This window comes from Microbacterium sp. zg-Y818 (genome assembly GCF_030246905.1).
Taxonomy (GTDB): Bacteria; Actinomycetota; Actinomycetes; order Actinomycetales; family Microbacteriaceae; genus Microbacterium.
The window spans coordinates 2,781,610-2,838,611 of sequence record NZ_CP126741.1 but is presented as its reverse complement, the minus strand read 5'-3'; the positions used below and the strand labels follow the sequence as shown (position 1 = coordinate 2,838,611).

Here is a 57,002-nt window from a genome sequence, read left to right as displayed (position 1 = left end):
ACGCCCAGGTCCTCGGCGTGGCGGCGCAGCACGCCGTAGTCCTCGACCTTGTCCCACGGGATGTGGAGGGCGACCGAGGGGGCGAGCCCGGTGAGGCGGTTGACCTCGGCGGCGTCGGCGATCTTCTCGAAGGGATCGCGCGGGGTGCCTTCGGTGGTCCAGACGCGGAAGCGCGTGCCGGAGTTTCCGAACGCCCAGCTGGGCAGCTCGATACCCTGGCCCTCGAGCTCGGTGAGGATGGCGGGGGACAACGTCGTCATGATGCGTCGCTTTCGTGAAGGGCGGCGGATGCCAGCTGGTCGTGCAGATTGAAGATCTCGGTTAGGGGGGTCGCGGCCTGGTCGGGACGGCCCTCGAGCCCCACGAAGAAGGGGGCCATCTCGGCCTCCCAGCGGGAGGCGACCTCCGAGGCGGCGAGGTAGGCCTGCGCAGCCTGGTCGTCGTCGGTCTCGTAGTAGCCGGTGAGGCGGCCGCCCTCGCCGAGGAACAGCGAGTAGTTGCGCCGGCCGGATGCCGCGATCTCGGCGAGCATCTCTGGCCAGACGGGAGAGTGTCGCCGCAGGTACTCGTCGAGCATCTCGGGCTTCACCTGCAGCTGGAAGCAGACGCGCTGCGGCTGTGACGGGCTCGTCATCGAGGGTCTCCTGGATCGCCGGGGATGTGAATCGTTTCAAAATTAGTGGACGAAGCCGGGTGACGCAACCGTCCGGTCTAGGATCGCCGGGAGAGCAGGAGGGGGCGCCGATGGTCGTCAGCATCCGCGACGTCGCGGCGGCAGCCGCCGTCTCGGTCGGCACGGTGTCCAACGTGCTCAATCGTCCCGCCAAGGTCGCGCCGGCCACGGTCGAGCGCGTGCAGCGCGCGATCGACGAGCTGGGGTTCGTCCGCAACGACGCCGCCCGCCAGCTGCGCGTCGGCCGCAGCCGCAGCATCGGGCTCGTCGTGCTGGATGCTGCGAACCCCTTCTTCGCCGACGTGGCGCGGGGCGCCGAGGCGCGCGCCGACGAAGCGGGCATGGCGGTGCTGCTGGGCAACGCCGACGAGGACCCGCCGCGCGAAGCGCGCTACCTCGACCTCTTCCTCGAGCAGCGGGTCAACGGCGTGCTCATCACGCCGACGAGCGATGACGTGGGGCGGCTGAGGCGCCTGCGCGATGCCGGCACGCCGGTGATCCTGGTCGACAGGGAGATGACGGGAGAGGGGTTCTCCTCCGTCTCCGTCGATGACGTCGAGGGCGGGCGCCTCGCGGCATCCCACCTGCTGGCGGGGGGACGCCGCCGACTGCTGTTCCTGGGAGGGCCGCGGGCGATCCGACAGGTCGCGGACCGGCTGGAGGGCACGCGGCAGGCCGTGGATGCCGTGGCGGGGGCGACCCTCGAGGTCGTCGAGGCGCCGGCGCTCACCGTGCTGCACGGACGGGCGGCAGGACTGGCCCTGCTCGACCGCCCCGTGAGCCAACGGCCCGATGCCATTTTCGCGGCCAACGACCTGCTCGCCGTCGGCGCGATCCAGGCGCTGTCGATCATGTCGGGGGTGCGCATTCCCGACGACATCGCGCTCATCGGCTACGACGACATCGACTTCGCCGCCTCGACCACCGTTCCGCTCAGCTCCATCCGGCAGCCCGCGTCGCTCATCGGGTACACCGCCGTGGACCTGCTGTTGCAGGAGTTGGCAGACCCGGCGCCGGCCGAGCCGCGCAACGTGCGCTTCCAACCGGAGCTGATCGTCCGCGAATCGACCACGCGCGCCTGAGCGGGCACGCAGGCGCATCCATACAGAAAGGCGACGCAGCCATGACGCACAAGACTCTCGGCTCCACCGGCATCCACGTCGGCGACATCACGCTCGGCACGTCCGCGCTGGGGGAGGGCACCGCTCCCGGCTCGGCGGAGGAGACGGCGGCCGTCGCGGCGGCGGTGGACCTGCTGACGGGCGAGTTCGCACTCGTCGACACCTCGAACAACTACGGCAACGGCCGCTCCGAGGCGGTGCTGGGCCTCGCCCTCGCCCAGGTGGGGCCGTCGCTGGCGACCGCCCGCATCGCGACGAAGGTCGACCGCGACGGGCGCACCGGCGCCTTCGACCGCGACCGGGTGATGCGCTCCTACGAGGAGAGCCTGACACGGCTGGGGGTCGACCGGGTGGAGATCCTGCACCTGCACGACCCGTACAGCATCACGTTCGAGCAGGCCGAGGCACCAGGCGGCGCGCTCGAGGGGATGCGGGAGCTGCGCGAGACGGGCGCGGTCGAGGTCATCGGCATCGCGGCAGGACCCATCCCGCTCATGACCCGGTACGTCGAGACCGGGCTGTTCGACGTGGTGCTCTCGCACAACCGGTTCACCCTCGTCGACCGCAGCGCGGAGGCGCTGTTCACTGAGGCGCGCCGCCGCGGCATGGGCGTGTTCAATGCGGCGCCGTTCGGCGCCGGCATCCTCGCCAAGGGGGCGGCCTCGCGGCCGTCGTACGGCTACAACGACGCGTCGCCGGAGCTCATGGCGTGGATCGCGCGCGCCGAGCAGGTGTGCGCCGATCACGGCGTGCCGCTGGCCGCCGCGGCGTTGCACTTCTCGCTGCGATCGGAGCTCGTGGATTCGACGATCGTCGGCATCGCCAGCTCGCGCCGTCTCGTGCAGCTGCGCGAGCTGCGGGACACCGTGATCCCCGACGCACTGTGGCCGGACCTCGACGCGCTCGGCCCGGCGCCGAGCCCCCTGCCGGAGCGGGACGCCGAGGAATCCCGGCCGCTGCTGTGACCGGCTGCGCGATCGGGGTCATGCTGCCCCGCGACATCGACGCGACGCGGGTGGGGGAGTTCGCCGTGCGCGCGGAGCAGCTCGGGTTCGACGAGCTGTGGGTCGTCGAGGACCTGGGCTTCCGCGGCGGTGTCGCGCAGGCCGCGGTCGTGCTGGCGCTGACGGAGCGGATCCGCGTGGGGATCGGCATCCTTCCCGCCGGTGCTCGCAACGCCGCCTTCGCGGCGATGGAGCTGGCCACGCTCGCGCAGCTCTTCCCCGGTCGGGTCGACGCCGGGATCGGGCACGGGATGCCGGACTGGATGCGGTCCGTCGGCGCCTGGCCGGACCGCCCGCTGCGGGCGCTCGAGGATCACGTGACGACGCTGCGCACATTGCTCGGCGGGGGAGCGCTCGACACCGGGGTGCGACTGGACGCGACGAGCGTGCCGGCCGAGCCGCCGCCGCTGATGCTGGGCGTGCGGGGACCGAAGTCACTCGCGCTCTCGGGGCGCATCGCCGACGGCACCGTGCTCGCCGAGCCCGTGACGCCCGAATACGCGCGGGCGGCGATCGAGCAGATCGCGGCATCCGATCACCGGCTCGTGGCGTACAACGTCGGGGTCGTCGGCGCGGATGCCGGCGCGGCGCTGGCGGCGGCGCGGCCCGCGCTCGCGGCGTTCGGTGAGCCGGATTGGGCGCCGCACATCGCGCCGATGCCGTTCGCCGCGGAGTTCGCGGCGCTGCGGGCGCGGTGCGCCGACGGTGCGGAGTTCGCCCGCGCGATGCCGGACGAGTGGGTGAGGCAGCTGGCGCTCGCGGGCACGGTGCCCGAGGTCCGCGCTCGCATCGATTCGCTGGCCGCCGCCGGCGTGCACAGCTCGGTGTTCATCCCGGTGGGTGACCCCGTCGCCGCCCTCGAGTCCCTAGCGACCGTCCTCGAGTGAGTATTCGCCGCGCCGAGTGAGTACTCGCCTCGAATACTCAGTCGCGACCCCGAATACTCACTCGGCGGGGGTTATGTTGTGGGGGACGCGAAAGAGGCGAGGGGGCGCGGATGGCGCAGAACTGGGCGGGGACCTATGAGTACCGGGCGCCCCGGATCGAGGTCGCGGAGACCATCGACGACGTGCGGCGCCTCGTGTCGGGTGGCGGCCGCGTGCACGCCCTCGGAACGCGGCACTCGTTCACGGACCTCCCCGACACCGACGGCACCCTCATCGACGTCACCCGCATCGACCCCGCGTTCGACCTCGACGTCGATGCGGCCACCGTCACCGTCGGCGCCGGCACGCGCTACGGCGAGCTGGCCCTCTGGCTCGAGGAGCGCGGCTGGGCTCTTCGCAACATGGGATCGCTGCCCCACATCAACGTCGGCGGCGCCATCGCGACCGGCACGCACGGCTCGGGCGACCGCAACGGCGTACTGTCGGGCGCGGTGACGGCCCTGCGGTACGTCGGCGCCGACGGCGACCTGCGCGAGGTGCGCCGCGGCGACCCCGACTTCGCCGCGCTCGTGGTCGGCCTCGGCGCCTACGGCATCACGGTCTCGGTCACCCTCGAGATCCAGCCCACCTTCCGGGTGCGCCAGGACATCTACACCGGCATCAGCTGGGATGCCGCGCTTGCCGACTACGACGAGCTCACCTCAGCCGGCTACAGCGTGTCGGTGTTCTCGCTCTGGGAGTCCGACACCATCGGACACGTCTGGGTCAAGACGCGACTGGATGCCGATGACGACCCGGTCAGCGACACCCTGCTCGACGGCGTGCGCCAGCTCGGCGGGGAATCGCCGCTGGCCGGCATGACCAACGTCACCGAGCTCGCCGGCGTCCCCGGCCCCTGGCTGCTGCGGCTGCCGCACTTCCGCCTCGACGTCGAGCCTTCGTTCGGCGACGAGATCCAGACCGAGTACTTCGTCGACCGGCGGGATGCCGCGGCAGCCCTCACCGCGGTGCGGCCGCTGGCCGATGGCATCCGTCCCCACCTCATCGTCACCGAGCTGCGCACGGCAGCCTCCGACGAGCTGTGGCTGAGCCCGGCCTACCAGCGGGACGTCGCGATCATCCACTTCACGTGGCGCAACCACCCCGACGAGGTGGCGGCGCTGCTCCCCGACATCGAGCAGGCGCTCGCGCCGTTCGACGCCCGCCCGCACTGGGGCAAGGCGCACCGCTTCGACCGTGCGGCCATCGAGCGGGTGCACCCGCGCCTGGCCGATGCCCGAGCGGTGTTCGAGCGCCTCGATCCCGACGGTCGATTCGTCAACGACCACCTCGTGCGCGTCGGCGTGCGCGAGGCCCGCTGACCCCGACGAACCGACGACCCCGAGCCCGCGGGGCTACTGCACGCGGGGCTACTGCACCACGCGCTTGCGGCCTCGCACGCCCGCCCGCACCGCGTCGGCGTCCGGCAGCCGGATCGGCGTCGTCGCGGCGATCTCATCCGAGAAGGCCTCGCGCGGCACGACCGACACCGGCCGGGTCTCGCCGAGCGTGACGCCGAACCGTCGCGACTCCGAGCGCTTCACCCGGCCCGAGACGAGCATCCAGATCGCCCCGATCGCGAAGGCGACGAACGCCGCCGCCGCACCGAGCAGGATCGCCGCTCGCGGCCCGAACTCGTTGGCGACCCATCCCACGATGGGGGCACCGAGCGGGGTGCCTCCCATGAGGATCGCCATGTACAGCGCCAGCACCCGACCGCGAAGCGCCGGGTCGGTGGTGGTCTGCACATAGCCGTTGGCGGTGGTCAGGGTCGTCACGACGGCGAAGCCGGTGAGCATGAGCGTCAGCGCGTACAGCCAGTAGTTCGGCATGAACGCCGAGACGGTGCCGGCGACGGCGAACATCAGCGTGCCGAGGATCACCATGCGGATGCGGGCACGGTCGCGGCGGGCGGCCATCAGCGCGCCGATGAGCGACCCGACGGCGAGAATCGAGCTGAGCAGGCCGTATCCGTCGGCCTCCTGCCCGAATTCCAGCGCCATCGTCGAGGCGAAGATGGGGAAGTTCATGCCGAAGGAGCCGAGCAGGAACACCATCGCGAACGCCACGATGAGGTCGGGGCGCTTGCCGACGTAACGGAAGCCGTCGGCCAGTCGCGATGCACCGGCGTGCTTGATCCGCGGGATCAGCTCGTCGGTGCGGATGAGCATGAGCGCCACGATCATCGCGATGAAGGTGACGGCGTTGACGAAGAACACCCAGCCCGTGCCGACGGCGACGATCACGACGCCCGCCACGGCGGGGCCGATCATGCGTGCGCCGTTGAACGATGCCGCATTCAGCGCCACGGCGTTGGAGGCGTTCTCGCGCGAGACGAGGTCGGAGACGAACGCCTGCCGCGAGGGGTTGTCGAACGCGGAGATCAATCCGAGGAGCACCGCGAAGGCGTACATGAGCGGCAGCGTCATGACCCCGGCCAGCAGCAGCGATCCGATGACGACGCCCACCACGAGCAGCATGCTCTGCGTGATCATGAGCAGCTTGCGCCGGTCGAAGCGGTCGGCCACCCAGCCGGTGACCCCGACGAGCAGCAGCGGCGGGGCGAACTGCAGCGCCATCGTGACGCCCATAGCGCCGGCGTCGTTGTCGGTCAGCTGCGTGAGGACGACCCAGCTGAGCGCGGTCGCCTGCATCCAGGCGCCGATGTTGGACACCAGGGCGCCGATGAACCACACACGGTAGTTGAAGACGGAGAAGGAGCGGAACATCGCACTCATCGCGAAGCCACCTCCCGCATGATCGCCGTGGCACGTGCGAGCACGGCGCGGTCCTCGTCCCCGATCTCGGCGAGGGCGCCCTCGAGCCACGAGTCGCGGCGCCTGGTGGTCTCCTCGACCACGGCGATGCCGGTGTCGGTGAGCGACACGTTGACCTTGCGCCGGTCGTGCTCGTCGGGGGTCCGCGCAATGTAGCCGGACTCCTCGAGGCAGTTCACGGTGCGGTTCATCGATGGCGCCGACACGCGCTCGCGGTCGGCGAGCTCGCCGAGGGTGTGCGGGCCGTGCACGGTGAGAGCCGCGAGCACGGCGAACTGGCCGTCGCTCATCTCGTCGACCGCGCGCTGGGCGCGCAGGCGCCGGGCGAGGCGGAAGGTGGCCATGCGCAGCTCGGATGCCGCTGCGGAGAGGTCTGGGGGCGTTGAGGCGGGGAGGTCTGTCGTAGTCATGCGAATACTTAGCATAGCTCATTAGTTCGGCTAAGTAAATCGGGGTCACTCAACCATTGACCGTGGGGGAGCCGCGCCCATAAGCTCGTGGAGGCGACTGGGGAAAGCGCATTCCGATTCCGATTCGAAGGTGAACCGAATGACAATCCCTGCCCTGCGGCCCGTCCGCACCTCTCCGCGGTGGCGTGCCGCTGCGATCGCGACGGCGACCCTGACCGCCGCCGCCCTGGCCCTCCCGATGTCGGCCGCCTCGGCCGTGCCACCGGATGCCGCGGCATCCGTCCCCACCTCCGGCCCCGGCACCGCCAGCCCTCAGCTCGAGTCGCTCGACCGCGGCGTGGTCGCCGTCGACACTGGATCGGGTGTCTTCATCAGCTGGCGGCTGCTGCAGGGTGAGGCGTACGGCGCGGATGCCACCGGGCTCACGGGCACCGACTTCGCCGTCTACCGCGACGGCGAGAAGATCGCGACGGTCACCGACAGCACCAACCTGCTCGATGCCGCCGGCTCGGCGTCGGCGACCTATCAGGTCGCCCCGGTGCTCGCCGGCCGCGAGGGGGAGCCGAGCGATCCTGTCTCGCCGCTTGCCCAGGGCCACCTCGACATCCCGCTCACGCGCCCGGCCGACGGGGTGACCCCCGCCGGCGAGACGTACACGTACGCCGCCAACGACGTCTCGGTCGGCGACGTCGACGGCGACGGCGCGTACGAGTACGTCGTGAAGTGGGACCCTTCCAACGCCAAGGACGTCTCGCAGGTCGGGTACACCGGCCCGGTGTTCCTGGACACCTACGAGCTCGACGGCACGCTGCTCAGCCGCATCGAGCTCGGCGACAACATCCGCGCCGGCGCCCACTACACGCAGTTCCTCGTCTACGACTTCGACGGCGACGGCCGTGCCGAGACGATGCTCAAGACCGCTCCCGGCACGAAATCGACAGGGTTCGGACCCGACGGCGCCGTGACGAACGAGGCCTTCATCACGATGCCCGCCGAGGACCTCGCCGCGGGCTTCTCGCACGACGACGACTACCGCATGAGCGCCGCCGACTATGAGGAGCACCTCGTGCAGATGTTCCTCGGCTGGTCGGAGCGGCAAGAGGTGGTCTCGGGCCAGTGGCCCGCAACGCTCGAGGAGGCGTTCGGCACCGAGGTCGCGCACGAGTACCCGCTGTCGCGCGAGAGCGCCGAGGAGCTCGTCGACTACTTCATCGACGTCTTCGCCCCAGGGCGCTCGGCCCGCAACGTGCTGCGCGCGTTCGAGGGATTCATCCTCGAGGGACCGGAGTACCTCACCGTCTTCGACGGCGCCACCGGGCAGGAGCTGCAGACCGTGCGCTACGAGCCCGGTCGCGGTGATGACGGACTGCTCTGGGGTGACTATGCGATGAGCCGCATCGAGCCGGGCAACCGCGTGGATCGGTTCCTCTCCGGCGTCGCGTACCTCGACGGCGAGCGGCCGTCGGCCGTGTTCGCCCGCGGCTATTACACGCGCTCGACGGTGGCGACCTATGACTGGGACGGCGAGAGCCTGTCGCAGCGCTGGTTCGTCGACAGCGGGCATGTGCCGCTGACCAACCCGTTCAACGACGGCCCGCACGGGCGCGACGGCACCGACTCCGAATACGGCACGATCACGACGCAGGGCTTCCACAGCCTGAGCGCCGCCGACGTCGACGGTGACGGCCGCCACGAGATCGTCTACGGCTCCGCGACGCTCGACGACGATGGCGGGCTGCTGTACTCGTCGTTCGACGTCATGCCCGCAGGCAGCGGCGCCCCGGGCGAGAACACCCGCCTCGGCCACGGCGACGCCATGCACGTCGCCGACATCGACCCGGCCCGCCCCGGTCTGGAGATCTTCACCGTGCACGAGGGCGGCGCGTGGGCGCCGTACGGTACTGCGCTGCGCGACGCCGCCACCGGCGAGGTGCTCTTCGGTGCGTATTCCGGCCGCGACACCGGCCGCGGCATGATCGGCGACGTGCGCGCCGACGTGCCGGGAATGGAGGTCTGGTCGAGCATGCCGGCGGGAACGGATGCCTCGGGGCTGCTCTCCGCAACGGGCGACGTGCTCGCCCCGACGAACCCCGGGACCAACCAGTCCATCCGCTGGGCAGGCGATCTCACGACCCAGGTCGTCAACGGCGCGGGGGAGGTCACCCCGACGATCGACGACTGGACGCGCGGGACGCTGCTCACGGCATCCGGCACCCTCACCAACAACGGGACGAAGGGGAACCCCTCGCTCGTCGCCGACGTGTTCGGCGACTGGCGCGAGGAGCTGCTCGTGCGCACGGCCGACTCCGCCGCGCTGCGGGTCTACACCTCCACCGAGGTGACGGGTCACAAGCTGTACACGCTCATGCACGACCCGCAGTACCGGGCCGAGATCGCGCGGCAGCAGACGACATACAACCAGCCCGCATACACGAGCTTCCACCTCGCCTCGGGCATGGACTTCTCCGCCGTGCCGCTGCGCGCCGCGCCCCAGCCGGTCGCCGCGCCCGGCCTCGTCGTCGACGGCACCGACGTCACCGTCTCGTGGGAGGGGCCGGCAGAGCCGGGGACCCATGAGGTCACCGGGTACGTCGTGACGCTGACCCCGGAGCAGGGCGAGCCGCTGGTGCAGGAGGTCGCGGGCGACGTGCGCACGGTCACCTTCGCCGCGGTCGCCCCCGGCCGCTGGTCAGCGACGGTGGTGGCCCGAAGCGCCGCCGGAGCGTCCGAACCCTCGGACGCGTCGCCCACCGCGACGGTCACCAAGGGACAGCCGACCAGGCTGCTGACCGACGCCTACGCCCACTGCGTGGGCCGGTCGGTCTACGTGGGTGTGTTCGTGCTCAACGCCGGGCCGCAACGCGCCGACATCACCGTCGCGGTGCAGGGCAGCGAGAAGCACAAGGCCGATGTCCGCCGCGGCGGCATCGTCACCGAGCTCGTGAACACCCGGGAGCGCTCGGTCGCCGCAGGGTCCGCGACGGTCACGGCATCCGCCGTCGTCGACGGAGTCGAGTACCGGTCGACCTACGAGGTGGGCTACCCCGCGGCGGCCTGCCGCCGCTGAGTCGACGGGCGGAGGGGGCAGGCGCCTCCTCCGCCCGCCTAGACTCGTGCGCATGCCCGAGTTCATCGACGCACACGGCATCGCGATCGTGTACGACGTGCATCCTGCCCGCTCCGAGCCGCGCGGAATCGTGCAGGTGCTCCACGGGGTGGGTGAGCACGCCGGCCGGTACGGAGCGCTCATCGAGGCGCTGACGGATGCCGGGTTCATCGTTTACGCGGACGACCACCGCGGGCACGGACGCACCGGCATCCGTCAGCACGGGGGTGACGTCGAGAAGCTCGGCCGCCTCGGGCCCGGCGGGATGCGGGCGGCGAAGGATGCCGTGTGGCAGCTGACCCGCGTCATCCACGACGACGAGGACCCCGGCCTGCCGCTCATCCTCTTCGGGCACTCGTGGGGATCGTTGCTCGCGCAGATGCTCGCGGACGAGCACCCCTTCGCCTACGACGGTCTCGTGCTGTCGGGCTCGGGACTGCGCCGGCCGGACTCGCTCAAGGTCGGCAATTACAACGCGCCGTGGGAGACCGCCGGCGCGCTGGGGACGGAATGGCTGTCCTCGGATGCCGCGGTGGGCCGTGCCTTCGTCGACGACCCGCTTACGACGTCGGTGCCGCTGGCGAAGCTGTTCGGCGTGCGCGAGGGGCTGCGACTCTACGGGCTCCCGCGGCGGACGCCGGGTGTGGACCTGCCGGTGCTGCTGCAGGTGGGCCGCGACGACACCGTCGGCGGCCCGCGCAGTGTGCATCGCCTGGCCGACGCGTACCGCCGGCGCTCGGGCTTCACCGATGTGACGACGCTGGTGTACCCCGAGGCGCGGCACGAGATCTACAACGAGACCGAGCAGGCGCGTGTCCGCGCGGACCTGCTGGCCTGGCTCGACGCCCGGTACCCGCTGCGCCCGGTCGAGCCCGCCCCGTGAGCCCGCCGTCCCGGTGAGACGAATGCCGACGGCCGAGACGGCGGGTGTTCCCCACGGTCTCGGCCGTCAGTATTCGTCTCAGCGCCCCGGGTGCGGGGCGCGCGGGTCAGCCGTGCGCGCGGCGCGAGCCGCGGCCGCGGCCGGTGCCCGAGTTGGCGCGGATGTCCGCGACGGTGCTGCCGGTGGTGGGACGTGCGGGGCGCTGGGTGCGGGTGGATGCCGCGGCGGGCGCGCTCGCGGTGCGCGTGGTGCCCGAGCCCTGACCGTCGCGTCCCCGACCGGCACCGGCGCCGCGGCCGGATCCGCCGGAGCGTCCGCCCGAGCCGGAACCGCCGGAGCGTCCGCCGGCGCCACCGGAACGGCCGGAGCCGCCCGAGCGACCGCCGCCGTTGCCGCCGCTCGAACGCTGCGGTGCGGTGACGACCGCGGAGGGGGTGACGTGCGCGGCGGGCTCGCCGACGAGCACGGACACCTCGGAGCCGCCTGCGGCCACGGGCTCGAGAGCCGCGGAGACCTGGGCCTTGCGCAGCAGATCCTTGACCTCGCCGCGCTGCGCGTCGAGGGCGACCGTCACGACGACGCCCTCGGCGCCGGCGCGGGCGGTGCGGCCCGAACGGTGCAGGTACGCCTTGTGCTCCATGGGCGGGTCGACGTGCACGACCAGCTCGACGTCGTCGACGTGCACGCCGCGGGCGGCGACGTCGGTGGCCACGAGCACGCGCACGCCACCCTGAGCAGTGGCAGCGCCGAACGAGGCGAGGTTGCGGTCGCGAGCACCCTGCGAGAGGTTGCCGTGCAGGTCGACGGCCGGGATGCCGGACGCCGTCAGCTGCTTGGCGAGCTTCTTGGCCTGGTGCTTGGTGCGGGTGAAGAGAATGCGGCGACCCTGGCCCGATGCGAGGTGACGCACGAGCGCGGTCTTCTCGTCGCTGCCGGGAACGACGAACACGCGGTGGGTCATGACGCCCTGCGGGACGCTGGACTCGTCGACCTCGTGACGCACCTCGTTGCGCAGGAACTTGCGCACCAGGGTGTCGACGCCGCGGTCGAGCGTGGCGCTGAAGAGCATCCGCTGGCCACCGGCGGGGGTGGCGGCGAGGATGCGGGTGACGCCGGGGAGGAAGCCCAGGTCGGCCATGTGGTCGGCCTCGTCGAGAACGACGATCTCGACGGCGCCGAGGTCGACGACCTTCTGCTTCATCAGGTCCTCGAGGCGGCCGGGGCACGCCACGACGATGTCGACGCCGCGGGCGAACGCCTGCTCCTGCGCACGCTGGCTGACGCCGCCGAAGACGGTGGTGACGGTCAGCCCCACGGCAGCGGCCAGCGGCGAAATGGTCGCGGCGATCTGCGTCGCGAGCTCGCGGGTGGGGGCGAGCACCAGGCCACGGGGGCGGCCGGGACGACGCGCGGCTGCTCCGGCGCCCGACAGGCGCGCCACCAGCGGCAGCGCGAAGGCGATGGTCTTGCCGCTGCCGGTGCGGCCGCGGCCGAGCACGTCGCGGCCGGCGAGGGAGTCCGGAAGGGTGTCGCGCTGAATGGCGAACGCCTCGGTCTTGCCGTCAGCGGCGAGGACGGCGGCGAGCTTCTCGGGTACGCCGAGGGAAAGGAAAGTAGACATGTGTGCTTTCGGGCAGGCACACGCAGATCATGAAGTGGATCGCGGTGCGGGGGAGGCGACGGCGCGGATTCGCGCATCGGTTCGCCGTTCGAAAAGATGCCGCGATCGGGATCGGGGAGTCGTGACGACGACGTAGTGGCACTGAGGCCACCTGACCACCCTACCAGCGCCGCGCCGTAGGCTTGACCCATGCACGGTGAGTACAAGGTTCCTGGCGGCAAGCTGGTCGTCGTCGACCTCGAGGTGGACGAAGGGCTGATCACCGATTTCCACCTGGCTGGAGACTTCTTCCTGGAGCCCGACGACGCCCTCGCCGACATCGACGCCGCCGTCACCGGGCTTCCCATCGAATCCGACGTCGCCACCATCGCCGCCGCGGTGCGCGAAGCGCTGCCGGAAGGCGCGCAGCTGCTGGGCTTCACCCCCGAATCGGTCGGCACCGCGGTGCGCCGGGCGCTCGTGACCGCTCCCGGCTGGCGCGAGTTCGACTGGGAGATCGTGCACGACCGGCCGCTGTCGCCCAACATGAACCTGGCCCTGGATGAGGTGCTGACCGCGCGGGTCGGCGACGGCCGCCGCAACCCCACCATGCGCATCTGGACGTGGGACTCCTCCGCCGTCGTGATCGGCTCGTTCCAGTCGTACCGCAACGAGGTCGACCCCGAGGGGGCGGCCCGCCACGGCTTCGAGGTCGTCCGGCGCATCTCCGGGGGCGGGGCCATGCTGATCTCCGCGGAGTGGATCATCACGTACTCGCTGTACGTGCCGGCATCCCTCGTCGCCGGCATGACGTTCGCCGATTCGTACGCCTTCCTCGATGACTGGGCGCTGCAGGCGCTGCGGTCCCTCGGCATCGACGCGACCTACAAGCCGCTCAACGACATCTCCTCCCCGGAGGGCAAGATCGGCGGCGCCGCGCAGAAGCGCCTGGCCAACGGCGGAGTGCTGCACCACGCCAGCCTCAGCTACGACATGGACGGCCAGGTGCTCACCGACGTGCTGCGCATCGGCCGCGAGAAGCTCAGCGACAAGGGCACCGCCTCCGCCGCCAAGCGCGTCGATCCCCTGCGCAGCCAGACCGGACTGCCGCGCGAGGAGATCATCCAACGGTTCAAGGACACCTTCGCGACGCTCTACGGCGCGACCGAGGGCGCCATCACCGACGAGGAGTACGCCGAGGCCGAGGCCCTGGTGCAGTCGAAGTTCGCCACCGACGCGTGGCTGCACCGCGTTCCGTGATCGACCTGGCGACAGCACACCCACCCGGCCGCGTCGACATCCACCAGGGCGACAACCTGGCGGTCGCACGCACTCTGCCGGATGCCTCGTTCACCCTCATCTACCTGGATCCGCCGTTCAACACCGGGCGTCGGCGCGAGCGCGCCGTCGAGTCCGCCGTCGACGTGACCCCAACTCCTCACGAACCCGCGTTGCACGCGGCTCCCGGGGCGGAAACCGGCGCATCCGAGCCGTTGTCGAGGAGTTCGGCATCCGGCCCGGTCAAGGCGGGCTTCCGCGGCCGCGAATACGCGCGGCTGCGCGGCGACCTCAGCCGGTACGACGACCGGTTCGAGGACTACTGGGACTTCCTCGAGCCCCGCCTGGCCGAAGCCTGGCGCCTGCTCGCCGACGACGGCACCCTGTACCTGCACCTGGATTACCGTGAGGCGCACTACGCCAAGGTGCTGCTGGACGCCCTCGTCGGCCGCGAGCGGTTCCTCAACGAGCTGATCTGGGCCTACGACTACGGCGCGAAGAGCCGCCGCCGCTGGCCCACAAAGCACGACACTATCCTGGTCTATGTCAAGGACCCCGCGGGCTACCACTTCGACTCCACCGCGGTGGACCGGGAACCCTACATGGCCCCGGGCCTGGTGACACCCGAGAAGGCGGCACGCGGCAAGCTCCCCACCGACGTGTGGTGGCACACGATCGTGCCGACGTCGGGGCGGGAGAAGACCGGCTACCCGACGCAGAAGCCCGAGGGGATCCTCCGCCGCATCGTGCAGGCCTCCAGCCGCCCCGGCGACCGCGTGCTCGACCTCTTCGCCGGCAGCGGCACGACCGGCGCCGTCGCCTCGGCGCTCGGCCGCGACGCGGTGCTGGTGGATGCCAACCCCGAAGCGATCGCGATCATGCGACAGCGGATGCCGCACGCCACCGTCCACGGCGATTGACACGTGCCCTGAACCGCCGTCGTCCGTAGGGTGAGCACATGCGATTCGGACTCTTCATTCCCCAGGGCTGGCGTTTCGACCTCGTCGGCATCGACCCGGCCCAGCACTGGACCACCATGCGCACCCTCGCCCAGCAGGCCGACGCCGGCCCCTGGGAATCCCTGTGGGTCTACGACCACTTCCACACGACGCCCGTGGCCAGCGACGAGGCGACGCACGAAGCGTGGACGCTGATGTCCGCCTTCGCCGCCTCGACCGACCGCATCCGGCTGGGCCAGATGTGCACGTGCATGAGCTACCGCAACCCCGCCTACCTCGCCAAGGTCGCCGCGACCGTCGACGCGATCTCGGGCGGTCGCACCGAGATGGGGATCGGCGGTGGCTGGTACGAGCACGAATGGCGCGCCTACGGCTACGGCTTCCCGCCGATCGGCGAGCGGCTCGGGCGCCTGCGCGAGGGCGTGGAGATCATGCACCAGGCATGGACCACCGGCTCGGCCACCCTCGAGGGCCGCTACTACACCGCCGACGGCGCCATCGTGCGGCCGCTGCCGCTGCAGCAGGGTGGCATTCCCCTCTGGATCGCCGGCGGGGGCGAGAAGGTGACGCTCAAGATCGCCGCCACCTACGCGTCGTACACGAACTTCGCCGGATCGATCGAGGAGTTCACCCACAAGTCCGAGGTGCTGCGCGGCCACTGCGATGCGATCGGGCGCGATGTCAACGAGATCACCCGCTCCTCGAACTTCAACACGATCGTCGCCGACACCGAGGCCGAGGTCGCTGACCGCGTCGCCGCCGTCGTGGCGCGCATCGCGCCGTTCGTCGGGCCCGAGCGGGCCGGGGTCATCGAGCGGGACTATCGCGAGTCACCCGCTGTCGGCACGCCGGAGCAGGTCGCGGAGCGCCTCGCGGCGCGGGCGGACGCGGGCCTCGGCTACGCCATCCACTACTTCCCCGAGGCGGCGTACGACCGCTCCGGCATCGAGCTGTTCGAGCGCGAGGTCGTGCCCGCGCTCAGCTGACCAGCGGCCGGGCGCTCGCGTAGCCGTCGGGCACGACGTCGGGGGCGGATGCCGGTCCGCCGAAGACCCGCGTGGTGCCCGGCTGCGCCGACCACGGCGTCCATCCGGGGGCGCCATCGCGCACGAACGCGACCGCCGTGCCGTGCATCGCCGACGCGAGCGCGGGCGGCGGCACCGGGCCGGCGACGTCGGCCACGCCCACCGCGTCGAGGCAGTCGAACCAGAACGGCACGTCGAGGCAGTGCAGCGACCACCGCCGGGTGGGGGAGGGCCACGAGAAGCTGTAGGTCCAGGTGGGTGCGCCCGTCGCGGTGCGGGCGTCGGCGACACGCAGCACCAGCGACCGGAACAGCCGGTCGGTGACGTAGCGGCCGGCCATCGCCGCGGTGCCGAGGCGCCGCTGCGGCCGGTTGGCCGCGAGGTACGCGCGACGAACGGACCGGCCGGAAAGGAAGAGCCCGAGGGCGAGCGGGGTCGGGACCAGGCGAAGCACGCCGCGCAGCCCGTCGGTGACCATCGTGAACTCGTCGTCGGTGGTGCCCAGCATCAGCGGCTTGTCCGCGCCGATGCCGGCGGCGAGAGCGTCGACCGTCGGCATGGTGAGCAGGTCGCCGTCGACGAGGGGTCCCCACGGCAGGCCCTCGTGCAGCAGTTCCCGCACCACCGTGAGGGCGCCGGCGTCGTCCGGCCGGCCGGCGGCATCCTGCAGCGACCAGAGGCGCTCCTCGGGAACCGAGGTGAACCCCTCCCGGGTTGGTTCGACGCCGGCCAGCGCCGCCAGGCGCCGCGATGCGGCAGCGGCTCGGTCTGCCGCGACGTCGGCGATGGCCCCCGAGAACGAGATGGCGGCGTGGAACAGATGCTGGGCAGCGGGCAGACCGAGGAGGGTGAGCACCGCCCCGCCGCCGGCGGACTGCCCCGCGAGGGTGACCCGCGACGGGTCGCCGCCGAACGCGGCGATGTTGCGCTGCACCCACTCCAGGGCGGCGAGCCAGTCGCGCACGCCGCGATTTGCGGGCGCCCCCTCGATCGCACCGAAGCCATCGAAGCCGAGCCGGTAGGCGACCGTGACCGTGACGACGCCGTCGCGGTTGAAGGCGGCGCCGTCGTACCAAGGACTGGCCGGCGAGCCCGAGGTGAAGCCACCGCCGTGGATGTAGACCATCACCGGCAGGCCGGGTGAGCGCTCCGACGGGTCGGGGGTGAAGACGTTGACGTTGAGCGTGTCCTCACCGGGGATCGACGGCTCCGGGATGAGGGTCAGCCCGTCGTCGGAGCGATGCGGCGTGGCCCCGTAGGTCGTGGCATCCCGCACACCCGTCCACGGAACCACGGGCGCGGGCGCGGCGTAGCGGAGCGGCCCCACCGGGGCGGCGGCGTAGGGGATGCCGAGGAACGCGGCCGAGCGGTGGCCGCCGCGGGTGCGCCAGAAACCCCGCACGCGTCCCGCGTCGGTGGTCACCAGGGTGGGCGTGGCCATACCTCGAGCGTAGACCGCCCCCCGCGTTCGCGGCGGCCGATGGCTTATGGTGTGCGCATGACACCGCGGTCGCGCACGGCATCCGATCTCACCGTCCACGAGCAGGCCTCGCTGACCAGTGGCGCCGACTTCTGGAGCACCAAGGCGGTACAGCGCGTCGGGGTGCCCTCGATCACGCTGACCGACGGGCCGCACGGCCTGCGCAAGCAGACCGGCGCGGGCGACCACCTGGGGCTCGCCTCGAGCGTGCCGGCGACCTGCTTCCCGCCCGCGGCCGGCCTGGCCTCGTCGTTCGACGCCGACCTTGTGCAGCGCGTCGGCGCGGCGATCGGGCGGGAGGCGGCGATCGAGGACGTCGCCGTCGTGCTCGGCCCCGGCATCAACATCAAGCGCTCGCCGCTGTGCGGCCGCAACTTCGAGTACTACTCCGAGGACCCCGTCGTCGCCGGAGTGCTCGGTGCGGCCGCCGTGCGCGGCATCCAGTCCCAGGGTGTGGGCGCGTCGCTGAAGCACTTCGCCGCCAACAACCAGGAGACCGATCGACTGCGGGTGAGCGCGGACGTCGACCCGAGGCCGATGCGCGAAATCTACCTGCGCGGCTTCGAGCGGGTGGTGACCCAGGCCCTGCCCTGGACGGTGATGTGCGCCTACAACCGCATCAACGGCGTGTACGCCTCGGAGGATCCGTGGCTGCTGACGCAGGTGCTGCGGGAAGAGTGGGGGTTCGACGGGCTGGTCGTCTCGGACTGGGGCGCCGTCGAGGATCGCGTCGCAGCGCTGGCGGCAGGGCTGGACCTCGAGATGCCGGCCAGCGGCGGGCGCACCGATGCGCAGCTGGTCGAGGCCGTCGAGGCGGGGCGCCTTGCCGAGGGATCGCTCGAGACGGCGGCGCAGCGGGTCATGAACCTCGTGGCGCGGGCCGGCGAGCGCCCCGCCCCCGCCCCGCTCGACGTCGACGCGCACCACGCGCTGGCGCGCGAGGCCGCGGGGCGCTCGATCGTGCTGCTGAAGAACGACGGTGGGCTACTGCCGCTGCGGCGCGATGCGCGACTGGCCGTCATCGGCGCCTTCGCCGCCGCGCCGCGCTATCAGGGCGCCGGGTCGTCGCTGATCAACCCGACCCGCCTCGACAGCGCCCTGGAAGAGATCCGCGCCCTGTCCGAGGGTGTGGTCGTCGCGGCCGTGGGCTTCGCGCTCGACGGGGGCGGAGCGGACGCCGCCGACCATCCGGATGCGGGGGTGCTGGTGGCCGAGGCCGTCGCAGCCGCGCGCGACGCCGAGACGGCGGTGGTCTTCCTGGGGCTGCCCGCCGCCGAGGAATCGGAGGGCTTCGACCGCGAGCACATCGACCTTCCGGCAGAGCAGCTCGCACTCCTGGACGCGGTGCTCGAGGTCAACCCCCGCACGGTCGTCGTGCTCTCGCACGGCGGCGTGGTGGCACTTCCCTTCCGCGACCGGGTGCCGGCGATCGTCGAGGCGTGGCTGCTGGGACAGGCCGGCGGCGGCGCGACCGCCGACGTGCTGTTCGGCGAGGTGAACCCGTCCGGCAAGCTCGCCGAGACCATCCCGCTGCGACTGACGGACACCCCCGCCTACGGCAACTTCCCCGGCGAATCCGGCCACGTGCGCTATGGCGAGGGCCTGTTCGTCGGCTACCGCTGGTACGACGCCCGGCAGATGGACGTCGCCTATCCCTTCGGTCACGGGCTGTCGTACACCGCGTTCGACTACGGGTCGCCGACGGCATCCGTCACCGCCTCCGGTGACCTGCGTGTCGCGCTGACGGTGACCAACACGGGAGCCCGGGCAGGGCGCGAGGTCGTGCAGGTCTACACCTCCCTTCCGGGCTCGACCATCGTCCGCCCGCCGCGGGAGCTGAAGGCATTCACATCGGTGGCGCTGGAGTCGGGCGAGACGCGCGAGGTCGAGCTCGTGATCGCGCGCGCGGACCTTGCCTACTGGAACGTGCAGGTCGACCGGTGGATCGTCGAGGGTGGCGACTACGTGGTGGCGGTGGCCGCCTCGAGCCGTGACGTGCGCGGCACGGTGACCGTTCCCGTCGCGGCGGACGAGGTGCGCACGCCGCTGACCATGTCGTCGTCGGTGGGCGAGTTGCTCGGCCACCCGGTCGTCGGTCCCCTCGTGCAGAAGGCCATGGGGATGATGCTCGGGGGCTCTGCCGGCGGCGGGCTCATGCCCGACGAGGCGATGCAGAAGATGATGGCCTCGTTCCCGATCGGCCGGCTGGCGGGCTTTCCGGGGGTGCCGGTCTCATACGGGCAGCTCGAGAAGCTGGTCGCCCTGGCGAACGGTCTCTCGGGTAGATGACAGAGGCCCCGGGCGCGATGCGCTCTCGGGGCCCCTCGTCGGCAGCGGGTTCGGGTCAGGCTGCCGACCAACCTCCGTCGCTGGCCAGGGTGACACCGTTGATGTTCACGCCGTCATCGCTCAGCAGGAAGGTGATGGATGCCGCCAGGGCGTCTGCCTCGGCGGGGTCGGGGAGGATCGTCATCGCCGCGCGCACGCGCTCGGCGCCCAGCGGCGAGGCGAACTTCGCCTCGATGTTGGTGATGGTCGCTCCGGGGGCGACGGCGTTGCAGCGGATGCCGCTCGGGCCGTACATGAACGCGGTGGACTTGGTGAGCCCCACCACCGCGTGCTTCGACGCGGTGTAGGCCGCTCCGGCCGCCGAGCCGCGCAGGGCCGCCTCGGATGCGGTGTTGACGATCGAGCCGCCGCCCTGGGCGAGCATGGCGGGGATGACCGCTCGCGTGAGCTTCATCGTGCCGGTCACGTTGATGGCCATGACCCGGTCCCAGACGGCGTCGGTGACGTCGCCGATGGGGGTCATGTCGTCCATGATCCCGGCGACGTTCGCCAGCGCGTCGATGGTGTCGCCGGCGGCCTCGACGATGCGGGCGATGCCGGCGTCGTCGGTGATGTCGGCGACGACGGTGACGATGTCGGCGCCCGGGTGCTCGCCGGTGAACTCGGCGAGGCGCTCCTCGCTGACGTCGACGGCCACGACGCGGCCGCCTTCACGGGCGACCCGCGACGCGGTGGCGCGACCGATGCCGGAGCCCGCACCGGTGACGATCACGGTCTGTCCGGTGAAGCGGCCCTGGTCGATGCGCTCGGTCCACTCGCGCAGCGGCACGGCGGGTGCGCCGGCGTCGTCGGTCGACTCCACGGGGGTGGGAGTGACACCCTCGGGCACCTCACCGGCGGCGACGCGACGAACGAGCTCGTCGAGCATCTCCTGGGTGAACGAGCCGCGGCTCAGCTTGACGAGACGCTTGATGGCGAGGCGCCTCACCGGCTTGAAGACCTCGGGGGTCTGGCCGCTCTGCGCGAGCATGTGGGTGAGGATGGCGTTGCCGGCCGGGTCGGCCAGCCAGTCGGCAATCGCAGAGTCGCCGGTGAGCGGGGTGGTGCCCATGGTGTAGTCCTTTCTACCGGACAAAAGTGTCCGGTATTAGGTTATACCCGTGGGCAACGACGTGGAAGTGTCTCGCAAGGTCAACCGCGGCCGCGCGGCTGGGCCCGAGAACCGTCGTGCGCTCCTCCGCGCTGCCCGCGAGGTGTTCGCCGAGTACGGCCTGTCGGCGCCGTTCTCGGCCGTCGCCAAGCGCGCCGGCGTCGGACAGGGCAGCCTCTATCGCCATTTTCCCGACCGCACCGCGCTGGCCGCGGCGCTCTTCGAGGAGAACGTCGCGGCGATCGAGGCCCACACCGCGCCCGATGACCGCACGCTCGAGGACCTCTTCGACGTCATCGTGGATCAGGCGGTGGTCTCCACCGCGCTCATCGACCTCATGGTGCGCAACCGCCACGACGCGCACGTGGTGGCCCTCGGCGATCGCTTCCGCCAGGTCGTGGACCGCCTGCTGGTTCGTGAGCGGCAGGCCGGTCACGTCGGCGCCCACGTCGACACCGCTGACATCATGCTCGCCGTCGGCATGCTCGCCGGTGAGCTCGCCCGCACCGATGAGGCCGACCGTGCCGATGTCGCGGTGCGTGCGCGGCGGCAGTTCCGGCGCGCGTTCGCTCCCTGACGCCCGCCGCACGCGCGCGAAAGCAGTTCCGTCGCGCTTTCGCAAGGGCGAGATATCGGATCACCGCCGCACCGTACACTTCCCGAGGCCCGAACGACCCGGGCCGAGGGTGGAGAACGAAAGTGGCGGAGATCCGTGAAGCGCACCAGTCGCAGGACAAGCTCAGGCGGGGGATTACCGGGCCGCTGCTGTTCGTCTTCATCCTGGGAGACGTGCTGGGTGCGGGCATCTACGCGCTCATGGGCGTGCTGTCGGCCGAGGTCGGCGACGCGCTGTGGGCACCGCTGCTCGTGGCGCTGGCCCTGGCCCTGCTGACGGCCGGTTCCTACGCGGAGCTGGTCACCAAGTACCCCCGGGCGGGCGGTGCGGCGGTTTTCGCGGAACGCGCGTTCAAGGCGAAGTGGCTGTCATTCCTGGTCGGGTTCAGCATGCTCGCCGCGGGGGTCGTGAGCGCGGCGGGACTGGCGCTGGCCTTCGCCGGGGATTACCTGACCTCGTTCATCGATGTGCCTCCCACTCTGGCGGCGGTCGTCTTCCTGGCGCTCGTCGCGGCGCTGAACGCCCGCGGCATCCGCGAATCGATGCGCACCAACATGGTGATGACGTGCATCGAGCTCAGTGGACTCGTGATCGTGATCGTCGCCGTGGCGATCATGATGGGCTCCGGCGGGGGAGACGTCTCGCGCGTGGGCCAGTTCCCGACCGACACCTCGCCTGCCATCGCGGTGCTCGGCGGGGCGATCATCGCCTATTACTCGTTCGTGGGGTTCGAGACCTCGGCGAACATCATCGAGGAGGTCACCGCCCCCTCGCGCGTGTACCCCCGGGCGCTGTTCGGCTCCCTCATCGTCGCGGGAATCGTGTACGTGCTGGTCGGGCTGGCCAGCGCCATCGCGCTGCCCGCAGCGGAGCTGCAGGATTCCAGCGGGCCGCTGCTGGATGTCGTGGCCGCCACCGGCGTGCCGGTGCCCGCGCTGCTGTTCAGCCTCATCGCGCTCATCGCCGTGGCCAATGGCGCGCTGCTGACGATGATCATGGCCAGCCGGCTCGCCTTCGGCATGGCCGAGCAGGGGCTGCTGCCCCCGGTGCTGGGGAAGGTCCTCCCGCGCCGCCGCACGCCGTGGGTCGCCATCGTCACCACGACCGCGGTCGCGATGGTCCTCGCGCTCATCGGCGACCTCGCCACCCTCGCCGAGACGGTCGTGCTGCTGCTGCTGTTCGTCTTCCTCAGCACCAATATCGCCGTGCTGGTGCTGCGCCGGGAGAAGGTCGACCACGACCACTTCCGGGTGTGGTCCTTCGTCCCGGTGCTGGGTGCCGCCTCGTGCGTGCTGCTGCTGAGTCAGCAGAGCGCACAGGTGTGGATGTTCGGCATCCTCCTGCTGGCGGTGGGCGCCGTGCTGTACCTCGCCGCGCGGGTCGTGGGACGCCGCCGGACGGGCGCGGGCTCGGCCCAGGAATGACCCCGCCCGCGCGCCTCAGGAATTCAGGAACGCCAGCAACGCCTCATTGACCTCGGCGCCGTGCGTCCACAGCAGGCCGTGCGGCGCGCCGTCGAGCTCGACGTAGGTGGCATCGGGCAGCATCTCCCGCAGCCGGCGGCCGGTGGCGTCGATCGGCAGGATGCGGTCGGCGGTGCCCTGCACGACGAGCATCGGCACCTTCAGCTCCGCGATGTCGGCGCGGAAGTCCGTCGGCCATGCGAGGGGCGCGGCGATGATGGCGGTGTTGCCTGCGAGGTTCGCCACGGCCACGCTCGCGTCGACGACCTCCTGCGAGATGCGCTCGCCGAGCATCTCGTCGAGGTTGTAGAAGTCGTGGAAGAAGCCGGTGAGGAAGGCGTACCGGTCGGCCCGGACGCCGTCGGAGGTCTCCCGGAAGTACTCTTCGGGTGCGGCGCCGTCAGGGTTGTCCTTCGTGACGGCGAGGTAGGGCTGCAGCGGACCCATCAGCGCGGCCTGCGACACCCGGCCGGAGCCGTAGCGGGAGAGGTACCGCACGACTTCGCCGGTTCCCATCGAGAAGCCGACGAGGGCGGCATCCTCCAGCTCCAGCTCCTCCATCAGCCCGTTGAGGTCGGCGGCGAAGGTGTCGTAGTCGTACCCGGACCCCGCCTTGCTCGAGGCGCCGAAGCCGCGGCGGTCATACGCGATGACGCGGTACCCGGCGTCCAGCAGCGCGGCTTGCTGCTTGCCCCAGGATTCTCCGTTGAGCGGGAAGCCGTGGATCAGCACGACCGGACGGCCGGTTCCCTGGTCGGTGTAGTACAGGTCGATGTCGGCCGAGTTCTCGGTCCCGACGGTGATGTAGGCCATGGTCTCTCCTCGCGCCGAGGGGGCGGATGCCTCGACTCACGTCGACGCTAGGGCTCCGCCGCCCCCGGGCGCCAGGCCTTGCGGAGCTGCCGTCGGCGGGCCGCCCAGGTCGCTACAGGGGAGGGGCGCTGTCCGCGCTCACGCAGGCAGGAGATCTCACCAGGACAGGACGATCCGGGGTGGAAGGTCCTGGTGTGGCGAGATCTCCTGTTGTGGTGCGTGGTGCGTGGTGCGCGCGGCGGCGGCGGGCGGATGCCGCGGCTCAGGCGTCGCGACCGGCGCCCGCCGACGGGGTGACGGTGAACAGGTGCGGTGCGGCGAAGCCGGCGTCGGCGAACGCGCGCGTGACGGCATCCGAGACGGCGTCGACCCGGTCGTGCTGCACCAGCGCGATCGCGGAGCCGCCGAAGCCGCCGCCGGTCATGCGGGCGCCGATCGCACCGGCGGCCACCGCCGCCTCGACGGCGGTGTCGAGCTCGGGTACCGAGATCTCGAAGTCGTCGCGCATCGACGCGTGCGAGGCGTCGAGCAGATCGCCGATCGCGCGCGGGCCGTCGGCGCGGAGGGTGGCGACGGTGTCGAGCACGCGCTGGTTCTCGGTCACGACGTGGCGGACGCGCCGGAAGGTGACGTCGTCCATCAGTTCCTGGGCGCGGTCGAGGTCGTCGACCGACACGTCGCGCAGCGACGAGGCGCCCAGGAGCTCGGCGCCCTTCTCGCACGAGGCGCGGCGCTCGCCGTAGCCGCCGGTGGCGTGCGCGTGCTTGACGTGCGTGTCGATGACGAGCAGCTCCAGGCCCGCTGCGGCGAAGCCGAGGTCCACCACCTGGGCCTCGAGCGTGCGGCAGTCCAGGAAGATCGCGGCATCCGTCTGCCCGAGCATCGACGCCATCTGGTCCATGATGCCGGTGGGAGCACCCACCGCCTCGTTCTCGGCCCGGCGGCCGACCTGGGCGAGGGTGACGCGGTCGGCGCTCACGCCCCAGGTGTCGGCCAGCGCCGTCGCGGCAGCGCCCTCGATGGCCGCCGACGACGACAGCCCGGCTCCGACCGGCACGTCGGAGGCGAAGGCGAGGTCGACGCCCGTCACGGCGTCGGGGGAGAGGCCGGCGGCGTGCAGCAGCGCCCACGCAACGCCCAGCGGGTACGCCGACCACTCCGGCACCCGCGGCGCGCCGTCGCTCGGGAAGAGCAGGTCGAGGTCCGCGAGCGGCACCTCCACGGGCACGGGGTCGAAGGTCGAGACCACGCGGATGCGGCCGTCGGTGCGCGTCCCCAGCGCGACGTGCGTGCGGTGGGGCGTGGCGAAGGGGAAGACGAAGCCGTCGTTGTAATCGGTGTGCTCGCCGATGAGGTTCACACGTCCCGGTGCCGACCAGGTGCCGATCGGCTCGTGGCCGGTGAGCGTGGCGAAGAGGTCGCGAGCGGCGGCGGCGGTCTCGGGGGTGGCGGTCTCGGTCACAGGGACACTCCTTCGACGGCGGCGCGCAGGCGCTCCGCGGCGGTTTCTGGGGGAACGTCGCCGATCCAGGCGCCCATGGCAGCCTCGCTGCCGGCGAGGAACTTGAGCTTGTCGGCGGCGCGGCGGGGACTCGTGAGCTGCAGGTTCAGCCGCACGGTGTCGCGTCCGTGGTGCACCGGCGCCTGGTGCCAGGCGGCGATGTAGGGGGTGGGGGAGTCGTAGAGGGCATCGATGCCGCGCAGCAGCCGCAGGTAGAGCGGTGCGAGTTCGTCGCGCTCGGCGTCGGTCGTCCCGGCGAAGTCGGCGACGTGCCGGTGCGGCAGCAGGTGCACCTCGAGCGGCCAGCGCGCGGCGAACGGCACGAAGGCGGTCCAGTGCTCGCCGGCGAGGATGACCCTGGGGCCGGTGCGCTCGAAGTCGAGGATGCGCTGGAAGAGGTCGGGCGCAGTGCGGTCGATCGCGTCGAGCAGCCGGGTCGTGCGCGGTGTGATGTACGGGTAGGCGTAGATCTGGCCGTGCGGGTGGGGGAGGGTGACCCCGATCGCCTCGCCGCGGTTCTCGAACGGGAACACCTGCTCGATGCCGGGAAGCGTCGACAGGGCCGCGGTGCGGTCGGCCCAGGCCTCGATCACCGTGCGTGCGCGGGTGACGGACTGGGTGCCGAACGAGCCGGAGTGCTCCGGACTGAAGCAGACGACCTCGCAGCGGCCCACCGAGGTGCGGGTGCGGCCGAGGCCCAGGTGCTCGAGGTCCTCGATGCCGCGGGGCGGGTCGCTCGCGGCGGGTGCGTCGCCGTGGGCTTCGGCCAGGGCCGGACCGAACGACGGCGACTTGTTCTCGAACACCGCGACGTCGTAACGCGAGGGGATCTCGGACGGGTTCGTCGGGGTCTGCGGCGACAGCGGGTCGAGCTCGGCCGGCGGCAGGAACGCGCGGTTCTGCCGCGCGGCGGCGATGGAGATCCAGTCGCCGGTGAGGATGTCCTGACGCATCGTGGCCGTGGCCGGGCGTGGGTCGAGCTCGCGCGCGTCGACGGCGCGCTCGGGGCCGAGCGTGGTGTCGGGGTCGTCGTAGTAGAAGAGGTCGCGGCCGTCGGCCATGCGGGTGGTCCGCTTGACCACCCCGGCTCCCAGCGTGACCGGTTCGGGGGTTTCGGGCGTGCCGAACTCAGCAATGTTCACGTCAACATGGTACGTCGGTGCCTGTGTTATCGTCAACACGATCGTGGGATGAGGAGAACGCGCATGGCTCGCGACCCGATGAAGGACCTGGACCGGTTCGAGCGCGCGCAGGCGACGGGCGCCGGTTCCAGCCCCGCCGCCAAGCGCGTGTCGATGCTGGACGTCGCCGCGCGCGCGGGCGTCTCAGGGCAGACCGTCTCGCGGGTGGTCAACGGCAGCCCGCGGGTCGATCCCGCCACCCGGGCGCGCGTCGAAGAGGCGATGGCCCGGCTCGGCTACCGCCCGCACCGCGCCGCCCGGGCCTTGCGCACCGGCCGCACGCACACGATCGGACTGGTCGCGACGACCCTGGCGACCGTCGGCAACTCCCGCATGCTGCAGGCCGTCGTCGAGGCCGCGACGGGCCGGGGCTACGCCGTCGCGGTCGTGACGCTGGATGAGGCATCCGGCATCGCCGACGCCTTCGCGCGGCTGCGCGATCAGGGGGTGGACGGGGCCATCGTGCTGAACGAGGCGACCGCGGTCGTGCGCGACGCCCTCGCGCCGGCGGACCTCGCGCTCGTCGTGGTCGACTCGCCCGTCGACGACCGGTTCGCCGTCGTGCAGACCGAACACGCCGCCGGTGCGCGCGCGGCGACCGATCACCTGCTCGGCCTCGGGCACACGACCGTCTGGCATCTCGCCGGTCCCGAGGCGTCGTACGCTGCCGCCGAGCGCGAGGGGGGATGGCGGTCGGCGCTGGTGGATGCCGGGATCGAGGTGCCGTCGCCGGTGCGGGGCGACTGGACTGCGGCATCCGGGTTCGCTCTCGCCTCTGATCTTCCCGCCGCCGCGACAGCGGTGTTCGCTGCGAACGATCAGATGGCCCTCGGCGCGCTGCGGGCGCTCACCGAGGCCGGGCGGCGCGTGCCCGAGGATGTCAGCGTCGTGGGATTCGACGACGTGACGGATGCCGCGAACTACCGGCCGCCGCTGACCACCGTGCGCCAGGACTTCGACGCCCTCGGGGCCGAGGCGCTCGCTGCGCTCGTCGCCGCGATCGACGGTGACGAGCGGCGGCACGTGCTGCTGCCGGCGCCGCTGGTGGTGCGGTCGAGCACCGCGCCGCCGCCGGCGTAGGCGGTGCCGGGGCGGTGCCGGGGCGGCGCCGGGGCGGCGCCGGGCTCAGCTCGCCGCGCGGCGGGCCTCCCAGCCGGTGCGCACCATCTCGTCGACCGAGTAGCGGTTCTCCCACTGCAGGTCGCGGGCCGCGAGCTCGCCGGTGGCGACGATGCGGTCGGGATCTCCGGCGCGGCGCGGCGCGATCTCGGGCGTGAAGTCGATGCCGGTGACGCGGGCCATGGCATCCATGATCTGGCGCACCGACAGGCCGTTGCGCGACCCCAGGTTGTACGCCGCCTCGAGCGGCTTGCCTGCGGCCAGGCGCTCGGCGGCCACGACGTGGGCGGCGGCGATGTCGGCGACGTGCACGTAGTCGCGCACGTTGGTGCCGTCGGGGGTGGCGTAGTCGTCGCCGTTGATGCGCGGGGTGCGGCCCTCGATGAGCGCCTCGAACACCAGCGGGAACAGGTTGTGCGGGCTGGTGTCGTAGACGGCGAGGTCGCCGGAGCCGACGACGTTGAAGTAGCGCAATGACGTGTGGCGCAGCGGCCGCTCGTCTTCGGCGGTCGCGACGGCCTGGTCGCGGATCAGCCACTCGCCGATCAGCTTCGACTCGCCGTAGGGCGATGCCGGGCGCTTGGGGAGGTCCTCGGTCACGAGTTCGACGTCGGGGGTGCCGTAGACGGCGGCCGACGACGAGAAGACGAGCTTGTCGACACCGGCATCCGCCATCGCCTGCAGCACCACGCGGGTGCCCTCGACGTTCTGCTCGTAAGTGTGCAGCGGGCGCTTCACCGACACCCCGGCGTACTTGAAGCCGGCCACGTGGATGACGCCCTCGACGTCGTGCTCGCGCAGGGTCTGCTCCACGAGCGCGCGGTCCAGGATGGTTCCCTGTACGAAGGGCACCCCCTCGGGCACGAACGACGCGTGGCCGCTGGAGAGGTCGTCGATCACGACGGGGCTGAGCCCCGCAGCGCCGAGCGCGCGGACGATGTGGGCACCGATGTAGCCGGCGCCGCCGGTGACAAGCCAGGACATGCTTCCATCCTGCCCGATACCGGGGCGCCGGAAAGCAGGGCTACTCGACCTCGTGGCCGAGATCCGGGCGTGCGACGAAGCGTGCGGTGGCATCCGTCATCGCCTCGAGCTCGACCACGACGATCTCGTTCGCGCCTTGCCGGGTGACGGGGCCGGGCACATAGAGCGTGCGCTGCGGACCGCGGCGCCAGTAGCGGCCCAGGAAGAACCCGTTGACCCACGCGTAGCCCTTGCCCCAGCCGGCGGTGTCGAGGAAGAGATCCGCGGATGCCGCGAGCTCGAACGTGGCGCGCAGGCCCACCGGCCCCGCGGCTCGGCCGCCGGTGACGGGCAGGCCGGGCGCGGCATCCGCCACCGCCCGACCGAGGGCCGGGACGTCGAACGTGCGCACGTGCCAGGGGCCGGGGATCGGGTCCCCGTCGAGCCGCACGTCGCCGACGAGACCCTTGGGCTCGCCGATCTTGGTGTCGTAGTTGACGCGGCCGGTTTCTTCGACGAGCAGCCGCAGCTCGCGGCCGGCGGGAAGCGGCATGGCCAGGTCGCCCACCGTGCGCTGCAGGATGCCGATGGGACGGTCATCGAGCGCCACCCAGGCGTAGTCGCGCACGTCGGCGTCGAGCACGCGGGTGCGGTCGGTGTCGACAGCGGCGGTGTACTCGGCGAGCACGAGGTCGGAGCCGAGCGCGTCGAGCGTCGGCGGAGCCTCGAACTGCCCGCGGTCGGAGGCCACGAGCGGCAGCGGGTCGCCGACCGACTGCAGCGCGACCTGCAGCACGGGCGCGTCGACGGGCTCGGGCAGCGGCTCGTCGGGCACCGGGGCGTGCTTCGCGATCACCTCGCGGAAGGCGCGGAACTTCTCGGTGATGTCACCGGACTCGCTGATCGGGGAGTCGTAGTCGTAGCTCGTGACCATCGGCAGGTAGCGGCCGGAGTCGTTCGCCCCGTTGGTGAGGGCGAAGTTCGTGCCGCCGTGCACCATGTAGATGTTCACCGATGCGCCGGCCGCCAGCAGCTCGTCCAGGTCGCGCGCGGCGTCGGCGAAGGTCGTGGTGTGGTGCTTCTCGCCCCAGTGGTCGAACCAGCCGCACCAGAATTCCATGCACATGAGCGGCCCGGTCGGCTGGTGCTCGCGCAGGGTCGCCAGGCGCTCCGAGATGCGGGAACCGAACGACCCGGTCTTGTGCAGGCCCTCGTGTGCGCCGCCCTCGAGCATGTGCGGGATGGGCTGGTCGACCTGGGTGAGGGGCACCGTGATGCCGGCCGCGCGCGTGACGCGGATGAGCTCGGCCAGGTACGCCTTGTCGGCGCCGTACGCGCCGTACTCGTTCTCGATCTGCACCAGGATCACGCTGCCGCCCCGGTCGATCTGCCGGGGCGCGACGATCGCGTTGATGCGGTCGAGGAAGCTCGTCACGGCCTCGAGGTAGCGCGGGTCGGAGCTGCGCAGCTTCATGTCGGCGTCGGCGGTCAGCCACGTCGGCAGGCCGCCGTTGTGCCACTCGGCGCAGATGTAGGGTCCAGGGCGCACGATGGCGTGCATGCCCTCCTCGGCGACGAGGTCGAGGAACCGGCCGAGGTCGAGGCCGCCCGCGGCATCCCACTGGCCCTGCACCGGTTCGTGCGCGTTCCACGCGACGTAGGTCTCGATGGCGTTGAGGCCCATCAGCCGGGCTTTGCGCAGCCGGTCGCGCCAGAGGTCGGGGTGCACCCGGAAGTAGTGCAGGGCGCCCGAGATGATGCGGTGGGGCTCGCCGTCGAGCAGGAAGTCGGTCTCGCCGATCTGAAAGCGCGAAGTCATGCCCCCAAGCGTACCCGGCAAGCGTTTTCCGGCGGAGCGGATGCCGGGGCGGACGCCGGGGCGGACGCGAGGGGCCTGCACAACGTGGCCGATCGGCTACGGCACCGTCAGCACGCCGTTTCGGCGGTGCGGCAGCGTCGCCAGGACCTCGTCGCGCAGCACCGGGGGGAGGAGGCGCGGTGGGGCGTCCTGGAAGACGATGGGCCGCAGGAACCGGCGGATCGCCGTTGCTCCCACCGAGGTGTGCAGCGACGTCGTCGCCGGCCACGGACCGCCGTGGTGCTGCGACCACGTGACGGCGACGCCCGTGGGCCACCCGGCGAAGAGCACGCGACCGGCGCGGTCCTGCAGCAGCGCCAGGGTCTCGGTGACGTCGTCGGTGTCCTCGGCGTGGAGCGTCGCGGTCAGGCACCCCTGCACGGCGCGGAGCGCCCGGTGCAGATCCTCGTCGCCGTCGTAGCGGATGAGCAGCGTCACGGGGCCGAAGCACTCCTCGAGGAGGGTCTCCGCGCGTTCGGCGACGGCGGCGGCGTCGGTCGCGAGCACGACCGGTCGCGCCCCCTCGGCCGTCTCGGCGCCGTGGGCGACGACGATGACCGACGGGTCGGCCGTGAGGGCGTCGACCCCCGCGGGGAACGCCTCGGTGATGCGGTCGGTCAGCAGCGGTCCGCCCGCGATCCCCGTCACGGCGGCGGCGACCGCCTCTTCGAAGCCGGCATCGCGGGGTACGAAGACGACGCCGGGCTTGGTGCAGAACTGGCCGACGCCGAGCGTGAACGACGCGGCGAGGCCCTCGGCCAGCTGCGCGCCCCGTGCGGCGGCCGCCGCGGGGGTGATGACGACGGGGTTGATGCTGCCGAGCTCCCCGTAGAAGGGGATGGGATCGGGGCGCGAAGCGGCGAGGTCGAACAGTGCCCGGCCGCCCGAGAGCGAGCCGGTGAATCCTGCGGCCTGGATGACCGGATGCCGCACCAGTGCGTTGCCGGCCTCGCGCCCTTCGACGAGCGCGAGCGATCCCGCAGGGGCGCCTGCGGCCTCGAGCGCCGCGGCGGCGATCTCGGCGGTGCGGCGCGACAGTTCGGGGTGCCCGGAGTGGGCCTTGACGATCACGGGGTTGCCGGCGGCGAGGGCAGAGGCTGTGTCGCCGCCGAGCACCGAGAAGGCGAAGGGGAAGTTCGAGGCCGAGAAGACCGCCACCGGGCCGACACCGGTGAGCATGCGGCGCAGCTGTGGCCGCGGCGGGGTGGCGTCGGCATCCGCGTCGTCGACCGTGAGCTCGAGGTACGAGCCCTCCTCGACGACCGTGGCGAAAAGCCGCAGCTGCCCGGTGGTGCGGCCGACCTCGCCGCGCAGGCGCCCGGCGCCCAGGCGCGTCTCGCGGTCGGCGATCTCGACGACCTCGTCCGATGCCGCCTCCAGCGCGTCGGCGATGGCACGCAGCCACGCCGCCCGGTCGGCGGCGGGCGCGGCGCGCCACACCGGGGCGGCCGCTGCGGCGGCGGCGGCGATGGTCTCGAGCTGCTCGGCGGTGGTGGTCATGGGAGTTCCTTTCGTGGCGGGAACGAGGATGTCACGCGAAGCGCAGGCCCAGGCCCGCGTGCGGTGTCTCGGTGAGCTGTCCGTCGGCGATGGCGACGGGTGAGGGGTTGACGAGGGCACCGAGCGCGCCGAAGCCGGCGTCTTCGACGTCTTCGACCAGCGGCGCCGGCACGCCGTCGACGGGCGGGAGGCACAGGGCGATCTGGCCGGAGAGCTCCGGCAGCAGGTGGGGATGCAGCGCCGCACCGTGGTCGGCGGCGAGGGCGGCGATGCGCAGGAACGGGGTGATGCCGCCCACACGCACGACGTTGGGCTGCATGATCTGCGCGGCGTCCGCGCGCAGGTAGTCCGCGAATCGGTGGGCGGTGTGCAGGTTCTCGCCCACGGCGATCGGCAGTCGCGACGAGGCGCCCAGCCGCCGGGCGAGTTCGGCGTGCCCGGCGAGGTCGTCGGCGCGCAGCGGCTCCTCGATCCACGCCGGCTGCACGTCGGCCAGCACATCGAGCACCCGCGTCGCGCGGTCGAGGTCCCAGCGCTGGTTGGCGTCGATCATGAGCGCGCGGTCGGGTCCGATGACCTCGCGCACGGCGCGCAGGCGCTCGAGGTCTTCGGCCGCGTCGGGCTTGCCGACCTTGACCTTGACCGCGTCGAACCCTGCCGCGACCCACCGCTCGGCCTGCGCGACGAGCTCGGGCAGCGCGTAGTGCAGGTTGACGCCGCTGCCGTACACGCGCGCCGTCTGGCGATGCCGGCCGAGCAGGTTGGAGACCGTGCCGCCGGCCGCGCGCGCCGCGGCATCCCACACCGCCAGATCGAGCCCGGCCAGGGCGATGGTCGTGAGTCCGCCGCCGCCCGCCTCGTGCAGGTGCTCCCATAAGCCCAGCCACGCCTCGCCCGGATCGGCCGAGCGGCCGATCGCAGCCGGCGCGACATCGTGCTGCAACAGCGCCAGCACCGCCTCGGCGCCGATCTGCGGCGTCCAGGAGAATCCCCAGCCCTCGGCGCCGTCCGAGCGCACGAGGTGGGTCGCTACGACGCCGACGCTGGTGACGTCGGCTCCCCACGGGCGCCGCAGCGGCACGCGCACCAGGCGCGCGTCGAGCGAGGCGATCGTGGTCACAGGAGGGCCCGACCGGCGTCGAGGATGTCGGCCAGCCGCGCCTCCTGCTCGGGGGTCGGGTCGACGAGAGGGGGCCGGACGCCGCCGACGGGCAGGCCCCCGAGGCGCAGCCCCGCCTTGATGAGCGACACCCCGAAGCCGGGGGTCTCGTCGCGCAGGGCCACGAGGGGCGCGTAGAAGCCGTCGACGAGGGCGAGGCGCCGGGCCTCGTCGCCGTCGACGTAGGCGCGGTAGTGGGCGCCCGCCACCTCGGGGATCATCGCGAACGCCGCCGACGAATACAGCGGCATGCCGATGCCGCGGTAGGCGCCCTGGGTGAGCTCGGCGGTGAGCAGACCGTTGAACAGCGCGACGTCGTCGCGGCCCGATTGCGCCACTGCGCGCACGATCAGCTGGGCGGTACCGATGTCGCCGACGCCGTCCTTGAAGCCCATGACCTTCGGGTTCTCGAGCAGGCGACGCACCGACGCGGGGGTGAACTGCGCGTTGCCGCGGTGGTAGACGATGACCGGCAGGTCGGATGCCGCGGCAATCGCCTCGACGTAGGCCACGAGCCCGGCCTGCGGTCCGCCGACGAGGTATGGCGGCAGCACCAGCAGTGCGTCGGCTCCGGCGTGGGCCGCACCGCGGGCCACCTCCAGCGCGTGCCCGAGCGGGCCTCCCGCCCCCGCGACGACCGGCACGGCGCCGGCGACGGTCGCCACGGCCGTGCGGGTCACCGTGGTGGCCTCGGCGGCGCTGAGGGCGTGGAATTCGCCCGTGCCGCAGGCGGGGAAGATGCCGCCGGGGGCGTGGGAGAGCCCGGTGGCGACGTGCGTGGCCAGCAGGTCGGTGTCCACCCGCCCCGCGGTGTCGAACGGGGTGACGGGGAAGAAGAGGATGCCGTCGAAGTTCATGCGGGCACGTCCTTTCGGGTGGTGAGGGGGTCGCAGGCGTCGGTGCGGGCGAGTTCGTCCCGCCAGCGGTGCTGCGGAGCCCAGCCCAGCAGCCGCAGCGCCTTCGCGCTGGAGAAGGCCGGCGCGGTGCCGGTGAGCTCGGCGGCGACGTCGTCGGTGCCGGGGTGGAACCGCGGGATGAGCATGGCGAGGGGCTCCCGGGCGAGGGCGTCGTCGGCGCCGACGAAGAAGGTCTCGCCGTTGGGGATGTCGGGGAGGGCGGCCAGCAGCGTGTCGGTGAAGCGGGCGACGTCGCGCGCGTCGACGTAGTTGAACAGTGCCGGCGCCGACAGCGCGGGATCGTCCAGGCGCTCGCGCACCGTGTGCCCCTGCTGTGTCGGGGCGCCGGCCCACTCCTCGGGCGTCAGCACGTAGCAGGGCCGGAACGAGGCGAACCGCACGGCGTCACCCGTCTGCCGGCGCAGCATGTCGACCGTCTGCTCGATGACGAGCTTCGACAGCGCGTACGCGTTCCACGGGCGGGGCGGGGTCTGTTCGTCCAGCGGAAACCGGTCGGGCACCCACCCCGTGGGTGCGTTGTAGCCGAGCACGGTCGGGCTGGATGCCGCGACCACCTTGCCCACGCCTGCGGCCACCGCGCCGCCGAGCACCGAGACGGCGAGGGCGGCGTTGGTGCGCAGGATCACGTCTTCCGGAGCGCTGAAGGGCACGGCGATGGCGGCGAGGTGCACGACCGCGTCGCTGCGGGCGGCTTCGAGGGCGTCACGGGTGGCCTGCGCGTCGCACAGGTCGATCGACACCTGGTCGACGCCGGCGCGGGCGAGCTCGGGGGAGGTGTCGCGGTCCAGCGACAGCACGTCGTGCCCGGCCGTGGCCAAGCCCGCGGCAAGGCTGCGGCCGAGACGGCCCGCGCCGCCGGTGACGACGATGCGGCTCATCGGGTCGGCTGTCCGAGCAGGGCGATGCCGAGTTCGTCGATCCGCACCGGCAGGCCGGTCTCGAGCGAGCGGTTGCCGGCGATCCCGACGGCGATCGAGCGCAGGCCGTCTGTCCAGTCCGCGGGCCGGGACAGCGGATCGTCACCGGGGCCGACGAAGACGTCCGACAGCAGCAGCGCGTCGCCGCCGCCGTGCCCACCTGCGGCGTTCTCGATCGGCACCTCGACGGCCTCTTCCCAGTGGCGCTGCACCAGCAGGCGCTCCCCCTGGGGGCGCAGGGATGCCGAGCCTGCGGCATCCACCGCGCTCGGATCGATGACGGGGTGAAGGCCCTCGTCCACGAGCACGGCGCCGCGTTCGACGACCTCGAGCTCGGCGCGGCCGAGGGTGCCGTTGACGGCCACTCGGTAGCCCTCCCAAGGCGCGTGCGCGTTGAGGGAGTACGACAGCGTCGCGCCGCCGGAGTAGTCGACGACCAGGGCGAGGTTGTCCTCGATCGTGATGCCGGGGCCGAAGACGTCGCGGTCGCGCAGGTAGCCGTCGTGGTGCTCGGCGTCGAGGTACAGCGCCTGCAGACGCGGGTCGTCGCGCAGGTCGAGCTCGAACGGGTCGTGGTCGCCCCCGTGCGTGCCGCGGTCGGGTCGATCGCCCAGTCCGCGGCGGGCGGCGTTGTCGGCGCCGTAGAACCGCAGCCCGCCCGAGGCGTAGACGCGGCGCGGCTGCTGCCGGATCCACCAGTTGACGAGGTCGAAGTGGTGGCTGGATTTGTGCACGAGCAGGCCGCCGGAGTGCTCCTTCTCGCGGTGCCAGCGGCGGAAGTAGTCCGCGCCGTGCTTGGTGTCGAGCATCCACGAGAAGTCGATCGAGGTGACCTCGCCGATGAGGCCGTCCTGGATGACCTGGCGCAGCGCGCTGTTGCGGGGCGAGTACCGATAGTTGAAGGTCAGCACCACGGAGCGCCCGGTGCGCGCGACGGCATCCTCGATCGCGGCGGCGCTGGCGGCATCGATCGTGAGGGGCTTTTCCACCACGACGTCGGCTCCGGCGTCGAGGGAGCGCACGATGAGCTCGGCGTGCAGGTCGTCGCGGGCGCAGATGACAACCCGGTCGATGCGCTCGGCGGCGATCATCTGCTCGAGGCGGTCGGGCTCCCACGCCGTGGGGGCGGCGGCGCCCCGAGACACGGCCCGCTCGACGGCGTGGGCCGCGCGCACCGGGTTCGGCTCGCAGACGGCGACGAGGTCGGCCCGGTCGGCATAGTCGCCCGTGATCGCATCGACGTACATCTGCGAGCGGTGGCCGGCGCCCAGAAGCGCGTAGCGGGTCTTCGTCATCGGTCGCCCTCGTGTGTGCTGGTCAGGAAACGTTTTCTCAGCGTAGCACGGAGGATTGGCGGGGTGCCGGGCAAGCCCCGGGATCTCCCGGCGGAGGGCTCAGGCGGGGACGCGGCCGGTGCTCGCGCGCACGATGAGGCGCGGGATGAGCGAGACCGCCGCCTCGGCGTCGCCGCCGGTGAGCAGCGCATGCATCGCCTGCCAGGCGCGGGCGCCGAGGTCCGACGCCGGCACGGCCGCCGTCGTCAGCGGCGGAGTCGTGTACTGCGCGAAGGGGATGTCGTCGAAGCCGGCGACGGAGAGGTCCTCGGGTACCCGCACCCCTCGGTCGGCGAGGGCCGACAGCAGGCCCATCGCGACGAGGTCGTTGAAAGCGAGCACGCCCGTCGCACCGCTGCGGCGAACGGCCGCTGCGGCGGCCGCGCCGCTGTCGAAGTCGACGCCGCACGCCACCTCGGTGATCTCGAGGTCGGTGTGGGCCGCGCGGGCATCGGCCAGAGCGGCGAGCCGTGCCGCGTTGGAGGCGCTGCGCGCGAGGCCGGCGAGATAGACCAGCCGGCGATGGCCGAGCCCGTACAGGTGGTCGATGAGGTCGGCGAAGGCGGTGCGGTAGTCGGCGGCCACCACGGGGGCACCGGCCTGCGGCGGCCGGTTGACCACCACGGCGGGGGAGAGAGCGGGAAGGAGGGCGCCCAGCTCGTCGTCGGGCATGCGCGGGGCGCACAGCACCACGCCGTCGGTGCGCCGTCGCGTCTCGGCGGCGAGCACCCGCTCCTCATCGACCTGCTCGGCGGAGTCGGCGATGAGCACGTGATAGCCGTCGCCCGCGGCCGCCCGGCTGAGGCCCCGCAGGATCTCCTGGAAGGTCGGGTTGGCGAGGTCGGGCACGACCACGGCGATGGTCTGGGTGCGCCCGAGCACCAGGCTCCTGGCGAGCGGGCTGGCGGTGTAGCCGAGTTCGACAGCGGCGGCGCGCACGCGCTCGGCCAGTCCGGCATCGACCGTGGCATTGCCGTTCATGACGCGCGACACCGTCGACAGGGACACCCCGGCTCGGCGCGCCACGTCGGTGATGGTGGCCTTGCTCGTCGTCCTGCGCATGACGCGCTCCGTTCCGATCTGGTGTCCCGAGACCATACTATGGCGAGAAATCGTTTTCCCTAGAACGGACGCGTGCATGCCTTCCCTCGCCGATCGAAGAGTCAAGCAGCAGCGCCTCGCCCGGGTGCGCTCCGAGGCCGGCGCCGACGCGCTTGTCCTCACCTCGCACGAGGCGGTGTCCTGGTACCTCGACGGCGTGCGCACCCACGTCTCGCTGGCGGGCCCCCCGGTGCTGGCGGTGCGGGTCGGCGCAGACGGCGACCACCTCTTCGTCGCGGCGAACGAGGCCGAGCGTCTGGCCGAAGAGGAGCTGCTCCCGGGCGACGCGGCGCGCATCGTGCGCGTGCCGTGGCAGACGCCTCCCGCAGATGCGGCTGCGGCCGCCGGTCCTGCCGCGGCCGAGGCCGCACTCGCCCAGTCGCTGCGCGCCGCGCGGGCGACCCTGCTGCCGGGGGAGCGCGACCGGTATCGGCTGCTCGGTCGCCAGACCGCAGAGGCGATGACGGATGCCGCGGCCACGCTCACCCCTGAAAGCAGCGAGCGCGGTGCGGCGTCGGTGCTGGCTGCGGCGCTCGCCGGACGAGGCATCGACCCGCTGGTGATCCTCGTGGCGGGCCGCTCGCGTCACGCGCACCGTCACCCCTTGCCGACTGACGCGCCCCTGGGCGACCGTGCGATGCTCGTCGTCTGCGGTCGGCGGCACGGCCTCATCGCGAACGTCACGCGGTGGGTCGGGGCGGCCGGGCCGGATGACGAGCGGATCCTCGCCGTGGAGAAGGACTTCTTCGCGGCCACGCGGCCCGGCGCCGTTCTGGCCCACGCGTTCGCCCGGGGCTGCGCGGCCTACGGTGCGCACGGGTTCGACGCCGAGGAGTGGACCCGCCACCACCAGGGCGGGCCGACCGGCTACGCCGGCCGCGACCCGCGGGCAACGGCCCAGACTCTGGACCTGATCGCCGTGGACCAGGCGTTCGCGTGGAATCCGAGTGCGCCGGGGGCGAAGGTCGAGGACACGGTGCTGGTCACCGACAGCGGCGTCGAGGTGCTCACCGTCGACCCGCGATGGCCGAGCGTGACGCATGCGGGAAGGCAGCGTCCCACGGCGCTGCCCTTCGCCTGAGCCGGATCAGCTGACCAGCTGCGACCCGCGGGCAGGCGCGTCGCCGTCCCGGCGCTCGATCGCGCGCAGCGAGCGGGCGACGAACGCGGCGATGCGCCGTGCCCCCTCCAGGCGGAAGTGCGTGTCGTCCGCGAGCCCCTCGGGCCACGCGACGGCCTCGCCCGGGGCGTAGTGCGACAGCAGGCGGGTGGATGCCGCAGGCCCGAGATCCTCGTAGAGCCACGTCGTGAAGACGGTGAGGTCGATGAGCGCCGCCCCGAGGTCGGCGGCGAGATCGCGTACGGCGTTGGGGTAGTCGCCGTGGGTCGGGGTGACCCGCTCCCCGTCGAACCAGCGGCGCTCGCACGGCGTGCACAGCACCGTGACGGCGTCGTGCGCCCGCACATCGTCGACGAATCCGCGCAGCCTGTCGGCGTAGCCGCCGCGGGCGGCGAGCTGCGGGTCCTTCTGATCGTTGTGACCGAACTGGATGACGACCGTGTCACCCGCGACGACCTCGGACAGGAGCGTCGCCCATGAGCCGGACGCGACGAAGGACGCCGTGGTGGCGCCGCCGAAGGCGAGATTGCGCACCGGCTGCCCGAGCGCGTCACCCAGCGCCTCGCCCCAGCCCGCCATCGGCTCTTCGCCGCGCTTCATGGGGGCGACGGTCGAGTCGCCGGCGAGGTGATAGGTCATGGTGTCTCCCGAGAGAATCCGTCGAGGGCGTGCCACGGGCGAGGTGCCCTCACTACGATGGACATCGTGCCACGGAAACCGCTTTCCAGCTCGTTGGACCTGATCGACGGCGCTCATCCGGCCCGATCGGTCCTGCGGCTGCTCGCGCGCCGACCCGGGCGCATGGCGCTGGCGGTGAGCGCGTTCGCCGTCAAAGAGATCCCGATGTGGTTTCTCCCGGTCATCACCGCCGCCATCATCGACATCGTCGCGGGCGGGGGCGAGGTCACCGCGGTGCTCTGGTGGTTCGCGCTGGCGGTGGTGCTGCTGCTGCAGAACTACCCGAACCACATCCTCTACACGCGCAGTTTCATGACGGTCGTCCGCGACACCGGCGCGGACCTGCGCAACGCCCTCGCGGCGCGCCTGCAGAGCCTGTCGATCGGCTACCACACGCGCATGAGCGCCGCGATCGTGCAGACCAAGGTGGTGCGCGACGTCGAGAACGTCGAGCTGATGCTGCAGCAGGTGACCCATCCGCTGCTGTCGGCCACGATGGTCATGATCGGCGCACTGTCGATGACGGCGATCGCCGTGCCCCAGTTCCTGCCGGTGTACGCGCTCGCGGTGCCGATCGCCATCGGCATCCGCTGGGGCATGCGCAACCGCTCCCGCACTCGCAACGAGGTCTTCCGCCGCGAGGTCGAGACGCTGTCGGCGCGGGTGGGGGAGATGGCCTCGCTCATCCCCGTCACCCGCGCGCACGGCCTGGAGGAAACCGCCGTCACCCGCGTCAGCTCCGGCGCCGAGGGGGTGCGCCGCGCGGGTCTGCATCTCGACATGCTCAACGGCCACGTCGCCTCGATCTCGTGGGTGGCCATGCAGCTGCTCGGGGTCGGATGCCTCGTGCTCGCAGCGGTGTTCTCGCTCACCGGCATCCTTCCCATCTCGCCGGGCGAAGTCGTGCTGCTCTCGACCTACTTCACGCTGCTCACCCAAGGGCTCACCCAGCTGCTGATGCTGATCCCCGTGGGCGCGCGAGGCCTCGAGTCGGTGCGCTCCATCGCCGAGGTGCTGCAGGAGCCCGACCTCGAGCAGAACGAGGGCAAGCGGGCCGTGTCGGCCGTGACGGGCGACATCGTGCTCGAACGCGCCTCGCACCGCTACTCCGGCGCCGACGACGACGCCCTGCACGACATCGACCTGCACATCCCCGCCGGCCGCACGTTCGCCTTCGTCGGATCCTCCGGGTCGGGCAAGTCCACGCTGCTGAACATGGTGCTGGGGTTCCTGCGGCCGACGACGGGGCGCATCCTGCTCGACGGCGCCGACATGCAGCAGCTGGACCTGCGAACGGTGCGGCGGTCGGTGTCGGTCGTGCCGCAGGAGTCGGTGCTGTTCGAGGGCACCATCCGCGAGAACATCGCCTACGGCCTCCCCGACGTGAGCGACGAGCGCATCGAGCAGGCGCTGCGCGACGCCAACGCGTGGGAGTTCGTCAGCGCGCAGCCGCGCGGCTGGGACGCCGTCGTGGGCGAGCGCGGAGCGCGCCTGTCGGGCGGTCAGCGCCAGCGCCTGGCCATCGCCCGCGCGCTCGTGCGGGACCCCCGCATCCTGCTGCTCGACGAGGCCACGAGCGCCCTGGACCCCGAGTCCGAAGAGCTGGTGAAAGAGGCGCTCGGCCGCCTCATGCGCGGGCGCACGACCCTCGTCGTCGCCCACCGGCTCTCGACCGTGCGCATGGCCGACCGCATCGTCGTGCTGGAGCAGGGCCGCATCGTCGAACAGGGGACGCACGACGACCTGCTCGCCGCCGACGGACGCTACGCGCGCCTGCACATGACCCAGACCGGGCTCACCTGACACGCGCCTCACGACGACCGACGATCACCAGGCGAAGGAGCGAACATGACGGATGCCAGACCCCCACTGCGGGCGGCGATCATCGGAACCGGGGGCATCGCTCACGCCCACGCGCAGGCCCTCGACGACCTGGCGCCGCGCATCGCGCTCGCCGCCGTCGTCGACCTCGACACTGATCGCGCGCGGGAGTTCGCTCAGAGCTTCGGCGCCGACGCGGTCTACCCCGACGCCGACGCCCTGCTGGCATCGGAGCAGCTGGACCTCGTGCACATCTGCACCCCGCCGCAGACGCACGTGCCGCTGGCGATCGCGGCGCTGCGCGCCGGCGTGCCGGCGCTCATCGAGAAGCCGACGGCGCTGAGCCTCGCCGAGATGGACGAGCTGGTCGCGGTCTCGCGCGAGACGGGGGTGCCGGCGCTCACGGTGTACCAGCACCGCTTCGGAGCGGGTGCACAGCGCCTGATGCGCCTCGTCGCAGACGGTGCGCTCGGCCGCCCGCTCGTGGCGACGTGCGAGACGCTGTGGCATCGCGGCCCCGAGTACTTCGACCTCCCCTGGCGCGGCCGCTGGGAGATCGAGGGCGGTGGGCCGACGATGGGTCACGGCATCCACCAGTTCGACCTGCTGCTGGCCGTGCTCGGCCCCTGGTCGCGCCTGACCGCGTTCGCCGCCCGCAGGCAGCTGCCCACCGACACGGAGGACGTCTCGATGGCGCTGGTCGAATTCGACAACGGTGCGCTGGCGACGGTGGTCAACTCCATCGTCTCGCCGCGGGAGACCTCTCGGCTGCGGTTCGACTTCGCGCACGCCACCGTCGAGCTGGAGCACCTGTACGGCTACACCGACGCCGACTGGACCTTCACCCCCGCCCCCGGGCACGAGCACCTCGCCGAGCTGTGGGAGAGCGAGCCCGACGGCGGGCCGAGCGGCCACCGGGCGCAGATCGCCGCGATCGTCGACGCGCTCGCCGCCGGGGAGACGCCCGGGGTGGATGCCGACGACGCCCGCCGCACCCTCGAATTCGCCGCCGCCACCTACGCGTCGGCCTTCCGCGGGGTGCCGGTGCGTGCCGGCGGGATCGCCGGCGACGACCCGTTCCTGCAGTCCATGGCCGGCGGCGCCGTGCCGTGGCCGCCCGTCAAGCCCGCGATGGAGACCACCCGATGACCCTCGAGATCGACCACGACGACGCCACCGCGTTCACCGTCCGCGACGGCGACGTCGAGCTGCTGCGCTACACGTACGTGCCCGATTCGCCCCAGCTGGAGTCCCCCAAGCCCTACCTGCATCCACTGCGCACCCGTTCGGGACGGCTCATGAGCCTCTACCGCCCGTGGGACCACGTGTGGCACAAGGGCATCGCCTGGTCGCTGCCGGTCGTCGGCGAGGAGAACTTCTGGGGCGGCCCCACCTACGTGCAGGGTCAGTCGTACGTGCAGCTGCCCAACGACGGCACCCAGGCGCACCGCCGCATCGAACAGCTCGACGTGGCTGCCGGCGGGGTCGTGCGCTTCGCCCACGAGCTGGACTGGGTGAGCGAGGGCGGCATCCACCTCTTCACCGAGCGGCGCGCCATCACCGCACGCACCCTCGAGGGCGGCGCCTGGGCGCTCACCGTCGACACCGCGATGACGAACGTGACCGACGCCCCGATCCCGATCGGCTCGCCCACCACCCGGGGGCGTGAGAACGCCGGGTACGGGGGACTGTTCTGGCGCGGACCGCGCTCATTCACCGGCGGCACGCTCGTGACGGCATCGGGCACCGGCTCCGGCAACGATGTGCGCGGCCAGCGGCACGAGTGGATGGGCTTCGTCGGCCGGCATGACGAGATCGACGGCGAGTCGCTCATCGTCATGGTGGATGCCGCCGACAATCCGCAGCACCCGCCGCAGTGGTTCGCCCGCTCCGAGGAATTCGCGTGCCTGAACCCCGCGCCCTTCTTCAGCGACGAGCTGGTGGTGGCGCCGGGGCACACTGCGGCGTTCCGGTACGGCGTCGGCATCGCCGACGGCGGCGCCGACGCTGCCGCCGGGCTCGCAGACACGGTGCGCGACGTGATCGCGGCCGGCGCATGACCACGCCGCTCTTCCCCGGCGGGGTGGCGGTCAGCGACCTCATGGTCTACGACGCCGAGGCCGTCGACGGTCGGTGCGGCGGCTCACCGCACCTGCACACCGCCTCGAGCGAGGGCTACATCGTCGTCGGCGGCACGGGCTCGGTCGAGACCCTCTCGGCCGCCGGTGCCGAGGTGCATCCGCTCGCACCGGGGGACGTGCTGTGGTTCTCGCCCGGAACCGTGCACCGCCTCGTCAACGACGGCGGGTTGCGGCTGCTGGTGGTGATGTCCAACGCCGGGCTCCCCGAGGCAGGCGACGCGGTGCTGACGTTCCCGCCCGAGGTGCTCGCCGACCCGGCTGCCTACGCCGCGGCGTCGACGCTGCCCGAGGGGGAGGGGCGTGCCCATGCCGCCCGCGCCCGTCGCGACCTCGCCGTCGCCGGCTACCTGGCTCTGCGCGACGCGGTGCAGCGCGACGGGGTCGCGGCCCTCGCCCCGTTCCACGCGGCTGCCGTCGCTCTCGTGCGCAGCCGGGTGGAGCACTGGCAGGAGCGGTGGGACCGGACCGTCGCCGCCGAGACCGAGCGCACCCGCGCACAGCTCGTCGCGCTCGCCGCGGGGGAGCCTGGGCTCATGACCGCGGCATCCGTCGTGCGCGGCCAGCCCACGCCCGGCGAACGCGGCTACGGTATGTGCGGGCGCCTGCAGACCTGGGAGTGGCCGTCGCCCTGATCGCCGCTCAGGCGCGTGTCGTCGCCGCCGTCCGGCGCGGTGGCAGCGGCACCAGCATCGACGTGCGCCGCTGGTAGTCGGCGTACGCGGGGTACTTCGACGCGCTGATCGACTCGGTGAAGATCGTCGAGCCGATGAACAGTACCGTCAGCAGCACCGCTCCGACGATGGTGGGGTTGATCAGGCCTCCCCAGACGCCCAGGCCTGCCGAGACGGCGGCGACCGCGCCGATGAAGTAGAACACCCACCACTGGGCCTGCTCGAAGAAGAAGTTCGGATGCCGGCTGAGTCGGAAGAGCCCGGTGGTGGCGAAGCCGGGTTCCAGCGTGCCGCCCGCGCGCTTCTTGGCCTGGTGGAAGTCCCATTGCTCCTGGTCGGCGACGGTCTCGCCGACCAGGAACGCCAGGAACAGCGCGGCCAGGGCGATGTCCCAGCCGGTGAGCGGTGTCGGGTGCTCCCACGCCATGAGCGCCGGCAGTGAGATGAGTACGAGCAGGGCGTTCTGGTACAGCACGATGAAGAACAGGTTGAACAGCTGGAACTGCACCGGGGTCATCCGCTTGCGCAGGATCGCCCAGCGATAGTCCTCCATGCCCGAGTAGCCGCCCTTGCGGGCGAAGTTGAAGGTCAGTCGCGCTCCCCAGAGGGTGACGAGGGCCGCCATCAGCACCGAGCGGGCGGCATCGCCGCCGTCGGTGATCACGGCGATCGCGAAGATCCACGTGTAGGCGATGGGCACGATCGACCAGACGCGGTCGACCCACGAAGTGTCCTTGGTGATGAGGGACAGGAGCCAGCAGGCCGCGGACGTGACGGCAGCCAGCAGCAGGACGAGCAGAAGGGGGTCCATAGGCCTCAGGCTAACCACGTGGCGTCTGCTGTCCAAGGGGTGGCGGGGGAGTGTGCGGATAGCGCTTTCCCTCCGACGCTTCTAGGGTGGAGTGCGTGACTTCCTCCCTTCCCTGCGTGATCGTCGGCACCGGCGCCGTCGCGCACTTCCACGCCCGGGCTGTGCAGGCCTACCCCCACGCCGAGCTGGTTGCCGTGAGCGACATGAGCCGCAGTGCCGCCGACGCGTTCGCCGCCCAATGGGGCGCGCCGACCGTGTACGACACCCTCGAGGACATGCTCCAGGCGGAGCGCCCCGACGTCGTGCTGATCTGCACGCCTCCCGGCGCCCACGCGCCCCAGACCCTCGCCGCCTTCGCCGCCGGCGCGCACGTCGTGGTCGAGAAGCCGCCGGCGCCGTCGCTGGCCGAGCTCGACGAGATGCGGCGTGCCGCAGACGTCGCGGGCCGGCAATTGGCGGTGGTGTTCCAGCAGCGCACCGGCACCGCGGCGGCGCACGTGCGGGGGCTTCTGGGCAGCGGCGCGCTGGGCCGGCCCCTCATCGCGGTGTGCCAGACCCTGTGGTTCCGTGACCCCGCCTACTTCGCAGTTCCGTGGCGAGGGTCGTGGGAGACCGAGGGCGGCGGGACGACGCTCGGTCATGGCATCCACCAGATCGATCTGCTCGCGTTCCTTCTCGGCGAATGGACGAGCGTGCAGGGGCGGCTCTGGCGGCTCGATCGCGAGACGCAGACCGAGGATGCTTCGACGGCCACCGTCACCTTCGCCGGCGGCGCGGTGGCGCAGCTGGTCACCAGCGCGGTGTCGCCGCGTGAGGTCAGCTCGATCCGCATCGACACGCAGAAGGCCACCGTGACCGTCGATCACGTCTACGGCCACGGCCACGAGAACTGGCGCATCACCCCAGCGCCGGGGTTCGAGGACGAGGCGGCGGCGTGGGCGCTGCCGGATGCCGAGGAGCGCAGCGACCATGCGCCGCTGCTGCGTGACGTCTTCGACGCCCTCCGCACCGGGTCGCCGCTGCCGCCCACCGCCGACGCCCCGGCGCGGTCGCTGGAGCTCGTCGCCGCGATCTACGCCTCGGCTGCCGCCGACGGCGCCGTCATCACCCCTGCTGACCTCGCGGCGCACCCGACGCACCGCACCGGGTTCGCAAGCCCCGTCGCTGACATGCGCGGGGTGGGCGCGTGAGCGTGGATGCCGCGCCCGCGGTGCCGGCCGAGCTGTACCGGGACCCGATCTACGACGGCGCGACCGACCCGACCGTCGTCATCGCGGACGGCACGTGGTGGATGTTCTACACCCAGCGCCGCGCCACCCACCCCGATCCCGGGCCGGGCGTCGCGTGGGTGCATGGCAGCCGCGTCGGCGTCGCGCGCTCCCGCGACGGTGTGGCCTGGACCTATGCGGGAACGCTCGAGCCGGATGCCGCGGGCCTCGCGCTCGAGCCGGGGCCGCCGCCGGCCGACGTGGATGCGACCCACTGGGCGCCCGAGGTCGTGCACGACGGCGAGCGGTGGCGCATGTATCTCACCGAGATCGACGGCGTGCCCGACCGGTGGCCCGGTTTCGCGCGGTCGATCGTGGAGTACGTGTCCGACGACCTCGCGCGCTGGGAACGCCGCGCGCCACTTGCGCTGGCCAGCGACCGGGTGATCGACGCCGCCGTCGCCCGCACCCCGGACGGCCGGTGGCGCCTCTGGTACAAGGACGAGGCCGCCGACAGCGTCACCAAGGTCGCGGCATCCGATGACCTGTCGAACTGGCGCGACGAGGGCACCGCCATCGGAGGCAGGCCCCACGAGGGTCCGTACGCGTTCGAGCTCGGCGGCTGGTGGTGGATGATCGTGGACGAGTGGCGGGGGATGGGCGTGTACCGCTCCGACGATGCCGTCGCGTGGGAGCGCCAGGGTGGGCCGGATGCCGTCATCCTCGGCGCCGGCGCGGTCGCCGGGCCTGGATTCGGCCACCATGGGGCCGCCGTGCGCGACGGCGGCGACGTGTGGTTCTACTACTTCGGGCATCCGGCCCGGGCGGCGGAGCCCGACCCCGAGCGCGAGAGCGTCGACGACCGGCGGTGCGCGGTCTACCGCGCCAGGCTGTGCGTGCGGGGTGGCGTGCTTCAGTCGGTGCGAGAAGCCGCTGACTGAATGATCTCGGCGAGCTCGCGGGGCCGGCTCCACATGGGCCAATGCCCCGTCGGGAGGTCGATGACGTCGAGGTGCTCGAGGTTCGCGACCTCGGCGAACATGGGATGGCCTGCTCGGGCCAGCTCCAGCACCTGCGTGCTCGGCATCGAGCAGCACACCAGGGTGGTGCGGACCGTGCGGCGGGCCTCGTCGGGGAGTTCGACGGGCTGGCGGAGCACGGGGCCGGGCTCGGGGACGGCCTGAGCCCGAAACCGCGCGAGGACCTCCGCGCTCAGACCCTCGAGGCTCGCCTGCTGGGCAAGGACGTCGAAGGGCGGCAGCGGAAGGTCTTCCACCTCCTCCGGCAGATCCGGCGCGAAGACGCTGCCCGTCGCCGCAGGGCCGGAGTCGACCCACACCACCCGATGGACGAGCTCAGGGTGGCGGTCGAGCACGAGGCTGACGGGCGCGTTCGCGCCGCTGTGCGCGACGATCGTCGCGGGTTGACTCTCGGAGACTTCGAGTCGAGCGATCGTGTCGAGGATCGCTGCGGCTTGATCGTCGAGGGTCCTCGACGCACGCTCCGGATCGTCCGCGTCGAGACCGGGAAGGGTCATCGCCGTGGCGCGAGAGCCGTGGGCGTCGAGGCGCTCGAGGACCTCATCCCACGCCCAGGCGCCCAGCCAGTGGCCGGCGATGAGGATGATGGTCGGGCGGCTCGTGCTCGTTGTCATGTCTCGACTTTCGCACGCGCTGCGGACAGGTGTATGTCACTGTTTATGTCATGAATTCTCGGTCCATGACGTCGCCACGGGTGCAGCGATGAAGCGAACCGAGCGGCTCCATGCACTGTCGGAGATGCTGCGTCGCAACGGATCGCGGGGCTGCTCTGCCGAACGGCTGGCGAGGGAGTTCGGCGTATCCGTGCGGACGATCAAGAGAGACCTCGACGCGCTCGAGAGCAGCGGGTCTCCGATCTGGTCGCGCCCCGGTCCCGGCGGCGGCTACGGCATGGTGGTGGGAGCCTCGCTGTCACCCGTCACCCTCTCGCCGACGCAGGCCGTGGCGCTCATGGCGGCCGTGTCCGCCGCGCCCGATGCCCCGTACGCCGACCTGGCGAGAGTCGGGGTCCAGAAGATCCTGGACGTCCTCGATCCCCGAACGCGAGCACGAGCCGACGAGCTGGCCGGCCGCGTCTGGGTGAACGCGGTTTCCCCTTCTTCGCGCGTCGTCAGGTCGGCGCTGGAGGAGGCGATGGCCGAGCAGCGCGTCGTTCGTCTTCGCTATACGGCTAGAGATGGGACGACGACCACCCGCGACGTCGAACCCGTGCTCTTCGCCTCCACGAACGGCCAGTGGTACCTCGTCGCGTGGTGCCGACTGCGCGAGGCGATGCGCTGGTTCACTGTGTCGCGCATCGAGCGGGCCAGCGTGACCCGGACGGCCTGCGCCGGCCACACCGTCGACGAGGTCGGAGAACCTCCGGCGAACGCCAGACCGGTGCACGGCCGGGGCGAGTGAACCGAACCTAGAACGGCGCGGGCTCTTCCGCCGCGGCGAGGGCCATGAACTCCAGCACCCGCCTCGGGATGTCGACATAGACCCGCCCTGTCGGACTCGTCCACTCGAGGATGCCGTCGGGTTTCTGCACCACGCTCCACGCGGTGCCGTGTTTGACGGGGTGATGTCGGCCGGGGCAGAGGTTCGCGAGATTCGTGACACGGGTCGGTCCGCCGAGGGCGGCGTCGATGGTGTGGTCCCCGTCGCAGAGTCTGGCGGGCCTTCGACAGCCGGGGAACCGGCAGTGCTCGTCGCGGGCGTCGAGGAGCCGGCGCATCTGGGCGCTGGGCCGGTAGCTGTCCACCTGCAGCACCGCCCCGGTCGTGGGGGAGGTGAACAGTCGCTCCCAGACCTCGGCAGTGGCGGCGAGGTGCCGGGCGGTGTCGGGGTCGATGGGCCCGGATCCGATGAGTTCGGCGGGTTCGGTGCTATCGCCGGTGAGGGTGGCGGCGGGGATGGTGATCTGCACGTGCGCGGTGATCGCCGTGGTTTCGGGGATGCTCCCGGCGGTCACCGGCGCGGTGGCGTGCCCGGTGAGGAGAAGGTCGGCGAGCACGTCGGCGCGGACCTGGTCGGTGGTGCGCCTGTCGGTTGCGAGGACGTCAACGCCCGCAGTCTCCGTCCCGTTGACATCCGCTTGCGCGGCCTTGGCCGCCGCAAGGATCTCCCGCGCATGCGCGGTGAGCCGTTCCCGGATCGCGTATGCCAGGGGTGCGGGAAGCACCGCGGCGAGCTCCGCCATGCCGTCGTCGAGGTCCCGCACCCATACCCGCCGCCCGGCCGCGGCTTCGGCGTGCCGTTCTTCCAGCGGCACCGGGTCGAGCTTCTGGGCGAGCATCAGGATGATGGGCTTCGCCCGGCCGGGGGTCTCCCGCTCCGCGACGACCAGCGCGGCCTGCTCGAACCGGGCTCGGGCGTCGGGGTCGGTGATGCGCGCCCCGGCATCCTGGATCACCCGCACATGGGCGACGTCGATGCGGCCCGATTCCAGCGCGGCCAGCGTCGCGGGGAACCCGTCCACGAGCACCGCGGCGTCCCGCATCCGCTCCTGCATGCCCCGGTCCGATCGCCGCAGCACCGCCGCGAGCTCGGCCGCCATCGCCCGCCGCGGCATCTCGCGTTCCCGCCCTTCACTCGACGGCACCCGCGCGGTCTCCTCGGCGGCGATCGCCTCGGCCCGGGCCAGCCACTGCAGCTCTTCCGCCTGCAGTGCCGCGATCGCCTGGCGCGTGTGCTCCACGCCGGTGATCACCGCGCCGTGCGAGGCAATGCCGATCGCAACGGTGCTGATCGAGACCGGGGCGATCGAGACCGGGGCGATCGAGACCGGGGCGATCGAGACCGGGGTGATCGAGCCGGTGACCGGGGAGCTGTTCATACCCCGATTCTGCCGACCCCCTCCGACATCAGCGCCGCAACAATCCCCAGGCCAGCGGATGATTGTGGATAACTTTAGGCGCGCTCCGCCTGGGGAGAGGGCGGCGGTGTCGCCCGCCCGATCCGTCCCCCGTCGCCCTCGGAATTCGCCCCTGTCGGTCGGTGGATCCGCCGCCTCCGCCGCCTCCGCCCCCTCCGCCCCCTCCGCCCCCTCCGCCCCCTCCGCCCCCTCCGCCCGCTACCGTCGCGCCCACCCCCGCGGCGGCCGTTCGTCGATATCCTCATGGCCGCGACGCTGTCAAGCGTCGGGTGAATCGTTCCATCAGTCGCTGCTCGGCCCCTCCCGACGTCGCCGCAGCAGAATCGCCGTGATGACCGCGTGCTTTTCCGTGGCGCCCTCGCGATGGCGGCACGCCCATACGATGGGCGGGCTGGGACCGGTAACGGGTCACGATCCGGCAACAGCCGGAAAGCGTCTTCCGGGATCTCTTGCCAATCGATTCCGGCCGTAGTAGCGTAACCGGCAAGCGCTTTCCCGTGCCCTCTCGCAGGGCTCGGCGCCCACACCGCACAACCACACGGACAACGAACGTCCCGCGGAGCACCACGGACACGGACGTTCCAGGAAGGACAAGGATGTTCAGCACAAAGCGGGCCATCACCGCCGTCGCCATCGCGACCGGCGCGGCCCTCGCTCTCGCCGGCTGCGCCGGCGGAGGGGAAACCGAACCTGCGGCCGAATTCGACCCCGACGAGAAGGTCAGCATCGACCTGGCGTTCTGGGGTAACGACGTTCGCGCCGAGCTCTACAACGAGGCGATCGCGGCCTTCAACGAGGAATACCCGAACATCACGGTCAAGGCGACGTTCCTGGGGTTCCCCGAGTTCTGGGAGAAGCGCCAGACCGAGGCCGCCGGCGGCGGCCTGCCCGACGTCATGCAGTTCGACTACTCGTACCTGCGCCAGTACTCCGAGAACAACCTGCTGCTCGACCTCGACCCGTACCTCGGCGAGATCATCGAGACCGAGCCGCTTCCCCAGAACATCCTGGACATCGGCGTCGTGAACGACACCACCTACGCGATCCCCACCTCCACCAACGCATGGGGCCTGTTCACCAACCCGGTCGTGCTCGAGAAGGTCGGCGTGGAGAACTTCGCCGGTGGTTCGTGGGAGGACTACGCGGACTGGATGGGCGAGGTCACCGCGGCCGGCGCGGGGGAGATCTACGGCGGCGGCGACTACACCGGCCGCATCCAGAACTTCGAGCTGCAGCTGCGCTCGGAGGGCTCCCACCTCTTCAGCGAAGACGGCGAGCCCGGCTTCGATGAGGAGCGCCTCACCGAGTTCTGGGAAGAGGGCACCGCGATGCGCGACGGGATCTCCTTCCCGCAGCAGCTCGTCGAGGAGCTCACCCCCCTCGGCCCGTTCGACACCGCTCGTGCTGCCAGTGAGCTCACCTGGGACAACTTCGGCGCCGGATACCTGGGCAACCTGGGCGAGGGCTACACCGAGCTGAGCCTCATCGAGCCGCCCGTCACCAAGGACGGCACGCAGGACCTGTACCTGAAGCCTTCGATGCTGCACGCGATCTCGGCCAAGACCGAGCACCCCGAGGCGTCGGCCACGCTGGTGAACTTCCTCATCAACTCGCCGCAGTCGGGTGAGATCTTCGGCACCAACCGCGGCCTGCCCGCCTCGGAGACCGCTCTGGCAGCGGCCGAGCTCGACCCGCTGAGCCAGCAGGTCGCCGACTACGAGGCATCGATCGCCGACCGACTGGGCGACGCCCCGCCGGTTCCGATCGTCGGCTACGGCACGCTCGAGGAGAAGTTCCGCCAGCTCGGCACCGAGCTGAACTTCGGCACGATGACCGTCGAGGATGCCGTCGCGCAGTTCTTCAGCGAGATGGACATCGTCCTCAACCAGTAAGCAACGGCTGCCGGGGGTCCGGACGGTCACATCGTCCGGGCCCCCGCTGCATCCACCCCCTCACCACTTCAGGAGCACCCGTGAGCACGACTGCGACCAGGGTCATCGTCACCGAGGATTCGTCGTCCAAACGGCGTCTCATGCGCAAGCAGCGCCCCGAGCTCGTCTCCCGGCCCGGCCAGCGTCAACGTGCGCGCAAAGAAACCGCCGCTGGATACGCCTTCCTCATCCCGTGGCTGCTCGGGTTCTTCGGCCTCACCCTCGTTCCGATGGCGTACTCGCTGTACCTGTCGTTCACGAGCTACAACATCTTCTCCCCGCCCAAGTGGATCGGCCTGGACAACTACGTCCGGCTCTTCACCGCGGACCCCAACTTCATGCAGTCGGCGCAGATCACTTTGATCTACGTCCTCGTGGGCACGCCGATCACGCTCTTGGCGGCTCTCGGGGTCGCCATCCTGCTCAACTACCGTGACAAGGGCGCTGCGTTCTTCCGCTCCGCCTTCTACGCCCCGTCGCTCATCGGCGGATCGGTGTCGGTGGCCATCGTCTGGCGCGCCATGTTCAACACCGACGGGCCGGTCGACAGCGGACTGAACCTCTTCGGCATCGACCTGGGCGGCTGGATCGGCCAGCCCGGTCTCATCCTGCCCATGATGATCCTGCTGTCGGTGTGGCAGTTCGGCGCCACGATGGTGATCTTCCTCGCCGGGCTCAAGCAGGTGCCCAGGGAGCTGTACGAGGCGGCCGAGATGGACGGCGCGAACGCGTGGCGCCGCTTCCGCGCCGTGACCATCCCGCTGCTGTCGCCGGTCATCTTCTTCAACCTGCTGCTGGGACTCATCGGCGCGTTCCAGGTCTTCGCGTCGGCGTACATCATCTCCAACGGCACCGGCGGCCCCGCCGGCATGACGAACTTCATCACCGTCTATCTCTACAAGACGGGCTTCGCCGACGGTCGCATGGGATACGCCGCGGCGATCGCGTGGGTGCTGCTGGTCGTCGTCGCGATCATCGCCTTCATCCTCTTCCGCACCCAGAAGTCGTGGGTGCACTACTCGGGAGACAACCGATGACCATCTCCTCCTCCTCCCCGAACGCGCTCGTCCAGCTCGAGAACCAGGTCGACCCCGACCCCAAGACCGCTCCGCGGCGGCGCGTCAAGCGCAAGACCTGGCAGACGATCATCTGGTTCGTCGCCCTGCTGACCATCACCGCGGTCGTGCTCTACCCGCTGGTGTGGCTCTTCGTCTCGACCTTCAAGCCGAACTCGGAGTTCGGTCAGAACCAGGGACTCATCCCGAACAGCCCGACCCTGGACAACTACGCCAAGGTGATGGAGGGCATCGCCGGCGTGCCGATGGGCCAGTTCTTCTGGAATTCCTTCGTGCTGGCCGCGCTGTCGGTCGTCGGCACCGTGATCTCCTCGGCCCTGGCCGCCTACGCGTTCGCGCGCCTGCAGTTCAAGGGGCTCGGCGTGCTCTTCGCCGCGATGATCGGCACGCTGCTGCTGCCGTTCCACGTCGTGATCATCCCGCAGTACATCCTGTTCAACAATCTCGGCCTCGTCGACACGTTCGTACCCCTGCTGCTGCCGAAGTTCCTGGCCACCGAGGCGTTCTTCGTCTTCCTGCTGGTGCAGTTCATCCGGCAGATGCCGCGCGACATGGATGAGGCGGCCAAGATCGACGGCGCCGGCCACTTCCGGGTGTTCTGGTCGATCATCCTGCCGCTCATCCGGCCCGCCCTCATCACCTGCGCGATCTTCTCCTTCATCTGGGCGTGGAACGACTTCCTGGGTCCCCTGCTGTACCTCACGAGCCCCGAGAACTATCCGCTCCCGATCGCGCTGCGGCTGTACAACGACCAGACGTCCTCGAGCGACTACGGCGCGACGGTGACGGCGTCGTTCGTCGCGCTGCTGCCGATCCTGCTGTTCTTCATCGTCTTCCAGCGCTTCCTCGTCGACGGCGTCGCCACGCAGGGCCTCAAGGGCTGAGTAGGATGCCGACGATGACCAGCCGTCGCGAGTACAAGGCCGCACTGCGCGCCGAGCGCTCGGGCGCCGGTCCGGTGCGCACCGAGGGGCCGCCGCCGCGGTTCCCCGGCGCGTCCGGCCGGTTCGCGCTGTTCGGCGAGGTGCTGCAGGTCGGCCTGCTCATGACCCTCGTCGCGCTGCCGGTCGTCACCCTGCCCGCGGCGCTGGCCGCCGGCATCCGCCACCTCCGCCGTCTCGTGGCGGCGGAGGACTCGCGGCTGCAGTTCTTCTGGGTGGACGTCCGCCGCGCCGTGCTCCCGGGTTCGGCGGTCGGCGCGGTGTCGCTCGTGGCCACCCTCGTGCTGCTGCTCGATATCGACCTGGCGCGATCGGGGTTCCTCCCCGGTGGCGCGGTCATCGAGGTCGTCGGCTGGGCGGGGCTCGCGGGCGTCGCGGTCGCCGTGCTCGCGGCGGCCGGCGCCTGGACGCCCCAGACCGGCTGGCTCGCCGCGGTGCGCGCGGTCCCCCGCGCGGTCGCCGTCGACGTCGCCGGCGCGCTGTATCTCGTCGCGACCGCCGTGTTCGTCGTCGTCTCGACGTGGGCCCTCGTGCCCCTCTTCATCCCCGCCATCGGCTGCGCCGCCCTCGCGGTCGTCGCCATCCCCACGCGCCGGCGCAGACGCGCCTGACGCAGCCCCGACCCGCCGCCGCCGGCGGGCCCGACCGGAAGGAACACCGTGACGTCAGCCCACGGGTCCGTCGACCCCCGCTTCGCGATCTCCGACGTCGACCGCCGCCTGTTCGGCGGCTTCGTCGAGCATCTCGGTCGGCACATCTACGACGGCATCCATGAACCCGGTCACCCCTCCGCCGACGCCGACGGCTTCCGCACCGACGTGATCGAGCTCGTCAAGGAGCTCGGCGTCTCGACGATCCGCTACCCCGGAGGCAACTTCGTCTCGGGCTACCGGTGGGAGGACGGCATCGGCCCGGTCGACCAGCGCCCTCGCCGCCTCGACCTCGCCTGGCATTCCACCGAGACCAACGAGGTGGGACTTCACGAGTTCTCGGACTGGCTCGACAAGGTCGGCAGCGACCTCATGCTCGCCGTCAACCTCGGCACGCGCGACACCCAGGAGGCCCTCGACCTGCTGGAGTACGCCAACGTCGACGCCGAGACCGAGTGGACGCGCCAGCGTCGCGCGAACGGTCGCGACGAGCCCTTCGCGGTGAAGATGTGGTGCCTGGGCAACGAGATGGACGGCCCGTGGCAGCTGGGGCACCGCAACGCCGACGATTACGGCAAGCTCGCCTCCCGCACCGCCAAGGGCATGCGCATGGTCGACCCCGGCATCGAGCTGGTCGTCTGCGGCTCGTCCGGCAGCGGCATGCCCACGTTCGGGTCGTGGGAGCGCACCGTGCTCGAGCACACCTTCGACGACGTGGACTTCATCTCGTGCCACTCGTACTACCAGGAGATGGGCGGCAACGCGCAGGAGTTCCTCGCCTCGGGTGTCGACATGGCGCGCTTCATCGAGTCGGTGATCTCGATCGCCGACGCGGTGGCGGCGACGAAGAAGAGCGACAAGCGCATCATGATCTCGTTCGACGAGTGGAACGTCTGGTATCTCCACGCCGAGGACGGCGGTCAGAACGACAAGCCCCGCGAGCCCGGATGGCCGGTGGCCCCGCGACTGCTCGAGGATCAGTACCACGCACTGGATGCCGTCGTCTTCGGCGACCTCATGATCACGCTGCTGCAGCACGCCGACCGGGTGCGCTCGGCATCCCTCGCGCAGCTGGTGAACGTGATCGCCCCGATCATGACAGAGCCCGGCGGCATCGCCTGGCGCCAGACCACGTTCTTCCCGTTCTCGATCACGTCGCGCTTGACCGGCGACCGGGTGGTGCGGGTGCCGGTGACGGCGGGCACGTTCACGAGCGAGCGCTTCGGCGAGGTGGCTGCGGTCAACGCGGTGGCCACCGTCGATGACGAGGGTGTGAGCCTGTTCGTGGTGAACCGCTCGACGACCGACGCCGCCGACCTGCGGCTGGACCTCGCCGCCGTCGCCGCGCAGTTCGGCCGTCAGCTGCAGGTGACCGAGTCGCACCTGCTGCACGAGGACGACATGTACGCCGCCAACACCCTCGAAGAGCCCGAGCGGGTCGGCGTGCGGCCTCTCGACGGCCTCTCGCTCGACGGGGATGCGCTCACCGCGAGCCTGCCGCCGGTGTCGTGGGTCGCGGTGCGCCTGGCGTGACGGCCCGCGCGTAGGGGAACCCCCGGCGTAGGACGGATCGCCCCCGTTCGTCCTACGCCGGCCACATCCCCTCCGGTCACGACCTCGACCGCCGACGGCGGCGTCGGACGCTTGCGGAAAGCGTCTTCCGATGCCAGGATGAGATGACGGAAAGCGCTTACCCGTATAAGAGCGCAGAGAAGCGCCGAGCAGAAGGAACAACAGTGTCAGAGACGACCACCCTGGACGCCCCCGCAGTCGCGACCACTCCGCAGGTGCGTGAGATCGGCATCATCATGAACGGCGTCTCGGGCCGCATGGGATACCGCCAGCACCTCGTGCGCTCGATCCTCGCGATCCGCGAGCAGGGCGGCATCGAGCTTCCCGACGGCTCGAAGATCACGGTCAAGCCGCTGCTGGTCGGACGCAGCGAGCCCAAGCTCGCCGAACTCGCCGCCCGCCATGGCATCGAGGACTACACGACCGACCTGGATGCCGCGCTGGCCGATTCCCGCTGGGAGATCTACGCCGACTTCCTCGTCACCAAGGCGCGCGCGTCGGCCCTGCGCAAAGCCATCGCCGCCGGCAAGACGATCTACACCGAGAAGCCCACCGCCGAGTCGGTGGAGGAGGCCCTGGAGCTGGCGAAGCTCGCCGCCGAGGCCGGCGTCAAGACCGGCGTGGTGCACGACAAGCTCTACCTGCCCGGCCTGCAGAAGCTCAAGCGCCTCATCGACTCCGGGTTCTTCGGCCGCATTCTCTCGGTGCGGGGCGAGTTCGGCTACTGGGTGTTCGAGGGCGACTGGCAGCCCGCGCAGCGCCCCAGCTGGAACTACCGCGCCGAGGACGGCGGCGGCATCATCGTCGACATGTTCCCGCACTGGAACTACGTGCTGGAGAACCTCTTCGGCGAGATCAAGAGCGTCTACGCCCAGGCGGCCGTGCACATCGCCGACCGCTGGGACGAGAACGGCGAGCACTACACCGCCACGGCGGAGGATGCCGCGTACGGCGTCTTCGAGCTCGAGGGCGGCGTCGTCGCCCAGATCAACTCCAGCTGGACCACCCGAGTCAACCGCGACGAGCTGGTGCAGTTCCACGTCGACGGCACGCACGGCTCGGCCGTGGTCGGTCTCTTCGGTGCGAAGATCCAGCACCGCAACGCCACGCCCAAGCCGGTGTGGAACCCCGACCTCGCCGACGATCACGACTACGACGCCGACTGGGCGGATGTTCCGACCAACGACGTCTTCCAGAACGGGTTCAGGCAGCAGTGGGAGGAGTTCCTCGTCTCCTACGCGACCGGCACCGACTACGCCTTCGACCTGCTCGCGGGCGCCCGCGGCGTGCAGCTGGCCGAGGCGGGACTGCGTTCCAGCAGCGAAGGCCGCAAGGTCGAGCTGCCCTCCCTCACCCTGGAGT

At 71.6% G+C, this 57,002-nt stretch carries 49 protein-coding genes (2 of these 49 only partly in view); 27 read left to right on the top strand and 22 right to left on the bottom strand.

The features are described from left to right. Positions 1-260 carry the start of an L-rhamnose isomerase gene (rhaI, locus tag QNO21_RS13430; RefSeq protein ID WP_257518323.1) on the bottom strand. Its footprint begins 907 nt before the window's first position, so the window shows 260 of its 1,167 coding nt (coding positions 1-260); it begins with the start codon at positions 258-260; its stop codon lies off the left edge, out of view. Beyond that, the gene (locus tag QNO21_RS13425) at positions 257-634 is read right to left on the bottom strand and encodes an L-rhamnose mutarotase (RefSeq protein WP_257513639.1); all 378 of its coding nucleotides are present in this window, start codon (positions 632-634) and stop codon (positions 257-259) included. The genes rhaI and QNO21_RS13425 overlap by 4 nt, the downstream gene beginning before the upstream one ends. Before the next feature lie 110 nt (positions 635-744). On the opposite strand from QNO21_RS13425, the gene QNO21_RS13420 reads away from it, so the two are divergent. The 4 genes from QNO21_RS13420 (at position 745) to QNO21_RS13405 (ending at position 5,046) form a co-directional block, all read left to right on the top strand. Then, positions 745-1,755 carry a LacI family DNA-binding transcriptional regulator gene (locus QNO21_RS13420; protein WP_257518322.1) on the top strand — a complete coding sequence of 337 codons (1,011 nt, stop codon included), beginning with the start codon at positions 745-747 and terminating at the stop codon, positions 1,753-1,755. Positions 1,756-1,796: 41 nt separating this feature from the next. Beyond that, a complete protein-coding gene (locus QNO21_RS13415; RefSeq protein ID WP_257518321.1) occupies positions 1,797-2,759 on the top strand; it encodes an aldo/keto reductase in 963 nt (320 codons plus the stop codon). 20 nt (positions 2,760-2,779) lie between these two features. Further along, complete coding sequence (locus tag QNO21_RS13410) at positions 2,780-3,685, top strand: LLM class flavin-dependent oxidoreductase (protein ID WP_257518320.1); 906 nt, start codon at positions 2,780-2,782, stop codon at positions 3,683-3,685. Between the two features lie 110 nt (positions 3,686-3,795). Further along, positions 3,796-5,046: an FAD-binding protein gene (locus QNO21_RS13405; protein ID WP_257518319.1), complete on the top strand. Its 1,251-nt coding sequence runs from the start codon at positions 3,796-3,798 to the stop codon at positions 5,044-5,046. A 48-nt stretch (positions 5,047-5,094) separates the two neighbouring features. On the opposite strand, the gene QNO21_RS13400 is transcribed toward QNO21_RS13405, so the two are convergent. Next, complete coding sequence (locus QNO21_RS13400) at positions 5,095-6,462, bottom strand: MFS transporter (protein ID WP_257515782.1); 1,368 nt, start codon at positions 6,460-6,462, stop codon at positions 5,095-5,097. Beyond that, positions 6,459-6,911, bottom strand: a complete 453-nt coding sequence (locus QNO21_RS13395) for a MarR family winged helix-turn-helix transcriptional regulator (protein ID WP_257518318.1) — start codon at positions 6,909-6,911, stop codon at positions 6,459-6,461. The genes QNO21_RS13400 and QNO21_RS13395 overlap by 4 nt, the downstream gene beginning before the upstream one ends. A gap of 139 nt (positions 6,912-7,050) precedes the next feature. On the opposite strand from QNO21_RS13395, the gene QNO21_RS13390 reads away from it, so the two are divergent. After that, a complete protein-coding gene (locus tag QNO21_RS13390) occupies positions 7,051-9,978 on the top strand; it encodes a rhamnogalacturonan lyase family protein (RefSeq protein WP_306813165.1) in 2,928 nt (975 codons plus the stop codon). Between the two features lie 52 nt (positions 9,979-10,030). Continuing rightward, positions 10,031-10,900 (top strand): alpha/beta fold hydrolase, encoded by an 870-nt coding sequence (locus QNO21_RS13385; RefSeq protein ID WP_257518317.1) that lies wholly within the window; start codon positions 10,031-10,033, stop codon positions 10,898-10,900. A 106-nt stretch (positions 10,901-11,006) separates the two neighbouring features. Here the strand turns inward: QNO21_RS13385 and QNO21_RS13380 are convergent, their stop codons facing one another. Further along, on the bottom strand, positions 11,007-12,521 hold the full coding sequence (locus QNO21_RS13380; RefSeq protein WP_257518316.1) for a DEAD/DEAH box helicase: 1,515 nt from the start codon (positions 12,519-12,521) through the stop codon (positions 11,007-11,009). Between the two features lie 189 nt (positions 12,522-12,710). On the opposite strand from QNO21_RS13380, the gene lplAB reads away from it, so the two are divergent. The 3 genes from lplAB to QNO21_RS13365 are packed head-to-tail and all read left to right on the top strand — an operon-like array spanning position 12,711 to position 15,723. Then, entirely contained in the window at positions 12,711-13,760 is a 1,050-nt protein-coding gene (gene lplAB / locus QNO21_RS13375; protein ID WP_257518315.1) for a lipoate-protein ligase LplAB, read from the top strand. Then, positions 13,757-14,698 carry a DNA-methyltransferase gene (locus QNO21_RS13370; protein ID WP_374211401.1) on the top strand — a complete coding sequence of 314 codons (942 nt, stop codon included), beginning with the start codon at positions 13,757-13,759 and terminating at the stop codon, positions 14,696-14,698. The genes lplAB and QNO21_RS13370 overlap by 4 nt, the downstream gene beginning before the upstream one ends. Before the next feature lie 38 nt (positions 14,699-14,736). Continuing rightward, the gene (locus tag QNO21_RS13365; RefSeq protein ID WP_257518313.1) at positions 14,737-15,723 is read left to right on the top strand and encodes an LLM class F420-dependent oxidoreductase; all 987 of its coding nucleotides are present in this window, start codon (positions 14,737-14,739) and stop codon (positions 15,721-15,723) included. On the opposite strand, the gene QNO21_RS13360 is transcribed toward QNO21_RS13365, so the two are convergent. Next, positions 15,716-17,203, bottom strand: a complete 1,488-nt coding sequence (locus QNO21_RS13360) for a carboxylesterase/lipase family protein (RefSeq protein ID WP_257518312.1) — start codon at positions 17,201-17,203, stop codon at positions 15,716-15,718. The genes QNO21_RS13365 and QNO21_RS13360 overlap by 8 nt on opposite strands. 57 nt (positions 17,204-17,260) lie before the next feature. Here QNO21_RS13360 and QNO21_RS13355 point away from each other — a divergent pair, with 57 nt between their 5' ends. Beyond that, complete coding sequence (locus QNO21_RS13355) at positions 17,261-19,531, top strand: glycoside hydrolase family 3 C-terminal domain-containing protein (protein ID WP_257518311.1); 2,271 nt, start codon at positions 17,261-17,263, stop codon at positions 19,529-19,531. A gap of 55 nt (positions 19,532-19,586) precedes the next feature. Here QNO21_RS13355 and QNO21_RS13350 read toward each other — a convergent pair whose 3' ends face one another. Next, entirely contained in the window at positions 19,587-20,642 is a 1,056-nt protein-coding gene (locus QNO21_RS13350) for an SDR family NAD(P)-dependent oxidoreductase (RefSeq protein ID WP_257518310.1), read from the bottom strand. Between the two features lie 49 nt (positions 20,643-20,691). Here QNO21_RS13350 and QNO21_RS13345 point away from each other — a divergent pair, with 49 nt between their 5' ends. Then, positions 20,692-21,258 (top strand): TetR family transcriptional regulator, encoded by a 567-nt coding sequence (locus tag QNO21_RS13345; RefSeq protein ID WP_257517270.1) that lies wholly within the window; start codon positions 20,692-20,694, stop codon positions 21,256-21,258. Between the two features lie 122 nt (positions 21,259-21,380). Next, positions 21,381-22,721 carry an APC family permease gene (locus QNO21_RS13340; protein WP_257518309.1) on the top strand — a complete coding sequence of 447 codons (1,341 nt, stop codon included), beginning with the start codon at positions 21,381-21,383 and terminating at the stop codon, positions 22,719-22,721. Positions 22,722-22,736: 15 nt separating this feature from the next. Here the strand turns inward: QNO21_RS13340 and QNO21_RS13335 are convergent, their stop codons facing one another. The 3 genes from QNO21_RS13335 to galT all read right to left on the bottom strand — a co-directional run bounded on the left by QNO21_RS13335 (position 22,737) and on the right by galT (position 26,135). Next, a complete protein-coding gene (locus QNO21_RS13335) occupies positions 22,737-23,573 on the bottom strand; it encodes an alpha/beta fold hydrolase (protein WP_257518307.1) in 837 nt (278 codons plus the stop codon). 262 nt (positions 23,574-23,835) lie between these two features. Beyond that, on the bottom strand, positions 23,836-25,035 hold the full coding sequence (gene galK / locus QNO21_RS13330; RefSeq protein ID WP_257518306.1) for a galactokinase: 1,200 nt from the start codon (positions 25,033-25,035) through the stop codon (positions 23,836-23,838). Beyond that, positions 25,032-26,135, bottom strand: a complete 1,104-nt coding sequence (galT, locus tag QNO21_RS13325; protein WP_257518400.1) for a galactose-1-phosphate uridylyltransferase — start codon at positions 26,133-26,135, stop codon at positions 25,032-25,034. The genes galK and galT overlap by 4 nt, the downstream gene beginning before the upstream one ends. 234 nt (positions 26,136-26,369) lie before the next feature. Between galT and QNO21_RS13320 the strand changes: the two genes are divergently transcribed. Then, positions 26,370-27,335, top strand: coding sequence for a LacI family DNA-binding transcriptional regulator (locus QNO21_RS13320; RefSeq protein ID WP_257518399.1), 966 nt, complete (start codon positions 26,370-26,372; stop codon positions 27,333-27,335). A 45-nt stretch (positions 27,336-27,380) separates the two neighbouring features. Here QNO21_RS13320 and galE read toward each other — a convergent pair whose 3' ends face one another. The 8 genes from galE to QNO21_RS13280 all read right to left on the bottom strand — a co-directional run bounded on the left by galE (position 27,381) and on the right by QNO21_RS13280 (position 37,084). Next, positions 27,381-28,358 (bottom strand): UDP-glucose 4-epimerase GalE, encoded by a 978-nt coding sequence (galE, locus tag QNO21_RS13315; protein WP_257518305.1) that lies wholly within the window; start codon positions 28,356-28,358, stop codon positions 27,381-27,383. A gap of 40 nt (positions 28,359-28,398) precedes the next feature. Further along, on the bottom strand, positions 28,399-30,156 hold the full coding sequence (locus QNO21_RS13310; RefSeq protein WP_257518303.1) for a glycoside hydrolase family 35 protein: 1,758 nt from the start codon (positions 30,154-30,156) through the stop codon (positions 28,399-28,401). A 96-nt stretch (positions 30,157-30,252) separates the two neighbouring features. After that, a complete protein-coding gene (locus QNO21_RS13305; protein WP_257518302.1) occupies positions 30,253-31,695 on the bottom strand; it encodes an aldehyde dehydrogenase (NADP(+)) in 1,443 nt (480 codons plus the stop codon). Positions 31,696-31,726: 31 nt separating this feature from the next. Beyond that, positions 31,727-32,815, bottom strand: coding sequence for a mandelate racemase/muconate lactonizing enzyme family protein (locus QNO21_RS13300; protein WP_257518301.1), 1,089 nt, complete (start codon positions 32,813-32,815; stop codon positions 31,727-31,729). Continuing rightward, entirely contained in the window at positions 32,812-33,711 is a 900-nt protein-coding gene (locus QNO21_RS13295; protein WP_257518300.1) for a 5-dehydro-4-deoxyglucarate dehydratase, read from the bottom strand. Before QNO21_RS13295 ends, QNO21_RS13300 begins: the two co-directional genes overlap by 4 nt. After that, complete coding sequence (locus QNO21_RS13290) at positions 33,708-34,649, bottom strand: NAD-dependent epimerase/dehydratase family protein (RefSeq protein ID WP_257518299.1); 942 nt, start codon at positions 34,647-34,649, stop codon at positions 33,708-33,710. The genes QNO21_RS13295 and QNO21_RS13290 overlap by 4 nt, the downstream gene beginning before the upstream one ends. After that, the gene (locus QNO21_RS13285) at positions 34,646-35,983 is read right to left on the bottom strand and encodes a Gfo/Idh/MocA family protein (RefSeq protein WP_257518298.1); all 1,338 of its coding nucleotides are present in this window, start codon (positions 35,981-35,983) and stop codon (positions 34,646-34,648) included. Before QNO21_RS13285 ends, QNO21_RS13290 begins: the two co-directional genes overlap by 4 nt. Positions 35,984-36,082: 99 nt before the next feature. Continuing rightward, complete coding sequence (locus QNO21_RS13280; RefSeq protein WP_257518297.1) at positions 36,083-37,084, bottom strand: LacI family DNA-binding transcriptional regulator; 1,002 nt, start codon at positions 37,082-37,084, stop codon at positions 36,083-36,085. Between the two features lie 76 nt (positions 37,085-37,160). Between QNO21_RS13280 and QNO21_RS13275 the strand changes: the two genes are divergently transcribed. Continuing rightward, entirely contained in the window at positions 37,161-38,204 is a 1,044-nt protein-coding gene (locus tag QNO21_RS13275; protein WP_257518296.1) for a M24 family metallopeptidase, read from the top strand. 6 nt (positions 38,205-38,210) lie between these two features. On the opposite strand, the gene QNO21_RS13270 is transcribed toward QNO21_RS13275, so the two are convergent. Then, positions 38,211-38,882 (bottom strand): rhamnogalacturonan acetylesterase, encoded by a 672-nt coding sequence (locus tag QNO21_RS13270; RefSeq protein ID WP_257518295.1) that lies wholly within the window; start codon positions 38,880-38,882, stop codon positions 38,211-38,213. A 66-nt stretch (positions 38,883-38,948) separates the two neighbouring features. Between QNO21_RS13270 and QNO21_RS13265 the strand changes: the two genes are divergently transcribed. The 4 genes from QNO21_RS13265 to QNO21_RS13250 are packed head-to-tail and all read left to right on the top strand — an operon-like array spanning position 38,949 to position 43,515. After that, a complete protein-coding gene (locus QNO21_RS13265) occupies positions 38,949-40,724 on the top strand; it encodes an ABC transporter ATP-binding protein (protein WP_257518294.1) in 1,776 nt (591 codons plus the stop codon). A 45-nt stretch (positions 40,725-40,769) separates the two neighbouring features. After that, complete coding sequence (locus tag QNO21_RS13260; protein WP_257518293.1) at positions 40,770-41,891, top strand: Gfo/Idh/MocA family protein; 1,122 nt, start codon at positions 40,770-40,772, stop codon at positions 41,889-41,891. After that, the gene (locus QNO21_RS13255) at positions 41,888-42,802 is read left to right on the top strand and encodes a DUF6807 domain-containing protein (protein ID WP_257518292.1); all 915 of its coding nucleotides are present in this window, start codon (positions 41,888-41,890) and stop codon (positions 42,800-42,802) included. Before QNO21_RS13260 ends, QNO21_RS13255 begins: the two co-directional genes overlap by 4 nt. Then, positions 42,799-43,515 (top strand): cupin domain-containing protein, encoded by a 717-nt coding sequence (locus QNO21_RS13250; RefSeq protein ID WP_257518291.1) that lies wholly within the window; start codon positions 42,799-42,801, stop codon positions 43,513-43,515. The genes QNO21_RS13255 and QNO21_RS13250 overlap by 4 nt, the downstream gene beginning before the upstream one ends. Positions 43,516-43,522: 7 nt before the next feature. Here QNO21_RS13250 and QNO21_RS13245 read toward each other — a convergent pair whose 3' ends face one another. Beyond that, positions 43,523-44,365: a DUF1295 domain-containing protein gene (locus tag QNO21_RS13245; RefSeq protein ID WP_257518290.1), complete on the bottom strand. Its 843-nt coding sequence runs from the start codon at positions 44,363-44,365 to the stop codon at positions 43,523-43,525. A gap of 95 nt (positions 44,366-44,460) precedes the next feature. Between QNO21_RS13245 and QNO21_RS13240 the strand changes: the two genes are divergently transcribed. Both QNO21_RS13240 and QNO21_RS13235 read left to right on the top strand, forming a co-directional pair. Beyond that, positions 44,461-45,555, top strand: coding sequence for a Gfo/Idh/MocA family protein (locus QNO21_RS13240; protein ID WP_257518289.1), 1,095 nt, complete (start codon positions 44,461-44,463; stop codon positions 45,553-45,555). Continuing rightward, positions 45,552-46,514: a family 43 glycosylhydrolase gene (locus QNO21_RS13235; RefSeq protein ID WP_257518288.1), complete on the top strand. Its 963-nt coding sequence runs from the start codon at positions 45,552-45,554 to the stop codon at positions 46,512-46,514. Before QNO21_RS13240 ends, QNO21_RS13235 begins: the two co-directional genes overlap by 4 nt. On the opposite strand, the gene QNO21_RS13230 is transcribed toward QNO21_RS13235, so the two are convergent. After that, positions 46,487-47,227 carry an alpha/beta fold hydrolase gene (locus QNO21_RS13230; RefSeq protein WP_257518287.1) on the bottom strand — a complete coding sequence of 247 codons (741 nt, stop codon included), beginning with the start codon at positions 47,225-47,227 and terminating at the stop codon, positions 46,487-46,489. The two genes, QNO21_RS13235 and QNO21_RS13230, sit on opposite strands and share 28 nt — an antisense overlap. An 88-nt stretch (positions 47,228-47,315) precedes the next feature. On the opposite strand from QNO21_RS13230, the gene QNO21_RS13225 reads away from it, so the two are divergent. Next, positions 47,316-48,014 carry a helix-turn-helix transcriptional regulator gene (locus QNO21_RS13225; RefSeq protein WP_257518286.1) on the top strand — a complete coding sequence of 233 codons (699 nt, stop codon included), beginning with the start codon at positions 47,316-47,318 and terminating at the stop codon, positions 48,012-48,014. A gap of 7 nt (positions 48,015-48,021) precedes the next feature. On the opposite strand, the gene QNO21_RS13220 is transcribed toward QNO21_RS13225, so the two are convergent. Then, entirely contained in the window at positions 48,022-49,431 is a 1,410-nt protein-coding gene (locus QNO21_RS13220; protein WP_257518285.1) for an HNH endonuclease signature motif containing protein, read from the bottom strand. A gap of 635 nt (positions 49,432-50,066) precedes the next feature. On the opposite strand from QNO21_RS13220, the gene QNO21_RS13215 reads away from it, so the two are divergent. From QNO21_RS13215 to QNO21_RS13190, 6 genes are all read left to right on the top strand, one after another. Continuing rightward, positions 50,067-51,362, top strand: coding sequence for an ABC transporter substrate-binding protein (locus tag QNO21_RS13215; protein WP_257518284.1), 1,296 nt, complete (start codon positions 50,067-50,069; stop codon positions 51,360-51,362). Between the two features lie 140 nt (positions 51,363-51,502). Continuing rightward, positions 51,503-52,438, top strand: coding sequence for a carbohydrate ABC transporter permease (locus tag QNO21_RS13210; RefSeq protein WP_257514988.1), 936 nt, complete (start codon positions 51,503-51,505; stop codon positions 52,436-52,438). Beyond that, a complete protein-coding gene (locus QNO21_RS13205; RefSeq protein WP_257514984.1) occupies positions 52,435-53,361 on the top strand; it encodes a carbohydrate ABC transporter permease in 927 nt (308 codons plus the stop codon). Before QNO21_RS13210 ends, QNO21_RS13205 begins: the two co-directional genes overlap by 4 nt. 14 nt (positions 53,362-53,375) lie before the next feature. Beyond that, complete coding sequence (locus tag QNO21_RS13200) at positions 53,376-54,029, top strand: hypothetical protein (protein ID WP_257518283.1); 654 nt, start codon at positions 53,376-53,378, stop codon at positions 54,027-54,029. Positions 54,030-54,077: 48 nt separating this feature from the next. After that, a complete protein-coding gene (arfA, locus tag QNO21_RS13195) occupies positions 54,078-55,601 on the top strand; it encodes an arabinosylfuranosidase ArfA (protein ID WP_257518282.1) in 1,524 nt (507 codons plus the stop codon). A 275-nt stretch (positions 55,602-55,876) separates the two neighbouring features. Continuing rightward, positions 55,877-57,002 carry the 5' portion of a Gfo/Idh/MocA family protein gene (locus tag QNO21_RS13190; RefSeq protein ID WP_257518398.1) on the top strand. 2 nt of this gene lie beyond the right edge of the window, so 1,126 of the gene's 1,128 nt are visible here — the first part of the coding sequence; its start codon is at positions 55,877-55,879; the stop codon is cut by the window's right edge — 1 of its three bases falls inside, at position 57,002.

What these genes read in the sequence shown, in the direction of transcription:
- QNO21_RS13425 (WP_257513639.1), bottom strand. Translation starts at nt 634, where the DNA reads ATGACGAGCCCGTCACAGCCGCAGCGCGTCTGCTTCCAGCTGCAGGTG.
- QNO21_RS13420 (WP_257518322.1), top strand. Translation starts at nt 745, where the DNA reads ATGGTCGTCAGCATCCGCGACGTCGCGGCGGCAGCCGCCGTCTCGGTC.
- QNO21_RS13415 (WP_257518321.1), top strand. Translation starts at nt 1,797, where the DNA reads ATGACGCACAAGACTCTCGGCTCCACCGGCATCCACGTCGGCGACATC.
- QNO21_RS13410 (WP_257518320.1), top strand. Translation starts at nt 2,780, where the DNA reads ATGCTGCCCCGCGACATCGACGCGACGCGGGTGGGGGAGTTCGCCGTG.
- QNO21_RS13405 (WP_257518319.1), top strand. Translation starts at nt 3,796, where the DNA reads ATGGCGCAGAACTGGGCGGGGACCTATGAGTACCGGGCGCCCCGGATC.
- QNO21_RS13400 (WP_257515782.1), bottom strand. Translation starts at nt 6,462, where the DNA reads ATGAGTGCGATGTTCCGCTCCTTCTCCGTCTTCAACTACCGTGTGTGG.
- QNO21_RS13395 (WP_257518318.1), bottom strand. Translation starts at nt 6,911, where the DNA reads ATGACTACGACAGACCTCCCCGCCTCAACGCCCCCAGACCTCTCCGCA.
- QNO21_RS13390 (WP_306813165.1), top strand. Translation starts at nt 7,051, where the DNA reads ATGACAATCCCTGCCCTGCGGCCCGTCCGCACCTCTCCGCGGTGGCGT.
- QNO21_RS13385 (WP_257518317.1), top strand. Translation starts at nt 10,031, where the DNA reads ATGCCCGAGTTCATCGACGCACACGGCATCGCGATCGTGTACGACGTG.
- QNO21_RS13380 (WP_257518316.1), bottom strand. Translation starts at nt 12,521, where the DNA reads ATGTCTACTTTCCTTTCCCTCGGCGTACCCGAGAAGCTCGCCGCCGTC.
- lplAB (WP_257518315.1), top strand. Translation starts at nt 12,711, where the DNA reads ATGCACGGTGAGTACAAGGTTCCTGGCGGCAAGCTGGTCGTCGTCGAC.
- QNO21_RS13365 (WP_257518313.1), top strand. Translation starts at nt 14,737, where the DNA reads ATGCGATTCGGACTCTTCATTCCCCAGGGCTGGCGTTTCGACCTCGTC.
- QNO21_RS13360 (WP_257518312.1), bottom strand. Translation starts at nt 17,203, where the DNA reads ATGGCCACGCCCACCCTGGTGACCACCGACGCGGGACGCGTGCGGGGT.
- QNO21_RS13355 (WP_257518311.1), top strand. Translation starts at nt 17,261, where the DNA reads ATGACACCGCGGTCGCGCACGGCATCCGATCTCACCGTCCACGAGCAG.
- QNO21_RS13350 (WP_257518310.1), bottom strand. Translation starts at nt 20,642, where the DNA reads ATGGGCACCACCCCGCTCACCGGCGACTCTGCGATTGCCGACTGGCTG.
- QNO21_RS13335 (WP_257518307.1), bottom strand. Translation starts at nt 23,573, where the DNA reads ATGGCCTACATCACCGTCGGGACCGAGAACTCGGCCGACATCGACCTG.
- galT (WP_257518400.1), bottom strand. Translation starts at nt 26,135, where the DNA reads ATGGCCGACGGCCGCGACCTCTTCTACTACGACGACCCCGACACCACG.
- QNO21_RS13320 (WP_257518399.1), top strand. Translation starts at nt 26,370, where the DNA reads ATGCTGGACGTCGCCGCGCGCGCGGGCGTCTCAGGGCAGACCGTCTCG.
- galE (WP_257518305.1), bottom strand. Translation starts at nt 28,358, where the DNA reads ATGTCCTGGCTTGTCACCGGCGGCGCCGGCTACATCGGTGCCCACATC.
- QNO21_RS13310 (WP_257518303.1), bottom strand. Translation starts at nt 30,156, where the DNA reads ATGACTTCGCGCTTTCAGATCGGCGAGACCGACTTCCTGCTCGACGGC.
- QNO21_RS13305 (WP_257518302.1), bottom strand. Translation starts at nt 31,695, where the DNA reads ATGACCACCACCGCCGAGCAGCTCGAGACCATCGCCGCCGCCGCCGCA.
- QNO21_RS13295 (WP_257518300.1), bottom strand. Translation starts at nt 33,711, where the DNA reads ATGAACTTCGACGGCATCCTCTTCTTCCCCGTCACCCCGTTCGACACC.
- QNO21_RS13290 (WP_257518299.1), bottom strand. Translation starts at nt 34,649, where the DNA reads ATGAGCCGCATCGTCGTCACCGGCGGCGCGGGCCGTCTCGGCCGCAGC.
- QNO21_RS13285 (WP_257518298.1), bottom strand. Translation starts at nt 35,983, where the DNA reads ATGACGAAGACCCGCTACGCGCTTCTGGGCGCCGGCCACCGCTCGCAG.
- QNO21_RS13280 (WP_257518297.1), bottom strand. Translation starts at nt 37,084, where the DNA reads ATGCGCAGGACGACGAGCAAGGCCACCATCACCGACGTGGCGCGCCGA.
- QNO21_RS13275 (WP_257518296.1), top strand. Translation starts at nt 37,161, where the DNA reads ATGCCTTCCCTCGCCGATCGAAGAGTCAAGCAGCAGCGCCTCGCCCGG.
- QNO21_RS13270 (WP_257518295.1), bottom strand. Translation starts at nt 38,882, where the DNA reads ATGACCTATCACCTCGCCGGCGACTCGACCGTCGCCCCCATGAAGCGC.
- QNO21_RS13260 (WP_257518293.1), top strand. Translation starts at nt 40,770, where the DNA reads ATGACGGATGCCAGACCCCCACTGCGGGCGGCGATCATCGGAACCGGG.
- QNO21_RS13255 (WP_257518292.1), top strand. Translation starts at nt 41,888, where the DNA reads ATGACCCTCGAGATCGACCACGACGACGCCACCGCGTTCACCGTCCGC.
- QNO21_RS13250 (WP_257518291.1), top strand. Translation starts at nt 42,799, where the DNA reads ATGACCACGCCGCTCTTCCCCGGCGGGGTGGCGGTCAGCGACCTCATG.
- QNO21_RS13245 (WP_257518290.1), bottom strand. Translation starts at nt 44,365, where the DNA reads ATGGACCCCCTTCTGCTCGTCCTGCTGCTGGCTGCCGTCACGTCCGCG.
- QNO21_RS13230 (WP_257518287.1), bottom strand. Translation starts at nt 47,227, where the DNA reads ATGACAACGAGCACGAGCCGCCCGACCATCATCCTCATCGCCGGCCAC.
- QNO21_RS13225 (WP_257518286.1), top strand. Translation starts at nt 47,316, where the DNA reads ATGAAGCGAACCGAGCGGCTCCATGCACTGTCGGAGATGCTGCGTCGC.
- QNO21_RS13220 (WP_257518285.1), bottom strand. Translation starts at nt 49,431, where the DNA reads ATGAACAGCTCCCCGGTCACCGGCTCGATCACCCCGGTCTCGATCGCC.
- QNO21_RS13215 (WP_257518284.1), top strand. Translation starts at nt 50,067, where the DNA reads ATGTTCAGCACAAAGCGGGCCATCACCGCCGTCGCCATCGCGACCGGC.
- QNO21_RS13210 (WP_257514988.1), top strand. Translation starts at nt 51,503, where the DNA reads ATGCGCAAGCAGCGCCCCGAGCTCGTCTCCCGGCCCGGCCAGCGTCAA.
- QNO21_RS13205 (WP_257514984.1), top strand. Translation starts at nt 52,435, where the DNA reads ATGACCATCTCCTCCTCCTCCCCGAACGCGCTCGTCCAGCTCGAGAAC.
- QNO21_RS13200 (WP_257518283.1), top strand. Translation starts at nt 53,376, where the DNA reads ATGACCAGCCGTCGCGAGTACAAGGCCGCACTGCGCGCCGAGCGCTCG.